Source organism: Halomonas litopenaei, assembly GCF_003045775.1.
GTDB classification, from domain to species: Bacteria; Pseudomonadota; Gammaproteobacteria; order Pseudomonadales; family Halomonadaceae; genus Halomonas; species Halomonas litopenaei.
In genome coordinates, this window is sequence record NZ_PXNS01000020.1 from 1 (window position 1) to 42,943 (window position 42,943).

Here is a 42,943-nt window from a genome sequence, read left to right on the forward strand (position 1 = left end):
CTGATCAATTTTTAAAGAGCTTCTCGCTTTGCAGCGCCTGTTGGCGCAGCGCCCTGCGAGGAAGGCGTATTTTACAGAATCGAAGCGCTTCGTCAAGGCTTTCTTTTTTTCGCCGTGCAAGCGATGCCTGCAGGACCCAAGAGAAAGCGAAGCGAGCCTGACGCGCATCCTGCGATGCCGTCCTGGCGACTCCGATCGAGTGGCGAGCATTTTACCGATTTCTCGTTGCCCGTCAAGTGGAGAATTTTTCGAAGACTTAAAAAAGCCTTTTCAAAACAATCACTTTTACCACTCTTCACCGCCTGTGACGTTTGCTCGTCGCCGGCAGCGGATGCGTACTTTACGGATTGGGACCGGCCTTGGCAAGCACTTCGTGTAAAAAAATTTCGACCAAAGGCTAAGCCTGCCCGGCGACGGATTTTGCAGGCCCATGGGTACGCCCGGGGACAGCGCTGCCCACGCTGCCCAAGCCACCGCCCTCCCCTCGTTGGTCTCTACAGCACCAGCAGATCGACAAAGCGATGAACCGGCGTCGCCGCCAGGCGCTCGGCGTCCTGATACAGCGTCATGATCTCGTCGCAACGTCCGGGGGCGAATCGGGTGGCCAGGTGGCGTCGACACTTGGCCTCGAGCACCGCCATGCCCTCTTCGCGACGACGGCGATGACCAATGGGATAGGCCACCTCCACCTTGTCGGTCGCACTACCATCGGTGAACACCACCCTGACCGCGTTGGCGATCGATCGCTTGTCCGGGTCCAGATAGTCCCGTGTATAGCCCTCGTCCTCGACGACCACCATCCTTGCCCGCAGCTCATCGATCTCCGGATGAGCCTGATGAAAGTCATCCTCGTAGTGCTCGGCCTGAAGCTCACCCAGCATCAGCGGTACCGCCACCATGTACTGCAGGCAGTGGTCTCGATCTGCCGGGTTGGCCAGCGCCCCTTCCTTGGAGATGATGCGTATTGCCGACTCATGGGTAGTCAGCTCGATGCGCTCGATCTCATCCAGCCGCCCCTTGACCTCGGGGTGCAGGGTGACCGCCGCCTCGCAGGCCGTCTGGGCATGAAACTCTGCGGGGAAGGAAAGCTTGAACAGGATGTTCTCCATCACGTAGCTGCCAAACGACTGAGGCAGACGTAGACGCCGGGTGTCCTCGGGCTTCAGCGAGAGATCACGATTGGAGTGACTGAAGGAGACATCACAGAAGCCCCACTGGGGAGCGCTCAGGACGCCGGGTATGCCCATTTCCCCGCGCATCGCGATGTCCACCAGACGCGCCGACCGCGAGGTGGCGTCACCGGCGGCCCAGCTCTTGCGCGAACCGGCATTGGGAGCATGGCGGTAGGTGCGCAGGCTCTGACCGTCGACGAAGGCATGGGATAGCGCCGACAGCGTCTGCTCACGACTGGCGCCGCGCAGCCTGGCGATAGCGGCAGTGGACGCCACCTTGACCAGTAACACGTGGTCCAGTCCGACACGATTGAACGAGTTCTCCAGTGCCAGCACGCCCTGTATCTCGTGTGCCCGTATCATCGCATCGAGCACCTCGTGCATGACCAACGGGGCTTCGCCTCTGGCCACGCGGCACTGTGAGAGATGGTCGGCCACCGCCAGGATACCGCCCAGATTGTCCGACGGGTGCCCCCACTCCGCCGCGAGCCAGGTATCGTTGTAGTCCAGCCAGCGCACCATGGCTCCGATATCGAAGGCCGCCTTGATCGGGTCCAGTCGATAGGACGTGCCAGGCACCCGCGAGCCACATGGCACCTGGGTGCCTTCCACCAGCGGCCCCAGATGCTTGGTGCATTCTGGGAAGCGCAATGCCAGCAGGCCACAGCCCAAGGTATCCATCAGGCAGTGGCGCGCCGTATCGAAGGCCTCGTCACTATCGATGACGGCGTCCAGCGCATAGTCGGCGATGGCCTTGAGTTCGTCGTCGTAGTCGGGACGAACATTGGATTCGACGGTGCTCATGTCTGCCTCCTTCCAGTGAGCGCTATCGCCCGCTGCCGGCGTGCCTGTACCTGAGCCAGTGCCTGAGCCTGTGCCTGTATCAAGGCAGGGGCCGGGAGTCCGAGGACCAGCGTGGGCGGATGGCGAGAGGTTCGAGAATGGGGGAGAACGACAGCGCCGCCTGGCGGCGGCGCTAATGCAAAAGGTCCGTTGTCAGTATCGTCGTGGTGCGCCACTGGCGCCAGTATCGACACAGGCGGGCTTCACCGGTCGAAAGCGTTACGAATCGAGGACGTCCGCCGGCACCCTGACCTTGCCCTCCATCAGAATGCGGGCACTGCGGCTCATGGTCGCCTCCGTGGCGGTCCATTCGCCGTCCAGCTGTTCAACTCGCGCCCCGACCCGCAGGGTGCCGGAGGGATGACCGAAGACCACCGAGCTGCGCCCCTCGTCGCCGCCGGCGGCCTGGCTGACCAGGGTCCCCGGCACCGCGGCGGCCACTCCGATGGCCACGGCCGCGGTGCCCATCATGGCGTGATGCAGCTTGCCCATGGACATGGCCCGCACCAGCAGATCGATATCGCCTTCGTCGATCTGCTTGCCGCTGGACGCCCGGTAGCCACGAGGCGAGGCGACGAAGGCCAGCTTAGGCGTGTGCTGACGGTTCGCGGCCTCCTCGAGTCTCGAGATCAGTCCCATCTTCAGCGCGCCGTGGGCCCGTAGCGTCTCGAGCCGATCGAGGGTGGCGGGGTCTGAATTGATATCGTCCTGAAGCTCGGTGCCGTCATAGCCAAGGTCGGCCGCCCTGACGAAGATGGTCGGAATACCGGCATTGATCAGGGTTGCCTGGATGCGACCTCCAGACACCACCTCCTCGGGCACCTCGAGTTCGTCCACCACCTGGCCTGTCGGGAACATCCGCCCTTCGCCGTCGGCGGGGTCCTTGAAGGCCAGGCCGATCTCGGCGGCAGGGAAGGCCACGCCGTCGAGTTCGAAGTCACCGCTTTCCTGCACCTGACCGTCCTGTATCGGCACTCGGGCGACGATGGTCTTTTCGATGTTGGCCTGCCAGATGCGTACCTCCACCTCTCCGTCGGCAGGAATTCGCTCAGGCGGGATCAGTCCGCTCTCGATGGCGAAGGGACCGACCGCCGAGGACAGGTTGCCGCAGTTACCGCTCCAGTCGACAAAGGCCTTGTCGATGGCCACCTGGCCGAACAGGTAGTCGACATCGTGATCCGGCGACTCGCTGGCGCTGACGATGACCACCTTGCTGGTGCTGGAGGTGGCGCCACCCATGCCGTCGGTGTGCTTGGCGTAGGGATCGGGGCTACCGACCAGACGCATCAGCAGGGCGTCGCGCACGGGGCCGGGCTCACGCGCGGCCTCGGGCAGGTCATCCTTGCGCAGGAATGTACCCTTGCTGGTGCCGCCACGCATGTAGATGGCGGGAATGCGGAGCTGCGGAGCAAAACCGGCCATCACGCCACCTCCGATTCGAGGAAGTCCTGGGCGAAACGCTGCAGCACGCCACCGGCTTCGTAGATCGACAGCTCCTCGAAGGTGTCGAGACGACAGGTCACCGGCACCTCGACGCTTTCTCCGTCACGCCGCTTGATCACCAGGGTCAGGCTGGCCCCGGGCTGGATGTCGCCGCGGACATCGAAGGTCTCGCTGCCGTCGATGCCGAGGGTCTTGCGCGTGGTCCCCTCCTCGAACTGCAGCGGCAGTACCCCCATGCCGATCAGGTTGGTGCGGTGGATGCGCTCAAAGCCCTCGGCCACGATGACCTCGACACCGGCCAGACGCACACCCTTGGCAGCCCAGTCACGGGAGGAACCCTGACCATAGTCGGCCCCGGCGATCACGATCAGCGGCTGCTTGCGCGCCATGTAGGTCTCGATGGCCTCCCACATGCGCATGACCTCGCCCTCGGGCTCGAGGCGAGCCAGTGAGCCCTGCTTGACCTCACCGTCGACCACCGCCATTTCGTTGATCAGCTTGGGGTTGGCGAAGGTCGCCCGCTGGGCGGTCAGGTGATCACCTCGATGGGTGGCGTAGGAATTGAAGTCCTCCTCCGGCAGGCCCATCTTGGCTAGGTACTCCCCCGCCGCGCTGGTCGGCAGGATGGCATTGGACGGCGACAGGTGGTCGGTGGTGATGTTGTCCCCCAGCACCGCCAGGGCGCGCAGCCCGGTCAGCGAGCGCTCGGCGGCCAGCGCACCCTCCCAGTACGGCGGACGCCGGATATAGGTGCTCATCTCGCGCCAGTCGTACAGCGGGCTGGTGTCCTTCGACCTGTCGAAGGTGGTGTCGAACATCGGGATGTAGACGTCGCGGAAGTGCTCCGGCTTGACGCTCTCGGCGATGATCGCATCGATCTCGTCATCCGCCGGCCACAGATCCTTCAGGGTGATCGGGTTGCCCTCGGCGTCTTCGCCCAGGGCGTCCTTCTCGATATCGAAGCGCACGCTGCCGGCGATGGCGTAGGCCACCACCAGCGGCGGAGAGGCCAGAAACGCCTGCTTGGCGTAGGGGTGGATACGCCCATCGAAGTTGCGGTTACCCGACAGCACGGCGGTGGCGTAGAGATCACGCTCGACCACCTCCTTTTGAATCACCGGATCGAGCGCACCACTCATGCCGTTGCAGGTGGTGCAGGCAAAGCCAACAATGCCGAAGCCTAGCTGCTCGAGCTCACCGAGCAGGTTCGACTCCTCCAGATACAGCTGCACCGCCTTGGACCCCGGCGCCAGCGAGGTCTTGACCCAGGGCTTGCGGGTCAGGCCCAGCTCGTTGGCGCGCTTGGCCAGAAGCCCCGCGGCGATGACGTTGCGCGGATTGGAGGTATTGGTACAGCTGGTGATGGCGGCGATGATCACTGCGCCGTCGGGCATCTCGCCGTCCTTCTGCTCGTAAGGAGCGGCGATGCCGCGACTGGCAAGCTCTCGGGTAGAGACCCGGTTGTGCGGACTCGAAGGCCCCGCCAGGGTGCGCTCCACCTTGGACAGGTCGAAGTGCAACACCCTTTCGTAGTCGGCGTTGACGAGGCTGTCGGCCCACAGGCCGGCGGCCTTGGCGTAGGTCTCCACCAGTTCGATCTGCTCCGGCTCGCGCCCGGTCAGCTTGAGGTAGTCGAGGGTCTGATCGTCGATGTAGAACATCGCGGCGGTGGCGCCATACTCCGGCGTCATGTTGGAGATGGTGGCACGATCACCCAGTGTCAGGTGCCCCGCGCCTTCACCGAAGAACTCGAGATAGCTCGACACCACCCGTTCGCTGCGCAGGTATTCGGTCAGCGCCAACACGATATCGGTGGCGGTGATGCCGGGCTGGGGCTTGCCGCTGAGCTCCACCCCGACGATGTCAGGCAGTCGCATGTAGGAGGCACGCCCCAGCATCACGCTTTCGGCCTCGAGCCCACCCACCCCGACGGCGATCACGCCGAGGGCGTCCACGTGGGGCGTGTGACTGTCGGTGCCCACCAGGGTGTCGGGGAAGGCCACGCCGTCACGGGCCTGGATCACCGGCGACATCTTCTCCAGGTTGATCTGGTGCATGATGCCGTTGCCGGGGGGGATCACGTCGACGTTCTCGAAGGCTTCGCGGGTCCAGTTGATGAAGTGGAAGCGGTCCTCGTTGCGCCGATCCTCGATGGCGCGGTTCTTGTCGAAGGCGCCCTCCTCGAATCCCGGGTGCTCCACCGCCAGCGAATGGTCGACGATCAGCTGGGTGGGCACCACCGGATTGACCTTGGCCGGATCCCCCCCCTTCTCGGCGATGGCGTCACGCAGGCCGGCCAGGTCGACCAGCGCCGTCTGCCCGAGGATGTCGTGGCACACCACCCGCGCGGGGAACCAGGGAAAGTCGAGTTCGCGCTTGCGCTCGATGATCTGGGACAGCGCCGCCGTGAGATCCTCCGGTGGACAGCGGCGCACCAGGTTCTCGGCCAGCACTCGGGAGGTGTAGGGCAGTCGGTCGTAGGCGCCGGGAGAGATGGCGTCCACCGCCTCCCGGGTATCGAAGTAGTCAAGGTCGGTCCCCGGCAGGGGCTTGCGATAGTCGGTGTTCATGGGCGTCACGGTCTCGGGCGCCCGAGGGCACGGCCCTCGCGGCGCGAATATGGTAGGAAGGCGGCGGAGCCACTTGTGCCTGCGCATGACCATGACCACAATCATGACCATGCGCGCGCCCCGCCGCTCGAGCCTCGGGATATCTTCAAGATACGTTCAGGAGAGCCCCCGGGCTCAGTCACGCTCTTCGATGGGTACCCATTCGCTGTGGGCCGGGCCGGTGTAGTCGGCGCTGGGGCGGATGATGCGGTTGTTCTCGCGCTGCTCGAACACGTGGGCGCACCAGCCAGTCACCCGAGAACACACGAAGATCGGAGTGAACAGCTTGGTCGGGATATCCATGAAGTGATAGGCGCTGGCGTGGAAGAAGTCGGCGTTGCAGAACAGCTTCTTCTCGCGCCACATCACCGCTTCGACCCGCTCGGACACCGGGTACAGGCGGGTGTCGCCCACGTCGTCGGCGAGCTTCTTCGACCAGTGCTTGATGATGGCGTTGCGCGGGTCGGACTCGCGATAGATGGCATGTCCGAAGCCCATGATCTTTTCCTTGCGCTCGAGCATGCCGAGGATTTCGCGTTCGGCTTCTTCGGCGCTCTGCCAGTTCTCGATCATCGCCATCGCCGCCTCGTTGGCGCCGCCATGCAGCGGGCCACGCAGGGAGCCGATGGCCCCGGTGACGCAGGAATGCATGTCGGACAGCGTCGATGCACAGACACGCGCGGTAAAGGTCGAGGCGTTGAACTCGTGCTCGGCGTAGAGGATCAGCGAGACGTTCATCACCCTGGCATGCAGCTCGGAGGCCGGCTCGTCACGCAGCAGGTGCAGGAAGTGCCCGCCCACCGACTCGTCGTCGGTCTCGGTGTCGATGCGCACGCCATCATGGCTGAAGCGGTACCAGTAGCAGATGATCGAGGGCAGCGCCGCCAACAGGCGATCGGAGACGTCCTGCTGCTGGCTGAAGTCGGCCTCGGTTTCCAGGTTGCCGAGCATCGAAGCACCGGTACGCATCACGTCCATCGGGTGGGCGTCCGCCGGGATCTGCTCGAGTACCGTCTTGAGCGCCTCGGGCAGACCGCGCAGGCCCTTCAACTTGGTGATGTAGGCATCCAGCTCGCTCTGGTTGGGCAACTTGCCCTTGAGCAGCAGGTAGGCCACCTCCTCGAAGCGGGCCTTGTCCGCCAGTTCCTTGATGTCGTAGCCGCGATAGGTCAGGCCCGAGCCACTCTGGCCCACGGTGCACAGTGCGGTCGCACCGGCGCTCTGTCCCCGCAGACCGGCTCCTCCAATCGGTTTATCAGCCATGGCGTATCTCCATTTTCGTCATTGGTCGTTGTTATAAAAAAGGCATGAAAGGCGTGCTGGACGCCCGAGGGTCTCTCAGTCCTTGCCCTCGTCGAACAGCGCGTCGAGCTTGCGCTCGAAGTCGTGGTAGCCCAGCACGTCGTAGAGTTCGTCGCGGGTCTGCATGGTGTCGACCACGTCGCGCTGGTGTCCGTTGTCGTGAATGCTCTGGTAGACCTTGAGCGCGGCAGCGTTCATGGCGCGGAACGCCGACAGCGGGTAGAGCACCATGCTGCACCCCACCTCGGCCAGTTCCTGCTGACTGAACAGCGGGGTGGCGCCGAATTCGGTGATGTTGGCCAGGATCGGGGCATCCACCCGCTCGCAGAAGGCGCGATAGTCGTCGAGGGTGTGCACCGCCTCGGCGAAGATCGCATCGGCACCGGCCTCGATGCAGGCGTTGGCACGGTCGATGGCCGCGTCGAGTCCTTCCTTCTGGAAGGCATCGGTACGGGCGATCAGGTAGAACTCCGGATCGATGCGCGCGTCGGCAGCAGCCTTGACCCGATCCACCATCTCCTGCTGGGACACGATGGCCTTGTTCGGGCGATGGCCACAGCGCTTCTGCGCCACCTGGTCTTCCAGGTGCACGGCAGCGACCCCGGCCCGCTGCATCTCCTTGACCGTACGCCCGATATTGAAGGCGCCCCCCCAGCCGGTATCGATGTCCACCAACAACGGAAGGTCACTGGCCCCGCAGATGCGATGGGCGTCTTCCACCACATCGTTCATGGTGGTCATGCCCAGGTCCGGCAACCCGAAGGAAGCATTGGCAACGCCACCGCCGGACAGATAGATCGCCTGATGCCCGACCCGCTCGGCCAGCATCGCGGTGTAGGCGTTGATGGTGCCGACGATGGGCAGCGGGCTATTGGCGTTGAGCGCCGCACGAAAGCGGGCACCAGGGGTCGAAGTGGACGAAGATGTCATGGGGGGCTCCAGTCAGGGGAAAGTAAGATCAGGTCACCAGGCCGTTGCCGGCGACCACCTGGGGTTCGTCGCGCCCCTCCAGCGAGGCGGCGTAGCGCGCCATCACGTTCTCGCGGGAAGCGCTGACGTGGCGACGCATCAGCAGCTCCGCCAGCTCGGCGTCACCCGCCTCGATGGCGTCGACGATACGGTGGTGCTCGACGAAGGCCTTCTGCGGACGTGCACCGCTGGCGCTGAACTGGGTGCGGTACATCCGGACCAGGTAATAGAGGTCGTCGCACAAGAGGGCCATCAGCATGCGATTGTGGCTGCCCACCACGATACGATAGTGGAAGTCCAGATCGCCCTCGCGCTGATAGTAGGCCTCACCGCTGGCCAGATCAGCCTGCTTCTCGTGCACTGCCAGCACTTCTCGGAGGCCGGCGATCTCGCTGGCGGTCATATGCTCGGCGGCGATCCTGGCGGCCATGCTTTCCAGCGCCTCGCGCACGTCGAACAGCTCCATCAGCTCCTTCATCGACAGCTTGACCACCCTGGCACCCACATGGGGTACCCGTTCGATCAGCCGGTGAGCCTCGAGTCGTCGCATGGCCTCGCGCAGCGGCCCACGAGAAATACCGTAGGCCTTGGACAGTCCCGGCTCGGTGATCTTGCTGCCCGGCGCCAGTTCTCCCCGGACGATGGCGTCCTGCAATTGATGAAAGACCCGCTCGGCGAGGGTTCTTACTTCGGGGGTGGCGGGGGTCTCGTATTCGGCGCTGGTCATGGGATCATTGTCGACAATGTTGGGATAACGGAAATGTAAGATACGCCAAGGCGCGGGTCAATGGCCTGATCAGGCTCATAACCTTAACCATTGGTTGTAGACAATGCCATCCATCTTCCTTGTCCTGTCGACAATGCAGCGTTGACTCGCGCCATCCTTCCACAACGACAAGCCCTGTCGTTGCCAGTAGAATATGCCGCCTGCAACGCCCGAGGCCCCGAATGAACGCCGAGCTCCAGACCACCTCCCTGCCCTACCACGCGACCCCCCTGCGCTATTTCGAGGCTCTGCGCTCGAGGCCCGGGGCGGTGCTGTTGGACAGCGGCCGGCCCCAGGCCCCCGGCGGACGATTCGATATCCTCTCGAGCGACCCCATCGAATGGCTGGAAGTCGATCAGCATGGTCTGCCCAGAGACTCGAGCGGCAGGGCCCTCGAGGGTTCCGCCTTCGACGCTCAGCAGCGCCTGCTCGAACGCTTGCCCCGTCCACGCCAGGAGCTTGATCTTCCCTTCGTCGGCGGGCTGATCGGCTACTGGAGCTACGACCTGGGCCGGCAACTGGCGGGAATCGAAGGGCCTTCACAGACCGCCACCGACCTGCCTCAGGCCCGGCTCGGCCTGTATGACTGGGCGCTGATTCAGGACCACCAGGAGCGCCGCTGCCTTCTCGTCGCCTCCCCCGAACGGCGCCAGCAGGTACAGACCTGGCTGGCGACAGCGACACCTGCCGGCGACTTTTCGCTGAGCTCCGCCTTCACCTCCAACCTGAGCGAAGCGGGCTACCGCGATCGCTTTGCCAAGGTGCAGGACTATATCCGTGCCGGAGACTGCTACCAGATCAATCTGGCTCAACGGTATTCGGCGGATTACCGGGGAGACCTGTGGCAGGCCTATCTCCGCCTGCGTGACGCGACGCCGACCCCCTTCGCCGGCTTCATGGCCTGGCAGTACGCAGGGCGCGAACAGGCGCTGCTGTCGCTGTCGCCCGAACGCTTCGTCGAAAGCCGCCAGGGCGAGGTGGAGACGCGTCCGATCAAGGGCACGCGGCCACGGGGGGCCAATGAGCAGGAGGATGCAGCCCTGGCACAGGAGCTGTCCTCGAGCATCAAGGATCGCGCCGAGAACGTGATGATCGTGGACCTTCTGCGCAATGATCTGGGTCGCGTGTGTCAGCCCGGCACGGTGAAGGTCCCCCAACTGTGCGGACTGGAAAGCTACGCCAATGTTCACCATCTGGTGAGCGTGGTGAAGGGACGCCTACCCGCCGAGACGCCACCGCTCAAGCTGCTGGAAGCGGCCTTCCCCGGTGGCTCGATCACCGGCGCCCCCAAGATTCGCGCCATGCAGATCATCGACGAGCTGGAGCCGGATCGACGCAGCGCCTACTGCGGTAGCCTCGGCTACGTCGATGTGCGTGGCCATATGGATACGTCCATCGCCATCCGTACCCTGGTCGCCGATGCCGGCCGACTGCACATCTGGGGCGGTGGTGGCCTGGTGGCGGATTCTCGGGAACAGGCCGAGTACACAGAAACCCAGGACAAGATTCGCCATCTGATGGCCGCCCTGGGCACTGCGACTGACTCGCGCTAGACAGGAACAGGCCGACCTACCATAAAGAAACCCAGGACAAGATTCGCCATCTAATGGCCGCCCTGGGCACTGCGACTGACTCGCGCTAGACAGGAACAGGCGGACCTACCATAAAGAGACCCAGGACAAGATTCGCCATCTAATGGCCGCCCTGGGCACTGCGACTGACTCGCGCTAGACAGGAACAGGCGGACCTACCATAAAGAGACCCAGGACAAGATTCGCCATCTAATGGCCGCCCTGGGCACTGCGACTGACTCGCGCTAGACAGGAACAGGCGGACCTACCATAAAGAGACCCAGGACAAGATTCGCCATCTAATGGCCGCCCTGGGCACTGCGACTGACTCGCGCTAGACAGGAACAGGCGGACCTACCATAAAGAGACCCAGGACAAGATTCGCCATCTGATGGCCGCCCTGGGCACACCTGCCAAATAGTAATAAGAAACCTTACCGCTAATCGATAAACGATATATAAGAACCGAACCAATCGATATTGGGGCGATGGCGGCGGGTTTTGGTAGGGTATCGGCAAAACCCCCAGTGGAGGTCGCCGTGACGTCCTTTGACCCCAATGCGTTCGTCCTGGCCAATGACCAGGCGACACCCAAGAATATCCTGAAAGCCGCCTACGAGGCCTTCGGCGAACTGACCGTGTCATTCTCCGGCGCCGAGGACGTGGTGCTCGTCGACCTGGCGCTCAAGGTCGCGCCCAAGGACAAGGTCAAGGTGTTCAGCCTGGACACCGGGCGTCTGCACGCCGAGACCTACGAGTTCTTCGAACGAGTCCGCAATCACTATGATATCGAGCTCGATATTCGCTTCCCCGATCAGCAGGCAGTGCAGGCGCTGACCAGCGAGAAGGGACTGTTCAGCTTCTATCAGGACGGTCACCACGAGTGCTGCGGCATCCGTAAGGTAGCGCCGCTGCGCCAGCGCTTGGCAGGCCTGCCGGTGTGGGTCACCGGCCAGCGTCGGGACCAGAGCCCGGGCACCCGTTCGAAGCTGCAGATCGCCGAGCGCGACACCGCCTTCGGCAGTGACGATCAACCGCTCTACAAGATCAACCCGCTGACCCACTGGACCAGCGAAGACGTGTGGAACTACATTCGCTCCTTCGATGTGCCCTACAACGCCCTGCACGAAAAGGGCTACGTCAGTATCGGCTGCGCCCCCTGCACCCGCCCCATTCTGCCGGGCCAGCATGAACGTGAGGGTCGCTGGTGGTGGGAAGACCAGGGTGGCAAGGAATGCGGGCTGCATGCCCTCAACCTGCCCCAGGCGGCCACCAGTTGACGTTCTGAGGTACCTGGCTGCACAGCCTCACAAGATCGCAAAGGCCCCGGACTCGCTTGAGTCCGGGGCCTTTCGGTTCATGACGACGTCAGTGAAGCTCGCCTGGCGCCACCTCGCCGCGGTCAGCGCACCGGCAGGCTGATCTTCTCGAACAGCGCGTGTTCATGGCGCGGTCCCGCTGCCAGGGCAGCGTCGACCAGATCACGGTCCAGATGGTCGGCAAACTGCTGCAGGAAGTCATACATGTAGCCGCGCATGAAGGTGCCGCGGCGGATACCGATCTTGGTCGTGGAGCTCTCGAACAGATGGCTGGCGTCCAGCGCCACCAGATCCTCATCGAGCACCTCGTCCACCGCCATGTGGGCCACGATGCCGACCCCCAGCCCCAGACGCACATAGGTCTTGATCACATCGGCGTCGGCGGCGGTCAACACCACATTGGGAGAGAGTCCACGGGCACGGAAGGCGTCGTCGAGTTGCGAGCGTCCGGTGAAACCGAACACGTAGGTCACCAGCGGGTGCTTGGCCAGTTCGTCGAGTCCCAGACGCTCGACCTCGGCCAGGGGGTGATCCCGCGGCACCAGGATGCAGCGGTTCCAGCGATAACACGGCAGCAACACCAGGTCGTTGAACAGTTCCAGCGACTCGGTGGCGATGGCGAAGTCGGCCTGTCCCTCGCTGACCATCTGAGCGATCTGCTTGGGCGTCCCCTGCTGCATATGCAGAGCGACATCCGGGTAGCGCTGGGTAAAGTTCTGGATCACCGGCGGCAGGCAGTAGCGCGCCTGGGTATGGGTGGTGGCGATGGACAGGCTGCCCCGCCGCTCGTCGCTGTGTTCCTGGGCCACATCCTTGATGTTGGCAGTCAGCCTGAGCACCTGGCCTGCCAGCTCGATGATCGCCTCCCCTGCGGGTGTCACGCGAGTCAGGTGCTTGCCGCTGCGCGCGAAGATCTCCACGCCAAGCTCGTCTTCCAGCAGACGAATCTGCTTGGATATGCCTGGCTGAGAGGTAAAAAGACTCTGAGCGGTAGCCGACACATTCAGGTTGTGGCGGGAAACCTCCCAGATATAGCGCAGCTGCTGTAATTTCATGGCCGGGGCTTACCTCGTCCGAAGTCGACGGATTGGCACGGTGGTCGCGGAAGCGGACTAGACTGGAGCCATCGCGTTGGCGGCGTGACAGCGTCCTTGCCCGGGTTCAAGCACTGGACCTCGGACATGACAACATGCCAAAGCGCCATAAAAAACCACCTTTGTGATTACTTTATAGCATAATGAGATGAGATGCAGCGATTCGTAAGCTGACTAAGAAACTATCGACCCAATATTTGCCAGCGTATGGGCCGACCGCTACCATCGTCCCACCGGACATGGCAGACATGTCCCACATTCCGCTCGATGAAGCGCAACGTAGATGGAGAAACACATGGCTAACAATGTCGATGTCACCAATGCCAACTTCGAGCAGGAAGTTCTGCAGGCCGACTCCCCGGTGTTGCTGAAGTTCTGGGCTCCCTGGTGTGGCCCCTGCAAGGTCATGGCACCGGTGGTCGATGAAGTCGCCGAGGAGCGTGACGGCGCCCTCAAGGTCGTCAGCATCAACGTCGATGATGCCCCGGAAATCGCCGCCGAGCAGGGCGTGCGTGGCGTCCCCACCGTGATGCTGTTCAAGTCAGGTGCCAAGGTGGCATCCCTGGTAGGTGCCCAGTCGAAGTCCCAGCTGACCCAGTTCATCGACCAGAACGCCTGATACAGCGCTGTCGACCTCTGCCGTCACCAGACGGGACGTCCAGCCAGGGGCCAAGGCCCCTGAAACATGGCCCGGGATCCTCCTTCAGGATCCCGGGCCATGTCGTTACTGCCCCGAGCGTTATCGCTGAAGCCAAGGGCTTGGGCAATGGCAGTGCCCACCCTCGCCAGTGGATGCCATCGTGCGAGGCTCGAGGCAGCGCCGACATCAGTCCCGCAGCACGTAGCGCAGGATCTCTACCACCTGGTCGGTGGTCGTGGCCCAGGCCTGGGCGTCGGCATCGACCTCCTTGAGCGGATGTACGATGTCCTCGCCGTGCAGCGTCACATAGGGCTTGCCGAGAGCCGAGCAGTAGCCGGCGTCGAAGGCCGCGTTCCACTGCTTGTACTTGTCACCGAAGCGCACCACCACCAGATCGCTCTGCTCGATCAGGGTACGGGTCCGGATGGCGTTGACCCTGGAAGACTGGTGATCCCGCCAGAAGCCACTTTCCGGCACGCCCAGCATGTCTCCGGCGGCGTCGCTGGCATCATGGTCGGTCACCGCCTGGGTGAACACCACGTCGAGCCCGGCGTCTCTGGCTCCCTGCTTGATCTCTTCACGCCAGTCGGTGTGGATCTCACCGGACAGATAGACGGTAAAACTCATGGCCTCATTTCCTTTTTCTCGGTCTTGCATGAATCATTGTCGGAGTGCCAGGACGCCGCCACCGGCCGTTACCCGAAAGAGGGACCAGGACATTCGGGCTTCATCCTGGCCTTCGGAGCTGATAATTTGCCTATTGGCGGTCCAAGGAACCTGGCCCTCGTGGCTTCTTGCGTGGCGCTCACCATCATACCCGCGCCTCCTGTGCTGACAAACCGGTTGCCCGGCGCAGTGACGGCGTGGCGGTATCGACTCGAGCACCACCAGTCCGTCTGACTTCATTCGACAAGGATCTTCGATGCACCCGCAGGACTCCCCTTCCAACCGGCCAACGCCTGTCAGCGCGGACACCCGGGAAGCCAATCGACGCCAGGACCATTTCGGCTCTCGCGAGGCGATCTGGCTGTTCGGCTACGGCTCGCTGATCTGGAAGGCGGACTTCGCCTATCGCGCACGTCGTCCAGCGCTGATCGAAGGCTACGCCCGCCGGTTCTGGCAGGGCTCCCACGATCATCGCGGCACTCCTGAGGCTCCTGGTCGCGTCGCGACGCTGATCCACCAGCCGGGCTCGCGGTGCCTGGGCATGGCCTACCTGATCGGGCCGGAGGTGTTGGCCCCCCTGGACCTGCGTGAAAAGAACGGCTATCTGCGTGAGCGTGTCACGCTGCATTTTCTGGACAACGATCTCGCCGACAACGATCAGCCTGATGTCGATGACCCACTCGACGATGACGGCCTGACCACCGCCAGGACCGCCGAGGGGCTGGTCTACATCGCCGGTGATGCCAACCCGGCCTATCTCGGTGATGCCTCCGATGACAGCATTGCCGAGCAGATCGCCCACGCCCATGGCCCCAGCGGCCCCAACAGCGACTACCTGCTGCACCTGGCAGACGCCCTGCATGCCATGGGAGGCGAAGACGACCACGTCTTCGGCCTGGCGACCGCCCTGCGCCGTCGAATGCGCCAGGCGGCGACTCACCCGGCTACCACCGACTGAGCGCCGCCCTTCCCCTCGGCAATGCCGGCCACGCCTGGCTCTCGGATCGAGCCGGCGACCCCGCCGGCGACACCTTGTGCCGGACGACCTCCGGCCATCTGTCTGTTACCCGCTGGAGATCCCGGATGAGTGTGACCCTTGAAGACATTCGACGTGCCGCCGATGCGACCGTCGGCCATATCGCCCGTACTCCCTTTCTGCATTCCGCCACGCTGTCGCGGCTGGCCGGCTGCGAGTTGTACATCAAGTTCGAGAACCACCAGTTCACCGCCGCCTTCAAGGAACGCGGCGCCCTCAACCACCTGCTGTCCCTGTCCGAAGACGAGCGCCAGCGGGGGGTCATCGCCATGTCGGCCGGCAACCACGCTCAGGCGGTGGCCTACCACGCCTCAAGGCTCGGCATCCGGGCGGTCATCGTGATGCCGCGCCACACCCCCAATCTCAAGGTCAGCAATACCCGGGCCCTTGGCGCCGAAGTGCACCTGGTCGGTGATGGGGTGGACGAGGCCGGAGACTACGCGGCTCGCATGGCCGAGGAGCACGGCTATGTGTTCGTCCACCCCTACGACGACGAGCGCGTGATTGCCGGCCAGGGCACCATCGCGCTGGAGATGCTCGAAGACGTGGCGGATCTGGATGCGCTGGTCATCCCCATCGGCGGCGGCGGCCTGATCGGCGGCAACGCCGTGGCCGCCAAGGGACTCAATCCCGACATCGAGATCATCGGGGTGCAGACCGCCCGCTTTCCCGCCATGCAGCAGGCGCTGGCGGGTGAAAAGATCCACTGCAGCCTCGCTACCATTGCCGAGGGGATCGCGGTCAAGCAGCCCGGCAAGATCACGCGAGAACTGGTGCGCGAGCACGTCAGTGACATCCTGCTGGTCGACGAGGCCACCATCGAGCGGGCGATCCTGATGTTCCTGGAGATCGAGAAGACGGTCGCGGAAGGCGCCGGTGCGGCGGGGCTCGCTGCCGTATTGAGCCAGCCGGAGCGCTTCCGCGGTCGCAAGGTGGGGCTAGTCCTGTGCGGCGGCAATATCGACATGCAGGCGCTGTCGTCGGTGATCCAGCGCGGCCTGGTGCGCTCTGGTCGCATCGTGCGCGTTCGCGTGGGCATCTCCGACGTACCCGGCTCGCTGTCGGAGTTGACCCAACTGCTCGCCGAGCAGCGCGCCAACGTCATCAGCATCACCCACCAGCGTACCTTCACCGACCTGTCGCTGCGCGCCACCGAGGTCGAAGCCACCCTGGAGACGCTGGGCAGCGAACATACCCGAGAGGTCATCGAGGCCCTGCGCCATGAGGGCTACGATCCGGTGATGCCGGCCAATGAGGTGCATCCGGACGAACGTTGGGCCAGCGGCGTGGCTCCCGGCGACGTCTAGGCCCCGCCAGCGGCGGGACGTCACCTCATCGAAGGGTCCCGCCCAGGGCCGCTTTCAGGTCTGCAACAGCCCCGCCGATCGCAGAGCCTGGCCGGTCGCCGGGCCCAGCCGGGCGAGTATCTCGAGCTGTGTCTCGAGTTCCGCCTGCTGGCCGTCGTTTGCCATGCGCTCCACTCGGGCGGCCTGCGCCTCCAGGGCCTGGCAGCCCAGCGAAGCAGAGACGCCCTTGACGTCATGAGCAATCTGACCGAGTGCCTGGTGGTCGCCGACCGACAGCGCCTCTCGCATCTGCTCGAGCCGCTCCGGGAAACGCTGCAGATAGTTGGCCACCATGCGACTGAGGCCCTGGGGCGACATCACCTGACGCAGCTCCTCTACCGTGTCTCCGGCGAGCAGCGTCTCGTCGATCCGGGGCCGATCCTCGAGCATCGGGGCAACGACGGCGGGTGCCGCTTCGACAGTGCCGCCGAAGGTCTCGCTATCCAGGTCGCGATCCGGAACACTCGCTCTGCCATCGCAACCCCTGCCATCGCCCCCCCTGCCGGGATTGTCGCCACCTGATGGACTCGCGTCAGCGGAGCTCGGTGCCGCGTGCACCCGGCTGTAACGGCGCAGCGCAGCAGACAGCTCCTTGCGCGAGAACGGCTTGCCGATGACGTCGTCCATTCCCGCATCGAGACAGGCGCGATGATGCTCGGGCATGACGTTGGCGGTCACCGCGATGACCGGCAAACGCTGGACCCGCTGGCCCTGTTCGCGCAGAGCCTCTTCGTGCTGGCGCCAGCGACGCGTGGTCTCCAGCCCGTCCATTACCGGCATCTGCATGTCCATCAAGACCAGATCAAAACGTCGTTGACCCAGGGCCTCCAGCGCCTGCTCGCCATTGCCCACCAGTTCGCAGGTCTGTCCCAGTCTGGTCAGCATGGCGGCCACCAGCTCACGATTGAGGGCATTGTCCTCGACCACCAGCACGTGCTGGCTTTCCAGCGGCTCCTGCTGCCCGGTGCTGGCAGCACCCTCTTCCACCCCCGCCACCACCGGCAAGGGAAGATCGAACCAGAATCGGCTGCCGGACTCCGGCTGGCTTTCCACCTTGAGCTCTCCGCCCATGGCCGCGACCAGCTGCGAGCAGATCGCCAACCCCAGGCCGGCACCTTCATGGCGGCGTGACAGGGCGGTATCGGTCTGGGCAAAGGGCTCGAAGATGCGCTGCTGGTCCTGCTGGGCGATACCGCAGCCGGTATCGTAGACCATGAAGGTCAGCCGGCCGTCCCCATTGTCGGAGACCCTGAGCATCACAAAGCCACTTTCGGTGAACTTGAAGGCGTTGTTGAGCAGATTCATCAGCACCTGGCGCAGCCGATGCACGTCGCCATCGACCCAGGTGGGCAAGGCGGGAGCGGCACGCATCAGGAACTGCACCCCGCTGCGGCTCTGGGTCTGATAGCCGGTCGCGAGTTGCTCCAGCATTCTCGACAGGTGGAAGGGTTGACGTTCGACCGCCAGGTGCCCTGCCTCGATACGGGTGTAGTCGAGCACGTCATTGATCACCGAACGCAGCCCAGCGGCGCTGTCACGCAGCCCTTCTATCTGGCGGCGTCCCTGATCACTCAAGGGTTCGTCGTGCAGCAGCTCGGCCATGCCCAGCACGCCGTTGAGTGGCGTGCGGATTTCATGGCTCATGATGGCCATGAAGTCGGACTTCGCGCGATTCGCCACTTCCATGCGCTGATAGGCCTCGCGCAGGGTTTCGGACTGGGATTCGAGCAAATGGGTCTTGTGGCGATGCTGACGCGCCTCCTTCACCAGCGCACGAATCAGCACGCCACCGGCGATCAGCGACAGCAGGATCGAGATCAGCACCGCGATGTACAATCGCCCGAGCACGCCCATGTCCGCGCTGCGCTCTTCCGCGGCGATTCGACCATGATGCAGCATCAATTGCCGACTCAGTTCCTGCGCTTCGCCGAGACGCTCTATCAGTTCGCGTCGCAGTGCAGCGTCATAGGCAACGTCTCCATCGGCCACCGCAATGAAGCGTCGATCCAGCCGTTGCATGCCACGATCCAGCTCGTCGATCAGCTCACGACCGGTCGCGTAGCGATCCAGGAAGTTGCTCGTCTGGCCCTCCAGCAGCACTATGAAGCGCCCGTACAGCAGTTCGAAATCCAAAAGGGTCTCGTCCAGCCGGCTATCGCCGCGCTCCCAGATGGCCAGCCGCAGATCGCGCAGCGAGCGATCGTACTGATACAGGGTCCAGGTGACGGTGTCGACGTCTCGGTGGTAGATCGCCTTGTTGCGGTCATAGATCAGCCCTCCTGTCACCATCACGGCGACAATGAAGACGACGGCAGCGATCGCAGGAATCCTGATGCGCAGACGATGGGCCATGAGAACTCAGTTGACGTCGATGCGGGCGACCTGCCAGACAGATCGACTGAAGTAGATATTGGTCTTGAGTTCCGGCTGGTCGTCGAAAGGGTAGACCACGAACAAGGGGCCCTTGTCGCGGATTCTCATGCGCTCTCCATCGCGGCGCATGGCGAGGATCACGCCATGTTCGTGGGCGTCGCTCACCGGCATCAGCGTCTCGTAGTCCTTGATGGCGGCCACCCTGAGCTCGTCGCCCTCGGCCTCCACCGCCGCCAGTACATCGCTGAGCAGCGGCCCCTCGAAGCGAGACTGACCATCGATCCAGGGATTGCCGGTCACCACGACATGCTGGGGCAGCGCCTCGAGCATGGCGCGGTCGAAGTGGGCTTCATCACTCACATTGGTCACGGAGATGCGCCCACCCACCTCGAGAATCACCCTGCCACCGGGGGCGTCCAGCGCAAGAGCCTGTCCGACCATTCCCCATAGCATCACCAACGCGATGGTTCGCCATCCCATGACGCCTCTCCCATTGAAAATCGGTATTCTCGACGAATTTTTGCCGTACCAGCGACATGCTACTGCCAGTTCAACGGCCAGGGAAGGCATTCACGCTCAGGATTCAGCGAAAGCTGTCGAGCACTCCGGTGGTTCGCCAGGCAAGACCGGTGCGGGTGCCGATGTCCTCCAGTTCCTTGATCAGCGGCACCAGCGGCTCGTGACGGCCCATCTCACCATGCTCGATGATCGCCTCCACCACCGCGACCACTGCCGTGCACCCCAGGGTGGTTGACGCATGATGAAGCTCCCTGGCCTCACCGACCAGCATGTCGAAGTCCCTTTCTTCGTGGGCCGTGTAGAGCCTTGCGATGCGAGCAGGAAAGCGGGCCAGGTAGCCGCGCACCATGCGCTCCAGAGCATCCGCCGAGACCATCGAGCGCAACTCTTGAAGCGTCGTTCGCGACAGCAGGTCGGCACTGGCGACTCTTTCTTCCGTCGCCGTCTGGGTGGGCGCGGAGGCCCCTTCGTGGGCGGATGTACTCGGTGGCGTCCAGAAGTTTTCGTCGGGGTCGAGGGAGGGATAGACCCGAGAGGGAAAGCGACCAAGCACCTGGCCTAGATCCTGACGCGTGAAAGGCTTGCCGATCAGGTCATCCATCCCCGCCTCGCGGCTGGCCCGGCGATGTTCCGGCAGAACGTTGGCCGTCACCGCGATGATCGGCAGCCGAGCGTCGTCGTCGCCATCACCACGGTGGATCGCCGCTTCCCGCTCGCGCCAGCGCCGGGTCGTCTCCAGACCATCCATGACCGGCATCTGCAGATCCATCAGCACCAGATCGAAGTCACGCTGTGACAGCGCCTGCAGCGCTTGCTCGCCGTTGGACACGACTTCGCAGGACTGGCCCAGGCGGGCCAGCATACTGGCCACCAGCTCCCTATTGAGAAGGTTGTCGTCCACCACCAGCACATGGTGCGGCGCCAGCGGCGCCGGGGCAGACGCCACCTCGACCTTCTCCTCTTTCTGATCGCTGGCGGGCAAGGGAAGTTCGAACCAGAATCTGGAACCGCTGCCCAGCTGGCTGTCCACCTTGAGGTCGCCCCCCATGGCGCGCACCAGGCTACGTGCGATGGGCAGGCCAAGACCGGCACCGTCATGACGCCTGGCCATCACCGGATCGGATTGTTCGAAGGGCTCGAAGATGCGCTCGACATCCAGCTGAGATATCCCGCAGCCGGTGTCGTAGACGACGAAGGCAATGCGCTGATCCTGGGCACAGGAAACCCTCAACATCACGAACCCCTGGCGGGTGAACTTGAAGGCGTTGTTCAACAGGTTCTGCAGTACCTGGCGCAGCCGGTGCTGATCTCCTTCCACGCAAGCGGGCAGGTCCGGGGCCAGGCGCATCAGAAACTGCACATCGCCCAGGCGTTGCGAACGATAACCCAGGGTGGTCTGGTCGAGCATATGGCGCAGCGCAAACAGTTCGCGCTCGACCTCGATCCGGCCGGTCTCCAGCCGCGTATAGTCGAGCACATCGTTGATCACCGAGCGCAGTCCCGTCGCGCTGGCCTCCAGGCCTTCGATATGACGCTTGCCCTGATCGCTCAGGGATTCGTCGCGCAGCAGATCGGTCATGCCCATGACGCCACTGAGCGGAGTGCGCATCTCGTGACTCATGATCGCCATGAAATCGGACTTGGCGCGACTGGCGTTCTCGGCACGCTCCACCGCTTCCTTCAGTGCTCGCGACTGGGCCTGCAGCAACTCCGCCTTGAGGGTGTGGGCACGCCCCTCGCGCATCAGCGCCAGCACCAGCACGGTACCGGTCACCATGATCAGCACGATGCAGGCCAGTACGACACCATACAGACGCAGCATCGACTGGGTATCTCGGGTGCGCAACTCGGCCACACTGGCCTTGTGTTGCAACAGCATGTCGCGACTGACGTTCTGCAACTGCCCCAGGGTCTGCTTGAGTGCATCCCTGTCGTCGTCAAGCAGGCGCCCCCCCTGCTCCAGAGGCTCGACTTGCCCCCCCAGATCGTCGATCAATTGCTCCGCGCGCCGATACAGTTCCTGGGAGGCACTGGTCTGACGCAGAAAGTCCCGAGTCTGCCCCTGACGCAACAAGTCGCTTCGTCCGTGCAGAATCTCGTAGTCGAGGACCAGGCTATCGATATCATCCGCGCTGACCTCGGCGGCCTGAATGCGCATTTCGCGCACCATGCGATCGAACTGGTAGAGGTTCCAGGTGACGGTATCGAGGATGCGATGCTGCAATTCCTGCTGCCGATCGAAGGTCAGGCCTCCCGCCACCAGTGCCGCCACAAAAAACAGCACCGTTGCGGTGGCCGCCACCCTCGAGCGATACGGCAGTTTCAGCATAATCTGACCTCGGCCACCGGCGGCTCAGTGGACATCGATGGACTCCACCTGCCAGACGGACCGCGTCAGGTAGACAGCGTTGTAGATTTCAGGGTGCTGATCAAAGGGATAAATCACAAACAGGGGCCCTTGATTGCGCACTTCCAGGCGCTCGCCATCGCGCCACATCGCCAGCACAAGGTTGAAGGTCGAGGCATCCTGCACCGGAACCGACGCCACAAAATCGTTCAATGCGGAAACACGCAGCTCGGTACCGCGCGCCTGGACCGCATCGAGTAGCCCCTCGAGCAGAGGCCCCTGATAGACAGAGGCACCGTCAAACCAGGGGAGATGGGTCGTGATCGTGCCCTGGGGTAGCGCCTCGAGCATGTCGCGGTCGAACCAGGCCTGATCACCGACATTGGTGACCCCGATGTCACCGGACACCTTCAACAAAGGCGTGCCCGAGGGCGGTTCGAGCGCCATCGACAGGGGCGACGCCAGTGTCAGCCCCAGGACCATGAGTCGCCAGCAATATCTCACATCTCCCCCTATGGCCTCCTGCTTGGGCGTGGAAGCAATCTTCGCTTATATGCTGAATCAGCTACCGATGATGTGAAAAGAGTAAAGCAAAAGACACAAACCGTCACGTTTAGAAACCTGAAGCGCCTCTCTACTACCCTTCCATGGTGAAAGACGACCCTCGGGAGACACCAGTCGACACGGACGCGTCTACCCACCAGGCAACAATGGCGTGCTGTTTTCGCAACGTCATGGACGTTTCATGGCCTTGTCATGACCACGCCCTGAACGGTGTGTTCCGTCCTATAAAACCACGTCTCAAACCCCTGTTTCGACCTGCCCTCCCACCAAGTGGTCTCCTACGCGTGCCGAAGCACATATCCTTGCTGGCTTGCCAGCCGGCCATACCAGGATAAGACCGCTTCGGGCCCTTGCGCACGCTACCAGATCACAGCACGCATCCTCACTAGCCTGCCGGCCGGCTATACAAGGACAAGTGCACTTCAGGTACTTGCGCACGCTACCAGATCACAGCACGCATCCTCGCGAACTTGCCAGCCGGCCATACAAGGGCAAGTGCGCTTCAGGTACTTGCCCACGCTACCAGATCACAGCACGCATCCTCGCTAGCCTGCCGGCCGGCCATACAAGGGCAAGGCCGCTTCAGGTACTTGCCCACGCTACCAGCGCCAACTGCTGCGGGCCACGGCGTCGTGGGCGTGCAGGCTCTCGGCATGGATCACCTTCTGTTCGAAGCCATCGATCCCCGGGATGGTCATCAGGCAACCATGCACACGACGTGCGGCGTCCTCGCAGAACATCAGGTTCTGCCCGTTGGCCAATGCAAAGGCCTGTTCGTCGGGACGCTTGACCGCAGTCTGCAGCGCCGTGCCCAGGCTCTGCTCCACCCTGTCGATGACTTCGACCATGGGGACGTCCTCGACCTCGAGGCCCAGCCTGAGCGCCATGATCACCTGGCTGCGCTGGCTGTGAGGCGTCGCCACGATCCCCGACTCCTGCCCCAGCCAGCGGTGCACCTCATCACGGGCCGGATGAGGCTCTGCGGCAAAGTCACGGTTGAACTGTTGCTGGATCAATTGACGCGCCAGCGCCGCGGAACAGGGGCAAGTGGAGGAATAGCCCACCTCCAGACGCAGGACTACCGACCGCTGGCCACCTCGTTGCTCGACTTCAAGGTGAAAGGGATAGGCCTTCCAGCCAGCCAGGTCACTGACCAACGCCGGACGCTTCAACAGCAAACGTCCTTCGAGAGACAGACTGGCAGACCGGGAGAGACCCTCGTGACTGTCGAGAAAGCGCGCCAGGCAGGCGTCCAGTCGAGGCAACGTCAGCGCTTCTTCGGTCAGGTCGTCAAGCGCCAGGTACAACCTCGACATATGAATCCCGCGGGCCTCCGGGGCGTCAAGACTGACCCCTGCGTTCACCCTGGCTTCGATCCGCTGTCCCGCCAGTTCGACGGGCAGCGCGATGCCCTCCATGCCGACCCAGTCCAGGGCGACGCCCTGGCTCACCTGCTGCACGGCCACATCCGACAGCCTTTGTGGATCGTCGATGGGCTCTCTCCCCCGGGCGTCTGTGTCGACCGTGTCGTTGACCGTATCGCTGACTGTGTCGTTGACGGCCTGGTTGGCCTCGATCTGTGCGTCATTCATCCTTTCACCGCCGGTTCAGCCTGATAAAAAAATACGTTATAACATAACATTAACAACGACTGCATTCGGACCTCCTGCCCTACCACCAGCACGCAGCAGCGCGACCAAGCACCCGTTCACAGCGCGGCAAGCCACATCATTGCCGGCTCGCACCTCGCATCAGCCCAGCACCTCGTATCAGCCCAGCACCTCGTATCAGCCCAGCACCTCGTATCAGCCCAGCACCGGCGCTTCGGCCAGCTCTGCCGCCAACCAGTCGGCCAGATCATTTGCCAGCGGATGGCGCGCCCCCCTAGGCCCGGCTGCCAGTTCCAGCACCAGGCAGGCGTCGGTGGCGACAAAGCCCCAAGGCGCCACCAGGCGCCCTGCGCGCACGTCCTCTTCCACCAGGTAGTCCGGCGCAATGCCGACCCCAAGCCCCACCAGGGTCGCCTCCAGCAGGTAGTTGAGGTGCTCGAAGCCCTGGCCCATCGTCAGCCGCTCCGGCGCGATCCCCTGGCGGCGACTCCAGTCGCCCCAGGCGGAGGGACGTGAACGGGTATGCAACAGCGCTTGGCCGAGCAGTACCCGCGGGTCGGGCGGGCTTGCTGTAGCCCCGCCGGACCGATGCAGCTCAAGCTCACGACTGAGCACAGGACCGATGCGCTCCTGCCCGAGGATACGGGTGACCTCGCCCGGCGGCTCCCCTTCCGGCAAGCGCTGAAAGCGCAGCACACCATCGACCCCGGATAGCGTCGCGACACCTTCCTCACCGGCGGTCAGATGCAACTCCAACTGCGGCAGAGCCTGCTTCAAGCGGGCCAGTCGAGGAATGAACCAGCGCGCCAGGAAGGAGCCTGGGCAGCTCAGCACGAAGGGCGACTGGACGCTGGTGCGAGCGACCTCGGCGCAGACCCGTGCCAGGGCGCCAAGATGGAATCCTGCGGCGTCGGCCAGCTCACGGCCGGCATCGGTCAGTCTCAAGCCCCGCCCTTCCTTCTCGACCAGGGCAACCCCCAACTGGTCCTCGAGCAGCTTGATCTGACGACTGACCGCACCATGGGTCAGGTACAGCGAGGCCGCCGCCCGCGACACGCTACCGTGGCGCCCCAGCGCCTCGAAGGCCCTGAGCGCCCTGAGCGAGGGCAACGGGACGTCCTGGTTGTGCGATGTCATGGCGAGCGTCTCTCCCGGCTTGGCATGGGGTGTCTTGTCTTATCTTGTCTGGGCTTGTCTTGTCTGGGCCTGGTGTGCCCCGGCGCCCAGAGGTCAGCTGATGGTGCCACTGCGTGCCGTGCGTGCGGACTTCCGGGGCACGGCTCACGGCCTAGTTCGGGACCACAGTGAAGGGCCAAGTGGTCTTGCAGCTCCTCAACTGGTGAGATTTTCTCACACATCCTGGCTGTTATTTCGATTTTTTCCGGCCGCATGCAGCGCTATGCTGCTGTCCATGCCATTCGGGGCGCAGATCGCGCCTGGTCAGCCTTGGAGCCCGTCATGAACCAGCAACGCCCAACTCCCAGCCTCCGTCACGGACCCGACCCTCGTGGTTTCTTCGGTGACTTCGGCGGTCGTTTCGTGGCCGAGACCCTGATGCCGCTGATTCTGGATCTCGAGCAGGAATACGACGCCGCACGCCAGGACCCGACCTTCGCTGACGAGCTGGCCTCGCTGTCGGCCGACTACGTCGGTCGCCAGAGCCCGCTGTACTTCGCCGAGCGCCTGACCGAGCATCTGGGCGGCGCGCGCATCTATCTCAAGCGCGAAGACCTGATGCACACCGGCGCCCACAAGATCAACAACGCCCTCGGCCAGATCCTGCTCGCCCGTCGCATGGGCAAGCGTCGCATCATCGCCGAGACCGGCGCGGGCATGCACGGTGTGGCCACCGCCACCGTCGCCGCGCGTTTCGGCATGGACTGCGTCATCTACATGGGCAGCACCGATATCCATCGCCAGCAGCCCAACGTACAGCGCATGCAACTGCTGGGCGCCAAGGTGATTCCGGTCACCGCCGGCGACGGTACTCTGAAGGACGCCATGAACGAGGCGCTGAGAGACTGGGTCACCAACGTCGACTCCACCTTCTATATCATCGGCACCGTGGCCGGCCCCCACCCCTACCCAGCGCTGGTGCGCGACTTCCAGTCGGTGATCGGGCGAGAGGTGCGCGACCAGATCACCGCCAAGGAAGGACGCCTGCCGGACTCGCTGGTCGCCTGTATCGGCGGCGGCTCCAACGCCATGGGCCTGTTTCACCCCTTCCTCGACGACCCTGAAGTGGCGCTGGTCGGCGTCGAGGCGGCCGGCGAAGGCCTCGACACCCCACGCCATGCGGCCAGCCTCAAGGGTGGACGATCCGGCGTGCTACACGGCAACCGTACCTTTCTGCTGCAGGACGACGAGGGCCAGATCAGCGACGCCCACTCCATCTCGGCCGGCCTCGACTACCCCGGCATCGGACCCGAACACGCCTGGCTGCATGCCATCGAGCGCGCCGAGTACGTGGCGGCCACCGATCGTGAGGCGCTGGACGCCTTCACCCTGCTGTGTCGCAAGGAAGGCATCATCCCGGCGCTGGAGTCTTCCCACGCCCTGGCCGAGGTGATCAAGCGCGCCCCGCGACTGCCGGCGGATCATCTGATGGTGGTCAACCTGAGCGGCCGCGGCGACAAGGACATGGCCACCGCCACCGAATGTCTTGCCGATGAGCTGGGCCTGGGAAAGCCCGACCAGCAGGACTGACACCCCGGATTCCAGGAGAGAGACCATGACCACGACCACTACCGCCGAGGGGCGCCTCGCACGTCGCTTCGCCGAGACTCGCCAGCAGGGACGCGCCGCCCTGGTGACCTACATCGCCGCCGGTGATCCCGACTATGACACCAGCCTCGCGACCCTCAAGGGCCTGGGCGAGGCCGGCGCCGATGTGATCGAACTCGGCATGCCGTTCACCGACCCCATGGCCGACGGCACCGCCATCCAGCATGCGACCCGCCGGGCGCTGGATGCCGGCCAGACCATGGACAAGACCCTCGAGATGGTCCGCCAACTGCGTCGGACCGATCAACAGACACCGGTCGTGCTGATGGGCTACTACAACCCCATCTACGCCCGTGGCGTGACACGCTTTCTCGATCAGGCCAAGGCTGCCGGCGTCGACGGTCTCATCGTGGTCGACCTGCCGCCGGAACATGACGACGAGCTGTGCCTGCCTGCCAATCAAGCCGGGCTCAACTTCATTCGTCTGGCGACCCCCACCACCGATGCCCGACGCCTGCCGGGGGTGCTCACCAATACCTCGGGCTTTCTCTACTACGTCTCGAGCAACGGGGTCACCGGCGGTGCTGCGCCAAGCGCCGAACGCGTGCAACAGGAGGTAGCCCGCATCCGCGAGCACAGCGATATTCCCATCGCCGTCGGTTTCGGTATTCGCACCGCCGCCCAGGCCAGAAAGATCGGCGCCTTCGCCGACGGCGTGGTGGTAGGTTCGGCGCTGATCGATGCCCAGGCCAGCGGCGACACTCCCGCCGAAGGTACCCAAGCCGTGCTCGAATTGACGCGCGAGCTGGCCCAGGCGCTGACCGGCGCCCGCTAAGCCCTGGCAAAGAACCCCGGTCAAGAACCCCGGTAAAGAACCCCTTATCGCGTGATCCCGGTACAAAGGCCCTGTCGGCGTCTGCTCGACAGAAAGACGCCTCGAGGAGACTCACGCCAGGCCTTGCGCCATGCCACTCCCGGGAAGCCTCTCTTCCCCACGCAAGCCCCGCCGATCAGGCGGGGCTTGCTGCCACCGGGCCGAACATCTCCCCGACCTAGTCAATATTTTCAGCGGACACCTGGAATGCAGCCACACCATCTATGCAACTGCTGATCCATGCCAGATTCTTACTGCTGATATCATGCTTAAGTCGAACCGTTGGGTGTGGCCGACGGTGATAGAATCGCCCTCCTTCCGGCCACAAGCCGACGCCCATCCGTCCTGACGCGACGGTCGATGCACACTCCACGCTTCGAGACCAGAGCCATGTCCACCTCCTTGAGCGCCCCCTTCAAGGCGCTGAATCGTCTGGGGCTGATCCCTCAGATCGTGATCGGTATCCTCTGCGGTATCGCCGTCGCCACCCTGTCCCCCGAGCTCGCCGCCTCGGTATCGCTGCTCGGCCAGGTATTCATTTCGGCCTTGAAGGCGGTCGCCCCGGTGCTGGTCTTCGTGCTGGTGATGGCCGCCATCGCCGGCCATCAGCGCGGCCAGCCGACCCAGATCCACAGCGTACTGGTGCTGTATCTGATCGGCACCCTGGTGGCGGCGCTGGTGGCAGTAGTGGCCAGTTTCGCCCTCCCCACCGAACTGACCCTGAATACCGCTCAGGCCAGCGGCAATCCGCCAGGCGGCGTGGTAGAGATCCTGCGCAACCTGCTATTGAGCGCCGTGGCCAACCCGATCAGCGCATTGATGAACGCCAACTTCATTGCCATTCTGGTGTGGGCCGTCAGCCTCGGCCTGGTGCTGCGCAGCGCCAGTGCCGCTACCAAGGCCATGATCGAGGACCTGTCCCAGGCGGTATCGACCCTGGTGCGCTGGGTCATTCGTCTGGCACCGCTGGGTATCTTCGGACTGGTCGCCGGTACCCTGGCCGAAGCCGGAATCGGTGCGCTGCTGGAGTATGCCCAACTGCTGTCGGTGATCGTCGGCTGCATGCTGTTCGTCGCCCTGGTGACCAATCCGCTGATCGTCTTCCTGGCCACTCGCCAGAACCCTTATCCGCTGGTCTTCAGCTGTCTGCGCGGTAGCGCCATCACCGCCTTCTTCACTCGCTCAAGCGCAGCCAACATCCCGGTCAACCTGGAGCTGTGCAAGCGTCTGAAGCTGGATGAGGACACCTACTCCATCTCGATCCCGCTCGGCGCCACCATCAACATGTCCGGTGCCGCCATCACCATCAGCGTCATGACGCTTGCCACCGCCCATACCCTGGGCATCAGCGTGGACTTCGTCACCGCCCTGCTGCTGTGCGTGGTCTCCGCCCTGGCCGCCTGCGGCGTCTCCGGCGTGGCCGGTGGCTCGCTGCTGCTGATTCCCATGGCCGCCAGCCTGTTCGGCATTTCCGCCGACGTGGCGATGCAGGTGGTCGCCATCGGCTTCGTCATCAGCGTGGTCCAGGACTCCACCGAGACCGCCCTCAACTCTTCCACCGATGTGCTGTTCACCGCCGCCGCCAGCCGCAGGGGCGAACTGAGCGACTGACGCCCAGAGGCGCTGCCGCGCTTGCTCATCTCCTGAAACAACAGCTCTTCTGAAACGACAGTGAGCCCCTCTCACCAAAGGGTGAAAGGGGCTCGCTGTGTTGTTCGAGCGGGCGACATCGCCACGTCAGCCAGCGATGACCTCCGGATGATACCGCGAGGCGATCGTCACCAGGCGCTGCATGGTCTCGCCACTCGGTGGCGCCACTCCTGCCAGCGGATAGTGCTCTCCCAGCTCCTGCCACTTGTACTCGCCAAGTGCGTGATAGGGCAAAAGCTCGATACGCTCGACGTTGTCCATCGTCTCGACGAACTCCCCCAGCAGGTGCATGGATGCCTCGCTGTCGGTAAAGCCAGGCACGATCACCTGACGAATCCAGGTGGGCTTGCCGATCGCCGCCAGATGACGGGCAAAGGCCAGGGGACGGCGTCGGGGGATACCGGTGAGCTCGCGGTGCACGCCCTCGTCGAGATGCTTGAGATCCAGCAGCACCAGGTCGGTGGCGGCAAGCAACTCGTCGAGGACCTCATCGTAGTGGCAGACGTAGCCATTGGTGTCGAGGCAGGTGTGCATGCCCTCGGCCTTGGCCGCCTGAAACAGGTCGCGCACAAACGCCGGTTGCAGCAGCGCCTCGCCGCCGGTGCAGGTGATGCCGCCCCCAGACGCCCGCATGAACGGCAGATAGGTTCTGGCTTCGGTGAGTATCTCGTCCACCGTCACCTCACGTCCGCCCTGGCGATCCCAGCTGTCGCGGTTGTGGCAGTACTGACAGCGCATCACGCAGCCCTGCAGAAACACCAGAAAGCGAATGCCTGGGCCATCCACGGCACCACAGCTCTCCAGGTGATGGAGACGGCCAGTGATCATCATCAGGACTCCTCACGAAAAGGGGCTCCGGGAGACACCCGGAGCCCGGAAAGGGACCGCTGTCGCGGCCCCGGGCGAGACGACTGTCGGCTCAGAGCGTTTCGGTGAAGGTCCGGGAGATCACGTCGCGCTGCTGTTCCGCGGTCAAGGAGTTGAAGCGCACCGCGTAGCCGGACACGCGGATGGTCAGCTGAGGATACTTGTCCGGATTGACCACGGCGTCCTCGAGCATCTCGCGGTTGAGCACGTTGACGTTCAAGTGCTGGCCGCCTTCCTGACGCTCGCTGTGGTGGAAGTAACCGTCGAGCAAGCCGGACAGGTTGCTGCGCTGGGCGCCCTCGTCCTTGCCCAGCGCCCTCGGCACGATGGAGAAGGTATACGAGATCCCGTCCTTCGCGTGGGCGTAGGGCAGCTTGCCCACCGACGTCAACGAGGCCACCGCACCCTTGGTGTCACGCCCATGCATGGGGTTGGCACCCGGTGCGAAGGGCTCGCCGGCGCGACGACCGTCCGGCGTGGTGCCGGTCTTCTTGCCGTAGACCACGTTGGAGGTGATGGTCAGCACCGACTGGGTCGGCTCGGCGCCACGGTAGGTATTGAGCTTGCGGATCTTGTTCATGAAGGTCTCGACCAGCTGGCAGGCGATATCGTCGACGCGCGGATCGTTGTTGCCGAAGCAGGGGTAGTCACCCTCGATCTCGAAGTCCACCGCCACGCCGTCAGGATCACGCACCGGGCGCACCTTGGCGTACTTGATCGCCGACAGCGAGTCCGCCGCCACCGACAGCCCGGCGATGCCGCAGGCCATGGTGCGCTTGACGTCGAGGTCGTGCAGCGCCATCAGCGCCGCCTCGTAGCTGTACTTGTCGTGCATGTAGTGGATGGCATTGAGAGCGGTCACGTACTGGCGGGCCAGCCAGTCCATCAGGCCATCCATGCGTGCCCACACCTCGTCGAAGTCGAGCACCTCGGAGGCGATCGGCTCACTCCTGGGGCCGACCTGGATCTTCAGCTTCTCGTCGACGCCGCCGTTGATCGTGTAAAGCAGCGTCTTGGCCAGGTTGGCTCGGGCACCGAAGAACTGCATCTGCTTGCCGATCACCATGGGAGACACGCAGCAGGCGATGGCGTAGTCGTCGGAGGCGAAGTCCACGCGCATCAGGTCATCGTTCTCGTACTGGATCGACGAGGTATCGATGGACACCTTGGCGCAGTAGCGCTTGAAGCCGTCGGGCAACTGTTCGGACCACAGCACCGTGAGGTTGGGCTCCGGGCTCGGGCCCATGGTGTAGAGGCTGTTGAGGAAACGGAAGCTGGTACGGGTGACCAGGGTGCGTCCGTCCAGTGCCATCCCGCCCAGGCATTCGGTGGCCCAGATCGGGTCGCCGGAGAACAGCTCGTCATACTCAGGGGTGCGCAGGAAGCGCACCATGCGAAGCTTCATGATGAAGTGATCGACCAGCTCCTGGGCGCGGGCTTCGTCGATCACGCCTTGGCGCAGGTCACGCTCCAGGTAGATATCGAGAAAGCTGGAAGTACGTCCCAGTGACATGGCGGCGCCGTTTTGCGACTTCACTGCCGCCAGGTAGCCAAAGTAGGTCCACTGGATGGCCTCCTGGGCGGTGGCAGCCGGGACCGAGACGTCGAAGCCGTACTTGGCGGCCATTTCCTTGAGCTGGCCGAGTGCACGATGCTGCTCGGCGACTTCCTCGCGCAGCTGGATCACCGCCTCCAGGTCCTCGCCCTGTTCGAAGCGCTGCTGCAGCGAGGCAAACTGCGCCTGCTTGTCACGCATCAGGAAGTCGACGCCGTAAAGGGCGACCCGGCGGTAGTCACCGATGATGCGTCCACGACCATAGGCGTCCGGCAGTCCGGTCAGCACCCCTGACTTGCGACACTTGAGGATGTCCGGGGTGTAGACATCGAACACCCCCTGATTGTGGGTCTTGCGAAATTCGGTGAAGACCTTCTTGACCTGAGGATCGAGTTCACGACCGTAGGCCTGGCATGAGCCCTCCACCATCTTGATGCCGCCGTTGGGCATGATCGCCCGCTTCAGCGGCGCGTCGGTCTGCAGTCCAACGATGGTCTCGAGACGCTGATCGATATAGCCGGCGTCATGAGCGGTGATGGTCGAGACCAGCGAGGTGTCGAAGTCCAGCGGTGCATGGGTGGCGTTTTCCTGCTTGACGCCTTCCATCACAGTGTCCCATAGCTCGCGAGTGCTGGCCGCCGGCTCGCTGACCAGGAAACGCTCGTCACCCTCGTAGGGCGTCACATTGGCCAGCAAGAAGTCTCGTACGTCGACGTCCTTCTTCCACTCGCCCCCGGCAAACCCTTCCCACGCTTGCGCGAATTGCTCTTTCATCGACTTGCACCTCAACAGAGTAAATGACAACGCTAGTCCTGCATGCTGAGCGACGGCCATCCCTCGGAGATGGCAGCCGGCCCGCCTGTTCGGTGGCAGCAGCGGTCGCCGCATCGGAGGCGGCGGGTGTGCTGCACGCTTCTCGATCGGCGAAAAAACACCTGCCCTCGAGAGCACAATTCGACCTTAGCAGTAGTCCCGTCGCCCCTACTTGACCCGCATCATGGCGCCACGGGACGGCGATACAGCGCGAGCGAAGCGGCCAAGAAACCTGTACCAGGCCAATTTCGCGCGGCGAGGACGGCCGCCTGCGCTATGCTGACAAGGGCATACGTAGGCCTGAGCCCTGTCCCACCGCCGGGTGCCCGTGATGAACAGCTTTCCCACGCTTCTGGAGTACGGTCTGCCAGGCTTCGCCGTGGTGCTGCTGATCCTCGGCTACCACCTGCTCAACAAGACCCACACCCTGTTGCTCAATGAGCGCTCTGGCGAGACCAGTGAGGGCACCGAGTTGCGCATTCGCTATCTGCAGGAGGTCTCCAAGAACGCCAGGCTGTTCATGGCGCTGAGTCTGCTGTTCTTCGTCGGCGGGCTGGCCATGGCAATGATGAAACCCTCGAGCCAGGTCAATCTTTCCATCGCCCCGCCGGAAGGCGTGCTGCCGGTCATCCGTCTGCAGGAGCGGGACATGCCGCTGGATGGCCGGGGCACGGTCGTGCTGAAGGTCCAGGACGACAATGTGCTGCGCATCTTGAACAACGATCTGCACGGCCGGCTGATCGCCATCGAGCAGGAGCGCGACGCCCTGAAGAGCCAACTGGCCGACGTCATCGCTGCAGCGGAGCGAGATTCTCCGCAGGTAGGCTTCTAATGAAGAACAGGCAGGGCGCCTTGGCGTCGCGCGCGATGGCGACAGACCTGGCCGGGCCAGCGAAGGGAAAACGACGGCGCCACCCCTCGTCTACGATAAACGCCCTGCTGATCGTGCTGCTGAGCGTCGGGGTGGCGTGGCCGGTGGCTGCCCAGCAGGCCCCGCTGTCCAGGGCCAAGGCGCTGTTGCAGCAGGGTGACAACCAGGCCGCTCTGCGCGAACTACGCCCTCTGCTCGAAAGTCCTGATCCGCTGGCCCGGATGGAAGGCTTGAACGCCCAGGGCTGGATTCTGTATCGGGAAGGCCGCCACGCTGACGCCTCAGCGCTGTTTGAGCAGGCGCTCAGGGCGAGTCAAGGTCATGACGGCTTGCGTGAGGTGCGCCTGAAGACCCTCAACAACGCTGGCATCAACGCCTTTTCCGCCGGTGAGCTCGACAAGGCTCGAAGCTACTTCGAGGCCGCACTGGCCCTCGGCAGCGACGTGGCCCCGCGCTACCTGACCATCATCACCCGCCAGGCCCCCATGCAGTCGGCCCAGCAGCAGGTCAGCGCGGGACGTGAAAAGCGCATCGAGCGCGACTTCGAGGGGGCGGTGGCCGACTACACCCGGGCGCTTGCGATCGACCCGAACAACAACGACGCTCTCTCCTATCGTGGCTACGCCTACTACCGATTGGGCCAGTACGACAATGCCCGAGCCGATATCGAGGCGGCCCTGGCGAGTTCTCCCCAGCGGCTGGACGCACTGATCAACCTGCTCAAGGTGAGCTGCGCCAGCGGCGATGACCTCGATGCGGTGCTCAAGCGCCGGGGGCACGCCATCCAGCGACAGCGCGAGGCCATGCTCGACGACAGGGAGCTGCAGCGCCAGTGCCCAGACCTCTTCGCCAGTCTGAAACGCTGAACGATCTGTGGTGCGCCGAAGACGAGCCGCCTTCCCCACAACGCAACGACGCCACCCGAAGGTGGCGTCGTGGTTGGGGCGCTTGAGCTCTTGAGTTAGGCAGCCAGCTTGTCAGGCACTCAGCAGGGCGTTGAGACGCTTGACGTAGGCGGCCGGATCGTCGAGATGACCACCCTCGGCGATGATCGCCTGATCGAGCAGGATCCGCGCCAGATCACCGAAGCCGTCACCGTCGGCCCCTTCCAGGCGAGCAACCAGGGCGTGGTCCGGGTTGAGCTCGAGGATCGGCTTGACCTCGGGCAGGCTCTGGCCCGCAGCCTCCATGATACGGCGCATCTGGAAGCCCATCTCGTGCTCGGGCAGCACCACACAGGCCGGTGAATCGGTCAGGCGGTGGGTGATCTTGACCTCCTGAACCTCCTCGCCGAGCGCTTCCTTGACCCGCTTGACCAGATCCTCCTTGGACTTGGCGGTCTCCTCCTGGGCCTTCTTCTCGTCCTCGTCCTCGACGTCCCCCAGGTCCAGATCGCCCTTGGCAACATCGGCAAACTTCTTGCCGTCGAACTCGGTGAGATGGCTCATCAGCCACTCATCGATGCGATCGTGGAGCAGCAGCACCTCGATGCCCTTCTTGCGGAAGATTTCCAGGTGGGGGCTGTTCTTGGTGGCGTTGAAGCCATCGGCGACGATGTAGTAGATCTTGTCCTGACCTTCCTTCATCCGCTCCACGTAGTCGGCCAGGGACTGATCCTGGGTGGCGCTGTCGGTGTGGGTGGAAGAGAAACGCAGCAGGCCGCTGATCTTGTCGCGGTTGGCGTAGTCCTCCGCCGGGCCTTCCTTGAGCACCGAACCGAAGGTGTTCCAGAACGTCTGGTAGGCTTCCTTGTCCTTGGCCAGCTTCTTGAGCATGTCCAGGGCACGCTTGGTCAGCGCGGACTTGATCTTCTCTACCTTCGGGTCCTGTTGCAGCAGCTCACGGGACACGTTCAGCGACAGATCGCGGGTGTCCAGCACCCCCTTGATGAAGCGCAGGTACAGCGGCAGGAACTGCTCGGCGTCGTCCATGATGAACACGCGCTGGACGTACAGCTTGACCCCACGGGCGCCGTCACGCTCGTACAGGTCGAAGGGTGCGCGGCCCGGCACGTACAGCAGGCTGGTGTACTCCAGGTTGCCCTCGACCTTGTTGTGGCTCCAGGTCAGAGGGTCGGAGAAGTCGTGGGCCACGTGCTTGTAGAAGGCCTTGTACTCGTCCTCGGAGACCTCGCTCTTGGGCCGCACCCACAGCGCGGTCGCCTCGTTGACGGTCTCCCAGGTGGTGACCTCGCTACCGTCGACCTCGTTGCCATCGTCGTCGGTAGCCTTTTCGGTACGCGGCATCTTCACCGGTACTTCGATATGGTCGGAGTACTTGCGCACCAGGCTCTGCAGGCGATAGTCGTCGGCGAACTCCCTGGCGTCCTCCTTGAGGTGGAGGATGATCTCGGTGCCGTGCTTCTCGCGCTCGATCTCGGCGACCACGAACTCACCCTCGCCTTTCGAGCGCCACTCGACGCCGGCATCGGCGGCGTCACCGGCCTTGCGGGTACGCACGGTAATCTCGTCGGCGACAATAAAGCCAGAATAGAAGCCGACCCCGAACTGGCCGATCAGCCGGGCGTCCTTCTGCTGTTCGCCGGAAAGCTGCTTGAGAAACTCGGCGGTGCCACTCTTGGCGATGGTGCCCAGGTTGGCGATCACGTCCTCGCGGTTCATGCCGATACCGTTGTCACGAAGGGTGACGGTGCCGGCCTCGCTGTCGTGCTCGATCTCGACGCGCAGCTCGCTGTCGCCCTCGTAGAGCGCATCATTGTCCAGCGCCTGATAACGCAGCTTGTCGCAGGCGTCGGCGGCGTTGGAGATCAGCTCCCGAAGAAAGATCTCGCGGTTGGAGTACAGCGAGTGGATCATCAGGTTGAGAAGCTGCTTGACCTCGGTCTGAAAGCCCAGGGTTTCTTCGTGGGTAGCGGTGGTCATGGTAGATCGAACCCCTTTCGACATGGCGATTTCCGGGCCAGCGATGGGTCGCTGGCGGTCCAGAGTGCACGGCTCGCGCCGCACGTCATTCAAGATGACAATCGATATGGGGTCCGCGCTGCGCTTTTCAAGGCTGGCGCCACCAAGTCAAGGCTGGCACCTTCACATCAAGGCTGGCCAGACCTGGGCCGACGTCCCTGGCCGTGGTCACCTGGCTAACCGCTGCCCGGGCCGGCTCTCACCTACGCCGGCGCCCCCAGCACGTAGGTCAAGCGAGCCCGGGCAACCGGCGCGTCTTCGTCGTCCTGCCACGCCCATGCCTCGACATTGGCCATGCGCCGCCCTTCTCGCACCAGACGACAACGCGCGTAGGTTGGCTTCACCCCGGCCGAACTGAGGTAGTCCACGGTAACGTTGACCAGCCTCGGCAGGCGCGGCTCACGGGTCTGCGCCAGGGTATCCAGCGCTGCCGCAGTCTCCAGAAAGGCCGACACCACACCACCGTGCAGCGCCGGCAGCATCGGATTGCCAACGTTGTGGGGACGCGTCTCCAGTACAAAGCGCCTGCCGTGCTCATCGCGGTCCTCCCTCACCCCGATGAAGTCGGCGTAGGGCACCTCGCCAAGCCAGGCGTTGATCTCACCGCTGGCACGCCCACGTTCCAGCAAGCCGCTGACACTCTCGTGTGGAGCCGCCGCTATCGCACCACTGTCGGCATCGCCAACTGGGGCCTTCTCTTCGATAAGGGGATCGCCCTCGTCTTCCATAAGACCGGCGAACATGGCCTCGGCAAAACCTGCTGGCGTGTTGCGCGGCCCCAGCCGGGCAAAGTGCCCGCGGGCGCAGGCCACCACCTGTCCTTCGTGCTGCCAGGCCCGGGCCTCGGTGAACACCACCGAGTCGGTGATGGCCTCCACTTCGGCACGTACCCACAATGACGCCCCCTGACAGGCAGGGCGACGATGACTGATATGCAGATCCAGGGTGGGACAGACCTCAGGACTTGGCAGTGCCGGCAGGACCGACGCACCGCAGGCGGTGTCCAGCAGTACGCTGAGCACCCCGCTGTGCACCAGGCTTCTCGAGCGATCACCGCACAACTCGGCGCCCCCGGGCAGATATAGGGTGACGCCGCTGGCATCCACCGCAACGACGCGCATGCCGAGCGCCTGGGTATGTGGAATGACATCGACAAAGCGCTGAAGCGCCTGCCGCCAGAGCGACACGGAGGGTGGCTGCAGGGTGCGGTGCGAGGAGGACATGAGCGGGCTCGAATTCAAACGTTTGACTGACAATCTAGACCCAGCCCGCCGACGCCACAATACGTCCTTGGTCCGCATTTTTACCTTTTACCCGCCAAATGCTCGCCAAGCGTCAGAAACAGACGACGTACCCTGAAGCAAACGCAAAAAGCTCGAATCCGCACACTTCGAGCCAGAAAATCAAGAACAAGGCACCTTAGATGTCGTGGATATCCCGCTCCTCCCGCGGAGCATCGTCCTCGCCAATACCACGCCAGGCGCGATAGTCGGCCAGACTATTGTCCACCTTTGTCAGCAACCAGCCGACGATGACCACATCATCGAGAAGACCGAACAGCAGCAGCACATCGGGAATCAGGTCCAGCGGTGACACCAGATAGGCAAAGGCCACCGCCATCCAGCCGAAAGCCGCCCAGGGCACCGGGCGGTAGCGACCGCTGAGCACGTCCTGCAGCATCGGGATAAACAGCTTGAGCGCCCGCATTATATGCTTGAACGCTCGTGTGCGTTGGGTAAAGCGACCAATAACGGGGATTCGATCAAACAGGGCCATGGATAGTCTCCTCGACTCAATTCAGCACCAACGATTGCCGATGGTATTTATCGGGTGTCAACGGCTATCTTCATGGCGTCGACGTCGTCTTATCGCAACATGGGGGCGAAGCTGACCGGGGTCAAGTCTCGTAACCTGGCCGGGCAACTGTTCAAGGCCCGCCGGTTCGGTCACCATGTGGCTTCGATCCGACATCGATTCGCCGTCTACGGCACAAAAAGGCAGCAATGTCTTCTTCTTCACAGACCAGGAGGGTCTCCATGCCATTCGCCTTGTTTCGTCGCCTCGTGCCGCTGGTGGCAGCCACGGCACTGTGCATGCCATTGACGGCTACCGCCCAGGGCAGTGACGGCGCCATGCGCAGCGCCCTGGAAGCCGCCCGTAGCGGCAACTTCCACAACATCAACGACGCCGCCATTCGCGGCCACGAACTGGCCGGCTATGTGGCGTACTATCGTCTGCGCGATCGCCTGCCCAACGCCAGCCCTCAGGAAGTTCTCAGCTACATCTCGGCCAATGCCGATGCGCCGCTGGGTGACTGGATGCGTGAGCAGGCCATCCTGCGCTACGGCAAGGCCGGGCGCTACGGCGATCTGCTGGCCGTCGCCGGCGGCGTTCCCGAGACCACCGCCGAGCAGTGCTACTACTACACCGCGCAACTGGGCCAAAGCCCCGCCGTCGCCGCTCAGGGCGGCCGCGAACTATGGCTGGTGGGTCGCTCCCAGCCGGATGCCTGCGACTCCCTATTCTCCACCCTGCGCGCCCGCGGCGAGATCGGTGGCACGGAAATCTTCGAGCGCATGATGCTGGCCTGGGAAAACGGCGAAGACGGACTGGTCAGCTATCTTGGCCGTCAATTGGGACCCGCCTGGAGCTCCGCTGCAGCAGCGCAGCAAAGCGTGGCCGCCAACCCGTCGCGACTGGCAAGAGTAGCGCGCTGCGTCGGCCCCAACTGCGCCGGCATCGCCTCCTTTGTGCGGGCCGCCATCATCGCCACTGCAGAGTCATCCCCGGCGGCGGCGCTGTCCGCCTGGCAGCAGGTCTCCGGCAGTGTGAGCCTGCCGGCCCAGTCTCGCCAGGCGCTGGAGCGCGAGATCATCTATTACGCCCTGCGCCGCGACCAGCGCAGCCTGCTCGGCTGGATCGACGGCGCCCTGGCCGGCCAGCAGGATCCGGAGGTGTTCGAACTGCGTGCACGCCTGGCCATCCGCGATCGCGACTGGGCCGCCGTCGAGCGCACCGTTGGCATCATGCCCGCCGAGACCCAGGCCAAGGCGCGCTGGCAATACTGGCTGGGCCGCGCGCTGGCCCTGCGCGGGCAGCAGGCAGACGCGCAGGCCGCCTACGCCCGGGCAGCGGGTCAACGCGACTTCTTCGGCTTCGTCGCCGCCGACCGCCTCGGCCAGTCCTACGATCTCAACATGGAAGACACGCGTTTCAGCGAAGCCGAGCGCGCCCAGGTCGCCGGCTGGCCGACGGTGCGTCGCACCGAGGCGCTGCTGCGCGTCGGACAGGAAGGGCTTGCCAACCTCGAGTGGAATCACGCGGTACGCAGCGCAGGCCCCACCGACGCCCGGCGCCTGGCGGACTACGCCGCAGGACGCGGTTGGCACGTACGCCTGGTGCAGACGACCATCGTCGGCAAGATGCTCGACGCCCTGCCCTGGCGCTTTCCCGAAGCCTACCGGGAGGACTTCCGCCGCTGGGGCCAGGCCAACAATGTCGATCCCTACCTGCTGATGGGGATCGCCCGTCGCGAGAGCGCCTACAACCCCGAAGCGCTATCACCCGCCGGGGCCAGGGGCCTGATGCAGTTGATGCCGGGTACCGCCGCGCTGGTGGGACGCCAGGTGGGCATCGGTGATCCTGGACCCTACGGCGTGCTCGACCCGGCCACCAACATTCGTCTGGGCAGCACCTATATCCGTGACATGATCGCGCGCTACGGCGGCAACCGTATCGCCGCGGCGGCGGCCTACAACGCCGGCCCCCACCGGGTCGACACCTGGCTTGCCCGCGCGCCGGGCGAATTCGACCTGTTCGTCGAGGAGATCCCCTTCAAGGAAACCCGCCGCTACGTCCGCGCGGTGCTCGAGTACCGGGTAGTGTTCGAGAGCCTGGCCCAGGGCTCGACCCAGGGCGTGCAGGTGCTGACAGCGGCCGAGAAGAGCTCGCGCTACGACGGTTCCATGGTACGTCGATGATGTGGCGGAGCCCCGGCACGTCGATGAGGTGAGATCGCCTCGCAAAGCAAGAACCCCCGGCCTGTGGTCGGGGGTTCTTGCTGTCGAGGTCCGGTTTTTTGCGGTAGCTTCGCTGGCCTGTGTCTCGGGCTATTGACCTCCGCGCCAATCGCATCGGCTCAGGACGGCGCCCGCGTCAACGCCAACTTGACCCCGAACGCCACCAGCACACCGCCGGTCAAGCCGTTGAGCACGCGCGAGAACGCCGGCCGAGCGAGCCAGTGGCTGGCGCTGCCCACCAACACCGCGACCAGGATCTGCCACAGGTTGGCAATCACGAAGTGGATACCGGCAAGCCACAGGGACTTCAGCAAGGCCGGATCCGTGGGGGCGATGAACTGGGGCAGAAAGGCCATGTAGAACACCACCGTCTTGGGATTGAGCACGTTGGACAGCAACCCCTCGCGCAGCGGCCGCCACGGCGATACGCGCTGGCGGCGGGCGCCACTCGCCGCCGACACCGCGAGCCCCTTGCCGGCCCAGGCCTGACGCAGGCTGGCGACTCCCAGCCAGGCCAGGTAGCCGGCCCCGATCATCTTCAACGCCGAAAACGCCCAGGCCGACTGCAGCAGGATCAGCGATACCCCCAGGGCGGAGATGGTGGCGTGGACGAACAGCCCCGAGCAGATCGCCAGGCTGGTCAGCACACCGTCGCGCAGACCGCCCCGAGCGGTGTTGCGAATCACCAGCAAGGTGTCGACCCCGGGAGTGACGCTCAACAGCGTGATCGCCACCACGAAGCCCAGCAGCTGGGCATCGATCCAGCCTTCCATCAGCGCACGGACTCGAGGCTATCGGAGTGTTTCAGCGAAATCTGGTCGTTGAGCGTCCAGAAGTCGTAGAGGATGCCGATCAAGAACAGACCACCGGTGAGCAGATAGATGATGCCGGTCACCCATTTGCCCATGTAGAAACGGTGCAGGCCGAATACCCCGAGGAAGGTCAGCAGCACCCAGGCCAGGGTGTAGTTGGTGGGACCACCGCGGAACCGCAGGTCGGCCTCGCGATCCATGCTCGGGATCAAGAACAGGTCGATGATCCAGCCGATGAAGAACAGTCCGAGGGTCAGAAACCAGATAGTGCCGGTCACCGGCTTGCCGTAATAGAACCGGTGGGCGCCGAGGAAACCGAACAGCCACAACAGGTAGCCCACCACCTTGGAGTGGGTATCGTCGCTATGGATCACGGGGGCAGTCATGTGAATTCCTTGTGTCATCTTTTCCGTTAAGAGGCAGCAACGGGCGTCCGGCTGGACGCTGCTGGCCTTTCGATCTACAGTAACTTGGCGAGTCGAGGTAAGCCATTCTCGCCTGCCAGGGGTGGTCGACACCAGAGGTGTCGTTTCCCGGGTGATCGGAATCGCGAACTCGACCGCAGCGTAGGACAGCAAGTAGAAACGTCAGCAGTGGTAGTTCGATCGCTCTATTGTCGAAACACGCAATGCGCCCTTCTTTCTTGTCATGCCCACGCAACAGGGTTCAGACCACACGACGGGAGAAAAGCTCCCCGGGTGGTTGAGCCTGCACCATCATTTAGCGAGTTAAGGAAATCGACAATGGCAACTGGCACTGTCAAGTGGTTCAACGATACCAAGGGCTACGGCTTCATCTCTCCGGACGACGGCGGAGACGACCTGTTCGCCCACTTCTCCGAGATTCAGGCTGAAGGCTTCAAGTCCCTGCAGGACGGCCAGAAGGTCTCCTTCGAGGTGACTCAGGGCAAGAAAGGCCTTCAGGCCTCCAACATCAAGGTCGCCGACTGAGCCTAGTGCCTGTCTGACCTTGTCACGGGGAGATCGCATTCTGCGTGATCTAGCCACCCCGTGAAGCAACAGCGCTTGAGCAGGATTGCCGCAAGTTGTGACGATCCTCGATCATGCGACAAGAAGGCCCACCATACGGTGGGCCTTTCTTGTTGGTCGGCAGAGCCTGCCGGGGGGCCGATCGGATGCCGTAAGAGCTTGCTAGCACGCCTTGGGCCCATGACTAAGCCATGATTAAGCCACCCGGACCTGATGCCCTGCCAATACCAGCTCAGGGCGAGTTGTCGGTACGGGTCTCGACGTCGCCTTCGGCGTTGACGTCGGCATCGAAGGACGCGTCCGCGTCGGCGGGCACCTCCTCGGGGACCTGGCGCTCGGCCTGCTCGAAGGTCTCGTCGATCTTGCGCTTGGCTTCCTCGAACCGGCGTTCGGTTTCCTGAAGGATGGCGTCGACCTCCTCGCTCGATCCCTCGAATTGCACCGGTTCCTCGACAGGGTCCGGCACCGAGGGCACCGAGGCTTCTCCGTCGCCTGTGTCGCTCTGCTGCCCTTCACTGTCCGGTGTGCCTTGGCTAGCGCTCGTTGCCTCGGCCTGCTTATAGGTCTCGTCGATCTTGCGTTGCGCTTCCTCGAAGCGACGCTCGGTCTCCTCCAGGATGGCATCGACATCTGACTCGGTGCTCTCCCCCGGCAGCGCCT

33 protein-coding genes and 1 pseudogene are annotated in these 42,943 nt (G+C 63.8%); 12 read left to right on the forward strand and 22 right to left on the reverse strand.

Annotated features, from left to right (window positions below; genetic code table 11):
• Positions 1-494: 494 nt before the first annotated feature.
• From C6W88_RS20400 to C6W88_RS20425, 6 genes are all read right to left on the reverse strand, one after another.
• Positions 495-1,976, reverse strand: coding sequence for a bifunctional 2-methylcitrate dehydratase/aconitate hydratase (locus tag C6W88_RS20400; protein WP_108133817.1), 1,482 nt, complete (start codon positions 1,974-1,976; stop codon positions 495-497).
• Between the two features lie 258 nt (positions 1,977-2,234).
• Complete coding sequence (gene prpF / locus C6W88_RS20405) at positions 2,235-3,437, reverse strand: 2-methylaconitate cis-trans isomerase PrpF (protein ID WP_108133818.1); 1,203 nt, start codon at positions 3,435-3,437, stop codon at positions 2,235-2,237.
• Positions 3,437-6,028 (reverse strand): Fe/S-dependent 2-methylisocitrate dehydratase AcnD, encoded by a 2,592-nt coding sequence (gene acnD, locus C6W88_RS20410; protein ID WP_108133819.1) that lies wholly within the window; start codon positions 6,026-6,028, stop codon positions 3,437-3,439. The genes prpF and acnD overlap by 1 nt, the downstream gene beginning before the upstream one ends.
• Before the next feature lie 174 nt (positions 6,029-6,202).
• Positions 6,203-7,330 (reverse strand): bifunctional 2-methylcitrate synthase/citrate synthase, encoded by a 1,128-nt coding sequence (gene prpC, locus C6W88_RS20415; protein ID WP_108133820.1) that lies wholly within the window; start codon positions 7,328-7,330, stop codon positions 6,203-6,205.
• Between the two features lie 75 nt (positions 7,331-7,405).
• Positions 7,406-8,299, reverse strand: coding sequence for a methylisocitrate lyase (prpB, locus tag C6W88_RS20420; RefSeq protein ID WP_045993771.1), 894 nt, complete (start codon positions 8,297-8,299; stop codon positions 7,406-7,408).
• Positions 8,300-8,327: 28 nt separating this feature from the next.
• Positions 8,328-9,065: a GntR family transcriptional regulator gene (locus C6W88_RS20425; protein WP_045993772.1), complete on the reverse strand. Its 738-nt coding sequence runs from the start codon at positions 9,063-9,065 to the stop codon at positions 8,328-8,330.
• 221 nt (positions 9,066-9,286) lie between these two features.
• On the opposite strand from C6W88_RS20425, the gene pabB reads away from it, so the two are divergent.
• Together pabB and C6W88_RS20435 are read left to right on the forward strand one after the other, a co-directional pair.
• Positions 9,287-10,657 (forward strand): aminodeoxychorismate synthase component I, encoded by a 1,371-nt coding sequence (gene pabB, locus C6W88_RS20430; protein WP_108133821.1) that lies wholly within the window; start codon positions 9,287-9,289, stop codon positions 10,655-10,657.
• A 556-nt stretch (positions 10,658-11,213) separates the two neighbouring features.
• A complete protein-coding gene (locus tag C6W88_RS20435) occupies positions 11,214-11,954 on the forward strand; it encodes a phosphoadenylyl-sulfate reductase (protein ID WP_231498732.1) in 741 nt (246 codons plus the stop codon).
• A 122-nt stretch (positions 11,955-12,076) separates the two neighbouring features.
• Here the strand turns inward: C6W88_RS20435 and cysB are convergent, their stop codons facing one another.
• Positions 12,077-13,048, reverse strand: coding sequence for an HTH-type transcriptional regulator CysB (gene cysB / locus C6W88_RS20440; protein WP_045993775.1), 972 nt, complete (start codon positions 13,046-13,048; stop codon positions 12,077-12,079).
• 334 nt (positions 13,049-13,382) lie between these two features.
• On the opposite strand from cysB, the gene trxA reads away from it, so the two are divergent.
• Positions 13,383-13,706: a thioredoxin gene (gene trxA / locus C6W88_RS20445; RefSeq protein WP_045993776.1), complete on the forward strand. Its 324-nt coding sequence runs from the start codon at positions 13,383-13,385 to the stop codon at positions 13,704-13,706.
• A gap of 207 nt (positions 13,707-13,913) precedes the next feature.
• On the opposite strand, the gene C6W88_RS20450 is transcribed toward trxA, so the two are convergent.
• Complete coding sequence (locus tag C6W88_RS20450; protein WP_045993777.1) at positions 13,914-14,354, reverse strand: YtoQ family protein; 441 nt, start codon at positions 14,352-14,354, stop codon at positions 13,914-13,916.
• Positions 14,355-14,649: 295 nt separating this feature from the next.
• Here C6W88_RS20450 and C6W88_RS20455 point away from each other — a divergent pair, with 295 nt between their 5' ends.
• Positions 14,650-15,351: a gamma-glutamylcyclotransferase gene (locus C6W88_RS20455; RefSeq protein WP_108133823.1), complete on the forward strand. Its 702-nt coding sequence runs from the start codon at positions 14,650-14,652 to the stop codon at positions 15,349-15,351.
• Between the two features lie 125 nt (positions 15,352-15,476).
• Positions 15,477-16,736, forward strand: coding sequence for a threonine ammonia-lyase (locus C6W88_RS20460; RefSeq protein ID WP_108133824.1), 1,260 nt, complete (start codon positions 15,477-15,479; stop codon positions 16,734-16,736).
• A 54-nt stretch (positions 16,737-16,790) separates the two neighbouring features.
• On the opposite strand, the gene C6W88_RS20465 is transcribed toward C6W88_RS20460, so the two are convergent.
• The 6 genes from C6W88_RS20465 to C6W88_RS20490 form a co-directional block, all read right to left on the reverse strand.
• Positions 16,791-19,127 (reverse strand): ATP-binding protein, encoded by a 2,337-nt coding sequence (locus C6W88_RS20465; protein WP_108133825.1) that lies wholly within the window; start codon positions 19,125-19,127, stop codon positions 16,791-16,793.
• A gap of 6 nt (positions 19,128-19,133) precedes the next feature.
• Positions 19,134-19,628, reverse strand: coding sequence for a putative pterin-binding protein (locus tag C6W88_RS20470; RefSeq protein ID WP_108133826.1), 495 nt, complete (start codon positions 19,626-19,628; stop codon positions 19,134-19,136).
• 103 nt (positions 19,629-19,731) lie between these two features.
• Positions 19,732-21,996, reverse strand: coding sequence for an ATP-binding protein (locus C6W88_RS20475; protein WP_108133827.1), 2,265 nt, complete (start codon positions 21,994-21,996; stop codon positions 19,732-19,734).
• Positions 21,997-22,020: 24 nt separating this feature from the next.
• A complete protein-coding gene (locus C6W88_RS20480; RefSeq protein ID WP_231498733.1) occupies positions 22,021-22,461 on the reverse strand; it encodes a putative pterin-binding protein in 441 nt (146 codons plus the stop codon).
• 716 nt (positions 22,462-23,177) lie between these two features.
• Positions 23,178-24,170: a GTP cyclohydrolase FolE2 gene (folE2, locus tag C6W88_RS20485; RefSeq protein WP_108133829.1), complete on the reverse strand. Its 993-nt coding sequence runs from the start codon at positions 24,168-24,170 to the stop codon at positions 23,178-23,180.
• 213 nt (positions 24,171-24,383) lie between these two features.
• Positions 24,384-25,325, reverse strand: a complete 942-nt coding sequence (locus C6W88_RS20490; RefSeq protein WP_108133830.1) for a LysR family transcriptional regulator — start codon at positions 25,323-25,325, stop codon at positions 24,384-24,386.
• 321 nt (positions 25,326-25,646) lie between these two features.
• Between C6W88_RS20490 and trpB the strand changes: the two genes are divergently transcribed.
• From trpB to sstT, 3 genes are all read left to right on the forward strand, one after another.
• Entirely contained in the window at positions 25,647-26,894 is a 1,248-nt protein-coding gene (gene trpB, locus C6W88_RS20495; protein WP_108133831.1) for a tryptophan synthase subunit beta, read from the forward strand.
• Between the two features lie 25 nt (positions 26,895-26,919).
• Positions 26,920-27,747 (forward strand): tryptophan synthase subunit alpha, encoded by an 828-nt coding sequence (gene trpA / locus C6W88_RS20500; RefSeq protein ID WP_108133832.1) that lies wholly within the window; start codon positions 26,920-26,922, stop codon positions 27,745-27,747.
• Between the two features lie 429 nt (positions 27,748-28,176).
• Positions 28,177-29,397, forward strand: a complete 1,221-nt coding sequence (sstT, locus tag C6W88_RS20505) for a serine/threonine transporter SstT (RefSeq protein ID WP_108133833.1) — start codon at positions 28,177-28,179, stop codon at positions 29,395-29,397.
• 126 nt (positions 29,398-29,523) lie between these two features.
• Here the strand turns inward: sstT and pflA are convergent, their stop codons facing one another.
• The gene (gene pflA / locus C6W88_RS20510) at positions 29,524-30,267 is read right to left on the reverse strand and encodes a pyruvate formate lyase 1-activating protein (RefSeq protein ID WP_045993787.1); all 744 of its coding nucleotides are present in this window, start codon (positions 30,265-30,267) and stop codon (positions 29,524-29,526) included.
• 88 nt (positions 30,268-30,355) lie between these two features.
• On the reverse strand, positions 30,356-32,632 hold the full coding sequence (pflB, locus tag C6W88_RS20515; protein WP_108133834.1) for a formate C-acetyltransferase: 2,277 nt from the start codon (positions 32,630-32,632) through the stop codon (positions 30,356-30,358).
• Positions 32,633-33,002: 370 nt separating this feature from the next.
• Between pflB and C6W88_RS20520 the strand changes: the two genes are divergently transcribed.
• Both C6W88_RS20520 and C6W88_RS20525 read left to right on the forward strand, forming a co-directional pair.
• Positions 33,003-33,503, forward strand: a complete 501-nt coding sequence (locus tag C6W88_RS20520) for a hypothetical protein (protein ID WP_108133835.1) — start codon at positions 33,003-33,005, stop codon at positions 33,501-33,503.
• Positions 33,503-34,408, forward strand: a complete 906-nt coding sequence (locus C6W88_RS20525) for a tetratricopeptide repeat protein (protein WP_108133836.1) — start codon at positions 33,503-33,505, stop codon at positions 34,406-34,408. The genes C6W88_RS20520 and C6W88_RS20525 overlap by 1 nt, the downstream gene beginning before the upstream one ends.
• Positions 34,409-34,519: 111 nt before the next feature.
• Here the strand turns inward: C6W88_RS20525 and htpG are convergent, their stop codons facing one another.
• The 3 genes from htpG to C6W88_RS20545 form a co-directional block, all read right to left on the reverse strand.
• A complete protein-coding gene (gene htpG / locus C6W88_RS20530) occupies positions 34,520-36,424 on the reverse strand; it encodes a molecular chaperone HtpG (protein WP_045993791.1) in 1,905 nt (634 codons plus the stop codon).
• Between the two features lie 242 nt (positions 36,425-36,666).
• On the reverse strand, positions 36,667-37,686 hold the full coding sequence (locus tag C6W88_RS21940; RefSeq protein ID WP_231498734.1) for a PaaI family thioesterase: 1,020 nt from the start codon (positions 37,684-37,686) through the stop codon (positions 36,667-36,669).
• A 196-nt stretch (positions 37,687-37,882) separates the two neighbouring features.
• On the reverse strand, positions 37,883-38,239 hold the full coding sequence (locus C6W88_RS20545; RefSeq protein ID WP_045993792.1) for a YkvA family protein: 357 nt from the start codon (positions 38,237-38,239) through the stop codon (positions 37,883-37,885).
• Between the two features lie 260 nt (positions 38,240-38,499).
• Between C6W88_RS20545 and C6W88_RS20550 the strand changes: the two genes are divergently transcribed.
• Entirely contained in the window at positions 38,500-40,443 is a 1,944-nt protein-coding gene (locus tag C6W88_RS20550; protein ID WP_108133837.1) for a transglycosylase SLT domain-containing protein, read from the forward strand.
• A gap of 158 nt (positions 40,444-40,601) precedes the next feature.
• Here the strand turns inward: C6W88_RS20550 and C6W88_RS20555 are convergent, their stop codons facing one another.
• Both C6W88_RS20555 and C6W88_RS20560 read right to left on the reverse strand, forming a co-directional pair.
• Positions 40,602-41,255 carry a LysE family translocator gene (locus C6W88_RS20555; protein ID WP_045993794.1) on the reverse strand — a complete coding sequence of 218 codons (654 nt, stop codon included), beginning with the start codon at positions 41,253-41,255 and terminating at the stop codon, positions 40,602-40,604.
• Positions 41,255-41,680, reverse strand: a complete 426-nt coding sequence (locus C6W88_RS20560; protein ID WP_045993795.1) for an NINE protein — start codon at positions 41,678-41,680, stop codon at positions 41,255-41,257. Before C6W88_RS20560 ends, C6W88_RS20555 begins: the two co-directional genes overlap by 1 nt.
• Before the next feature lie 357 nt (positions 41,681-42,037).
• Between C6W88_RS20560 and C6W88_RS20565 the strand changes: the two genes are divergently transcribed.
• Complete coding sequence (locus C6W88_RS20565; RefSeq protein ID WP_045993796.1) at positions 42,038-42,244, forward strand: cold-shock protein; 207 nt, start codon at positions 42,038-42,040, stop codon at positions 42,242-42,244.
• Between the two features lie 271 nt (positions 42,245-42,515).
• Here the strand turns inward: C6W88_RS20565 and C6W88_RS21740 are convergent.
• A pseudogene (locus C6W88_RS21740) lies at positions 42,516-42,943 on the reverse strand (hypothetical protein); the annotation flags it as partial.

Excerpts from the sequence above, each read along its gene's own strand:
- C6W88_RS20565 (WP_045993796.1), top strand. The coding sequence starts at position 42,038 with ATGGCAACTGGCACTGTCAAGTGGTTCAACGATACCAAGGGCTACGGC.
- C6W88_RS20460 (WP_108133824.1), top strand. The coding sequence starts at position 15,477 with ATGAGTGTGACCCTTGAAGACATTCGACGTGCCGCCGATGCGACCGTC.
- pflA (WP_045993787.1), bottom strand. The coding sequence starts at position 30,267 with ATGATGATCACTGGCCGTCTCCATCACCTGGAGAGCTGTGGTGCCGTG.
- prpB (WP_045993771.1), bottom strand. The coding sequence starts at position 8,299 with ATGACATCTTCGTCCACTTCGACCCCTGGTGCCCGCTTTCGTGCGGCG.
- C6W88_RS20550 (WP_108133837.1), top strand. The coding sequence starts at position 38,500 with ATGCCATTCGCCTTGTTTCGTCGCCTCGTGCCGCTGGTGGCAGCCACG.
- pflB (WP_108133834.1), bottom strand. The coding sequence starts at position 32,632 with ATGAAAGAGCAATTCGCGCAAGCGTGGGAAGGGTTTGCCGGGGGCGAG.
- C6W88_RS20560 (WP_045993795.1), bottom strand. The coding sequence starts at position 41,680 with ATGACTGCCCCCGTGATCCATAGCGACGATACCCACTCCAAGGTGGTG.
- C6W88_RS20470 (WP_108133826.1), bottom strand. The coding sequence starts at position 19,628 with ATGGGATGGCGAACCATCGCGTTGGTGATGCTATGGGGAATGGTCGGA.
- C6W88_RS20555 (WP_045993794.1), bottom strand. The coding sequence starts at position 41,255 with ATGGAAGGCTGGATCGATGCCCAGCTGCTGGGCTTCGTGGTGGCGATC.
- acnD (WP_108133819.1), bottom strand. The coding sequence starts at position 6,028 with ATGAACACCGACTATCGCAAGCCCCTGCCGGGGACCGACCTTGACTAC.
- trpB (WP_108133831.1), top strand. The coding sequence starts at position 25,647 with ATGAACCAGCAACGCCCAACTCCCAGCCTCCGTCACGGACCCGACCCT.
- C6W88_RS20490 (WP_108133830.1), bottom strand. The coding sequence starts at position 25,325 with ATGACATCGCACAACCAGGACGTCCCGTTGCCCTCGCTCAGGGCGCTC.
- pabB (WP_108133821.1), top strand. The coding sequence starts at position 9,287 with ATGAACGCCGAGCTCCAGACCACCTCCCTGCCCTACCACGCGACCCCC.
- trxA (WP_045993776.1), top strand. The coding sequence starts at position 13,383 with ATGGCTAACAATGTCGATGTCACCAATGCCAACTTCGAGCAGGAAGTT.
- C6W88_RS20465 (WP_108133825.1), bottom strand. The coding sequence starts at position 19,127 with ATGGCCCATCGTCTGCGCATCAGGATTCCTGCGATCGCTGCCGTCGTC.
- C6W88_RS20525 (WP_108133836.1), top strand. The coding sequence starts at position 33,503 with ATGAAGAACAGGCAGGGCGCCTTGGCGTCGCGCGCGATGGCGACAGAC.
- htpG (WP_045993791.1), bottom strand. The coding sequence starts at position 36,424 with ATGACCACCGCTACCCACGAAGAAACCCTGGGCTTTCAGACCGAGGTC.
- cysB (WP_045993775.1), bottom strand. The coding sequence starts at position 13,048 with ATGAAATTACAGCAGCTGCGCTATATCTGGGAGGTTTCCCGCCACAAC.
- C6W88_RS20520 (WP_108133835.1), top strand. The coding sequence starts at position 33,003 with ATGAACAGCTTTCCCACGCTTCTGGAGTACGGTCTGCCAGGCTTCGCC.
- C6W88_RS20545 (WP_045993792.1), bottom strand. The coding sequence starts at position 38,239 with ATGGCCCTGTTTGATCGAATCCCCGTTATTGGTCGCTTTACCCAACGC.
- trpA (WP_108133832.1), top strand. The coding sequence starts at position 26,920 with ATGACCACGACCACTACCGCCGAGGGGCGCCTCGCACGTCGCTTCGCC.
- C6W88_RS20450 (WP_045993777.1), bottom strand. The coding sequence starts at position 14,354 with ATGAGTTTTACCGTCTATCTGTCCGGTGAGATCCACACCGACTGGCGT.
- C6W88_RS20425 (WP_045993772.1), bottom strand. The coding sequence starts at position 9,065 with ATGACCAGCGCCGAATACGAGACCCCCGCCACCCCCGAAGTAAGAACC.
- C6W88_RS20480 (WP_231498733.1), bottom strand. The coding sequence starts at position 22,461 with ATGGCGCTCGAACCGCCCTCGGGCACGCCTTTGTTGAAGGTGTCCGGT.
- C6W88_RS20475 (WP_108133827.1), bottom strand. The coding sequence starts at position 21,996 with ATGCTGAAACTGCCGTATCGCTCGAGGGTGGCGGCCACCGCAACGGTG.
- folE2 (WP_108133829.1), bottom strand. The coding sequence starts at position 24,170 with ATGAATGACGCACAGATCGAGGCCAACCAGGCCGTCAACGACACAGTC.
- C6W88_RS20400 (WP_108133817.1), bottom strand. The coding sequence starts at position 1,976 with ATGAGCACCGTCGAATCCAATGTTCGTCCCGACTACGACGACGAACTC.
- C6W88_RS21940 (WP_231498734.1), bottom strand. The coding sequence starts at position 37,686 with ATGTCCTCCTCGCACCGCACCCTGCAGCCACCCTCCGTGTCGCTCTGG.
- prpF (WP_108133818.1), bottom strand. The coding sequence starts at position 3,437 with ATGGCCGGTTTTGCTCCGCAGCTCCGCATTCCCGCCATCTACATGCGT.
- C6W88_RS20455 (WP_108133823.1), top strand. The coding sequence starts at position 14,650 with ATGCACCCGCAGGACTCCCCTTCCAACCGGCCAACGCCTGTCAGCGCG.
- sstT (WP_108133833.1), top strand. The coding sequence starts at position 28,177 with ATGTCCACCTCCTTGAGCGCCCCCTTCAAGGCGCTGAATCGTCTGGGG.
- prpC (WP_108133820.1), bottom strand. The coding sequence starts at position 7,330 with ATGGCTGATAAACCGATTGGAGGAGCCGGTCTGCGGGGACAGAGCGCC.